Source organism: Actinoplanes siamensis, assembly GCF_016862395.1.
Taxonomy (GTDB): domain Bacteria; phylum Actinomycetota; class Actinomycetes; order Mycobacteriales; family Micromonosporaceae; genus Actinoplanes; species Actinoplanes siamensis.
Window position 1 is genome coordinate 227667 of record NZ_BOMW01000012.1, and the last position, 56821, is coordinate 284487.

Below are 56821 nucleotides of genomic sequence, written 5' to 3' on the forward strand. Positions count from 1 at the left end.
GTGCTGCCGATGCTCACCCTGCGCTCCGGCCTGGCGATGTGGCAGAAGGAGCACGCCGACGCCCGCGCCGCGGTGCAGCGTGGCCTGACCGAGACCCGCTCCGACGACCTGGTGCTGCTCGGCGTGCTGGCCTGGCACGGGCTGCGGGCCGAGGCGGAGGCGCACGCGGACGGCGCGCCTGTCGACCCGGGCGCGCTGCGCCGGCTCAAGACCGTGGTGGGCCGCCTGGAGACCGGCGCGTCCAACGCCGCGCCCGAGGTCAGGGCGGTGCTCGACGGCTACTTCTACCTGTGCGCGGCCGAGCTGAGCCGGATCGAGGACCGGCAGGATCCGGAGCCGTGGGCCCGCGCGGCGGCCATCTGGGACCGTCGGGCGCAGCCCTATCCGGCCGCCTACTCGCGTCTGCGGCACGCCGAGGTGGCGCTGAGCCGGCGGGCCCGGCGCACGGCGGCGGTGGCCGGGCTGCGCCAGGCGTATCTGACCGCGACGGCGATGGGCGCCCGCCCGCTGGCGAACGAGATCAGGAGCGTCGCGCAGCGTTTCCGGGTCGCCCTCGCGGACGACGCGGACACCGTGCCGATGACGCCGCCGGAGCCCGATTCCGGCGATGAGCTGGCGGTTCTCACCGGCCGTGAGCGCGAGGTGCTGGCCGCGGTGGCCGAGGGCCTGACGAACCGGGAGATCGGTGAGTTGCTGTTCATCAGTGAACGCACGGTCGGGGTGCACCTCGGGCACATCTTCGACAAACTGCAGGTGCGTACCCGCGTACAAGCCAGTCGGGTCTATTTGACAGCGGCCTGAGCAGGCAATCGTTATCTCGCCGTGACATACGTACACGGAATACGTCGTTCTACCGATCCCCTCGCCCGCTGCCGGTGGAAGGCTGTGGGCACGGGGGAGCACCGCCCGGTGGTCGCAGAGCCGCCGGGCGGTGCTGGGGGCCCTCCGCACATCAGCAAGTCGCGTGGAGGATCCGATGACCCAGCCCATCTGGGGGCCAGTGCAGGCTCAGATGTCCGTGATCCTGCGGGAACACCCGGACGACGTGCCCGCCGTCGTGGCCCAGCTCAGCAGACTGCAGGACGTGCTCTGCCAGGTGCCGCCGTTGCTGAGCGGCAACCCGCTGGCCGATTTCAACGAGCTCTACCTCGCCATCACCGAGAACGTCCTGGACCGGCTGTACGCGGGCAAGTTCAAGGACCCGGCGTTCCTGTCCCGGCTCGACGTGGAGTTCGCGGCCCGGTACTTCGACGCCCTGCGCTACTGGACCGAGGGCAGCCCGGCCTGCCCCGGCGTCTGGGCCGGTCTGTTCCACCGCATCCCCGGACCGGACGCGCGCCCGCTGCCGTCCGCCGTCGCCGGCGTCAACGCGCACATCAACTTCGATCTGCCGTTCGCGCTGGTCACCACGTTCGACCACCTGGGCAGCGACCCGATCGACGGCAGCGACCAGCACCACGACTACCTGCAGGTCAACGACATCTTCGCGGAGGAGATCCCCGGCCTGCGGCGCGGCTACCTCGACCGTTGGCAGCTGCTCATCGACACGATGAACGGCGACCTGGACGACTGGTGGCAGGGCGAGATGGTGGAGTACACGCGGAACGTCGCGTGGCGCAACGCGCAGAAGATCTGGGCCATCCGGCACGACCTGATCGCGCTCGACGCGGAACGCCGCCGGCTCGACCGGACCGCCACCGGCCTGGGCAAACTGCTGCTCTCGCCGTTCGCCGGCTTCCTGCAGTAGTCACTTCGCGAGCCGGATCAGCCGGGCCGAGGTCGCCGAGCCGCTCCGCACGCCGCCGATGCCGACCTCGACGCCGGTCGTCAGCGCGGCACGGTCCACGACCTTGCGCTCCCGCACGATCCGCAGCGGATCGCCGTAACTCCAGGTGAGCTCGAAACCGTCGGTGGATCGCACGGTCAGGCTCGTGCCATCGACCGCGGTGATCTTCCCGCGCTGCACGACGACGATCCGTACACCGTCCTTGGCCTGGACGGTGACCTCGCCGTGCAGCGCGTCGCGGCGCAGCAGCTTGCGCACGACGCGCGGGCGGACGCCGTCGTGGGGCGCCGCGCTGGGTGACGCGTCGGTGGTGAATCCGACCTCCTCCAGCGCGACCGACTCCGCCCAGGCGCCGGCATCCGAGGGTGTCGCGGCCGCGCCGCATCCCGCCAGGGCGAGGGTTGCGGTCGCGGCCAGGATCATGGCTTTCCCGTTTCGATTCATGGGTACGACGATGCGCCCGCCGCGATCGGCGGACGTCAGCCGATTGTTCGGGTCCGGTAAGGAAGCTCCACGGTGAACATCGCCCCGCCCTCCGCGGCGTGCCCGGCCTCGATCCGCCCGCCCAGCCGGGTCACCAGGCGCGCCGCCAGCGCCAGCCCGAGCCCGCTGCCGACCTTGCGGATGCCCCGGTAGCGGCGGTTCAGCGCGCCCCGCTCGAACGCCACGGCCAGATCCTCGTCGGTGAAGCCGGGCCCGCCGTCGCGCACCTCGAGCACCCCGCCCGACTCCCCGGCCCGTACCGCGAGCACCAGTGGCGCGCCGGCCGGGACCACCCGCAGCGCGTTCTCGCAGAGCCCGTCGAGCACCTGCCGGATCCGGCCGGGATCGGTCGCCACGATGACCGGCTCGTCCGGCACCTCCACCGACAGGCTCGGCCCGTCCGGCGCGCATCGGGCCGACCAGGCGCGACCGGCCTCCCGGACCAGCTCGGCGAGATCCACCGCGACCACGTCCAGGGGCAGGTCGGCGGCCTCCAGGCGGGACAGCACGAGCAGGTCGGAGATGAGCCGGTCCAGCCGGTCGGCCTCGGCGAGCACGGTGGCCCCGGCCTGCGCCGCGCCGTCCGCCGCGACCACGCCGTCGGCCAGCGCCTCCGCGTAGCCACGGATGGTGGACAACGGCGTACGCAGCTCGTGGGAGACCGACAACAGGAAGTCGCGCTCCCGGCCCTCACTCGTCCGCAACGCCGCGGCCAGCTGATTCACCGCCTCGGCGAGGCGGACGGCCTCGGCCGGGCCGTGCCTGGCGATCCGCACCGACCGGTCGCCGGCGGCGAGCCGACCGGCCGCCGCGGCGGCCAGCTCGATCGGCCGGGTGACGAAGCGGGCCAGCAGCGCGCCGGCCAGGGTCCCGCCGAGCAAGCCGGCCAGCAGCGCCCACCAGACGCCGCCGAGCACCTGCCACGCCAGGCCGGAGGAGGCCGGGCGGGTCAGCACCACGCCGGCATCGATGCCGGACAGCGGGCGGCCGGCGATGAACGAGGCGCGCCCGCCGACCCGGTCCCGGAGATCCACCAGGCCGCCGCCGGCCAGCTGGGCGATCACCCGCGGTGGCAGGCCCGGCTTGTCCGGCACGCCGCGCCGGATCAGGTAGATCTCGATGTCGTCCCGGCGCAGCCGCTTGGCGATCTTCTCCCGGGCGGCCGGGCGCTCGTCGGCGAGCAGCTCGACCGCGAGCGCGCTCTTCTCCACCAGCTCCGCGCGCACCTGGGCGTGCACCGAGCGGACCGCGACCGGGACGGCGACCAGCGCCGTGACGATCACCGAGACCACCGCGGTGGCGGCGGTGACCAGGACGGCGCGGCCGGTGAGCGTACCGAGGAAGTCACGCATCGGCGGTGTACCCGACGCCCCGGACGGTCCGGATCAGGCCGGCCGCGCCGCCCAGCTTCGCCCGGACCTGGGCCACGTGGACGTCAACGGTGCGGGTGCCGGCGTGCGAGGCGTAACCCCAGACCGCGGCGAGCAGCTCCTCGCGGGTGAAGACCCGGCCCGGGCGGCCGAGGAGGTGGGCGAGCAGGTCGAACTCGGTTGCGGTGAGGACCAGTGGCGTCGCGCCCAGGTGCGCGGCGCGCCGGCTCCGGTCGAGGGTGAGCGGGCCGAGAGTCCGTACCCCATCGGTCTCCGGTGGGCCCGCGGCCCGGCGCAGCAGGGCCTTGACCCGGGTGACCAGCTCGCGCGGGCTGAACGGTTTCGTCACGTAGTCGTCGCCGCCCAGCTCCAGGCCGAGGATCCGGTCCACCTCGTCGTCCCGCGCGGTCAGGAAGATCACCGGCGTCCAGTCGCCGTCGGCGCGCATCCGGCGGCAGATCTCGGTGCCGTCCAGGCCGGGCAGCGCGATGTCCAGGATGCCGGCCACCGGGCGCAGCCGGCGGGCCGCGGCCAGACCGGCCGGGCCGTCGTGCTCGACGTGCACGCCGAACCCCTCCCGGCTCAGGTAGAGCCGGACCAGGTCGGCGATCGGACGCTCGTCCTCGACGACGAGCACGAGCCCCTTGGATGTGTCGGTCACGGATCACATCATGCCGTCGCCGCCGTCCGGGCGGTGTTCGAGTCAGGTAAGGCCCGCCGGCACGGGCGCCGGGAAGGCCTCAGGGGTTCCTTCGCGGATTGACGGAAAGCGCTCTCCGTCCGTGCTATAAAGGGCGGCGATCCCGGCGCGGGCCCCGGTCCAGTCGCTTCTTGGTCAGTGCGGACCTCGTCTCGTGCTGGCCCGGCCCGGTGGCCGGTCCGGGTCGTCGCCGGCCGTGAGTCGCCCGGTTCCTGAGCCGGGCGAGGCGTCGCACACGGGGGGATGCCTCGCCCCACCTGCGGATTCCCGGTGGCCGCCCGCTGCGCGGGCGGCCACCCCGCCACCCCGCACCCGCATCGCCGCCAGGTTCCGGCTGGTCGTGAGGGCCTGTCCGGGGCCCTTGGGAGACCCCTGCGCGCCAGCCGGAAGCCGGCGGCGCGGCCGCAACCGGAAGTTGCCGCGGGCCCGCGGCGTACCGGAGAAATCAGTGCGCGGCCTGGAGCAGCGCTTCCAGCATGGCCTTGTAGGCCGCCGCCGTGACGATCGGGATCCCGTACTGGCGGGCCAGCTTGGCCACGCCGGACAGCGAGTCCGGATCGGCCGCGACCAGCAGGCGGGTCTGCTTGGTCACCTTGCGGGCCGTGCGCAGGCCGTGGGTCAGCGCGTCCACCTCGAGATGCTCCCGCGGCGGGTGCAGGTTCCCGGTGAAGACCACCTGGTCCCCCGGGCTGAGCTGCCACTGGACGGGCTGCGCGGCCGGCTTGGCGGTGGCCTCGTCCAGAGCGCGGTCGACGTCGGCCGGGGTGAGGCCGAGCAACTCGGCGACGCCGTCCAGATCCAGGCGCTCGGCCCGGGTCAGGATCTGGTCGGCCAGGGCGACAGCGGCCAGGCCGGAGAGGTAACGGTGGTGCAGGAACTCGGCGTCGGCGCGGGAAAGACCGATTCTGCCCGCCGCGTTGACCAACTGGTCGGCCTCGCTCGCGGAGATGTGCCGGTCCAGCAGGACGCCGTCGAGCAGGGCCAGGTACGCGTCGGCCTTCGGGTTCAGCTGCCGCGGCAGGCGGTCGACCAGACGGGTGAGGAAGTGCGGCTCGCGCTCCTCGGGACGGCGGCGCGGGACCGGCGCCACCGGGCTGACCGGCAGCCGCGGCCACAGCGCCTGCCGCGCCTCGTCGATCAGCTCGGCCCACGGCGGCGGGTCGCCTGCCCGGCCCAGGTAGTAGGCGAGCAGCTCACCGGCGGCCCGGGCGCCGTGCAGCGCGGAGTACTCCCGGTGGGGGCCGAGACCGGCGGCCGCGCGGCACGCCGCCAGGCTGCGCGACGCGGCCGGCAGGAAATGCCCGGCCAGACGCATCGTGCACAGCCCCCGGTCGTCGTCGACCGGGACCGTCACGCCCAGCTTACCGAACTCGGCCGCCAGGAACCCCGCGTCGAAGAGCAGGTTGTGCGCCACCACCAGATGCCCGGCCAGCCGCTCGGCGACCTGCCCGGCCAGCTCGGCGAAGACCGGAGCGCGGCGGGCCTCGGCGCCGGTGATCCCGTGCAACTCCTGCGGGCCCAGGTCACGGTCCGGGTTGACGAGCGTGCACCACTCGTCCCGGACCCGGCCCGCGCTGTCCAGGCGCACCACCGCGATCTCCACGATGCGGTCGTGCCAGCTGGTCCTGGCGCCGGTGGTCTGCAGGTCGAGTACGGCGTACATGAGAAGAAAATTAGGCGACCGCCCCGGCCCGGCGCCAGCCGGCCCGCAGGCCGTCCCCCGACCGGCCGAGCTGCGGGAACGCCGACGCGGCGGACCGGCGGCCGCGGTCCCGGCGGCGGGATCCGGGCGGGCGTTGCAGGATGGTCGGTATGAGCTCCGGCGAGTACACCCGCGACCAGCACTACCTCACCACCCGGATCACCGCCGACGGCCGGGACGGGTACCCGGTCGAGCCGGGCCGGTACCGCCTGGTGGTGAGCCGGGCCTGCCCGTGGGCGAACCGCGCGATCATCGTGCGGCGCCTGCTCGGACTGGAGGACGTGCTGTCGATGGGCGTCGCCGGCCCGACGCACGACGAGCGGAGCTGGACCTTCGATCTGGATCCGGGCGGGCGCGACCCGGTGCTCGGCATCGAACGGTTGCAGGAGGCGTTCCTCAGACGAGTTCCGGGGTACGACAAGGGCGTCACGGTCCCGGCGATCGTCGACGTCGGGTCCGGCGAGGTGGTCACCAACGACTTCGCGCAGATCACCATCGACCTGTCGGTGGAGTGGCGGGCCTTCCACCGCCCCGGCGCCCCGCAGCTGTACCCGGCGGCGCTGCGCGCGGAGATCGACGAGGTGAACGCGGCAGTCTTCCGGGACGTGAACAACGGCGTGTACCGGGCCGGCTTCGCGACCTCGCAGGAGGCCTACGAGAAGGCGTACCACCAGTTGTTCGACCGCCTGGACCAGCTCTCCACCCGCCTGGAGGGGCAGCGGTACCTGGTCGGTGACACGATCACCGAGGCGGACGTCCGGCTGTTCACCACCCTGGCCCGCTTCGACGCGGTGTACCACGGGCACTTCAAGTGCAACCGGTCCAAGCTGAGCGAGATGCCGGTGCTCTGGGCGTACGCCAGGGACCTGTTCCAGACGCCGGGCTTCGGGGACACCATCGACTTCGGCCAGATCAAGGAGCACTACTACGTGGTGCACCGCGACATCAATCCGACGGGCGTCGTCCCGGCCGGGCCGGACGTCACGAACTGGCTGACCCCGCACGGCCGCGAGGCGCTGGGCGGCCGCCCGTTCGGCGACGGCACTCCCCCGGGTCCGGTATAGCCCCGGCCCGTCGTCCGCAGCGAGCGGTTGTCCACAGGGCGCCGCTTTTCGTCGTACCCCCGGCCTAGGGTCGTCACGTGCCCGCGCAACGATGGTCCGTCAGCCAGGCCGAGTCGCTCGCTCCCGACCCCGGCGCTCTCCGGCGTGCCCGGGGCGTGGCCGGGCAGTTCACCGCCACCGGCCGGCTCGACGACATCCTCTGGGGGCTGTGCCGGGGTCACCGGGTGGCGGCCGACCTGGCCGGGCCCGCGTTCACGTGTTCCTGTCCCAGTTTCCAGGCGCCCTGCAAGCACGCGGTCGGCCTGGTGCTGCGCTGGGCCGAGACCGGCACCGGGGACGAGCCGGCGCCCGAGTGGGTCACCGGGTGGCGGGCCGCGCGGGTGGCCCGGGCCCGGCGACGGGCCGAGTCCACGCCCGATCCGGTCGCCGCGGCGAGACGCGCCCGGGAGCGGGCCGAGCGGGTGGCCGGTGGCGTGACCGAGCTGCGCCGGTGGCTCGACGACCAGGTCGAGCAGGGTCTCGCGGACCTGGGGCGGCGCGGTCGCCAGGCGTTCGAGCCGCTGGCCGCCCGCCTGGTGGACGCGCAGGCGCCGGGCGCCGCGAGCGCGGTCCGGCGGCTCGGTGCGATCGCCGGCATCGGCCCGCAGTGGGCCGACCGGCTGCTCGGCGAGCTTGCCGTGCTGCACCTGCTGGCCACCGCGTACGACCGGCTCGACACGCTCGACCCGGCGACGGCCGCGACCGTCCGCGCCGGCCTCGGCTTCCGCACCCCGGCCGAGGAGGTGCTGGCCGGGTCGCGGGTCGCCGACCGCTGGCAGGTGCTGGGGCAGTCCGACAGCGACGACGGCACGCTGACCACCCGGCGGACCTGGTTGCACGGCTCGTCGACGTCCCGGTTCGCGCTGGTGCTGTCGTTCGCGGCGCCCGGGCAGCCGCTGGCCGCCGACCTGGTGCCGGGCACGGAGTTCCGTGGCGACCTGTGCTTCTACCCGGGCGCGGCGCCGCTGCGCGCGCTGGTCGCCGCACGCGACAGCGCGGCCGAGCCGTTCGGCTCGCCGGACGGGGCCGGCTCGGTGCGGGCGACGCTCTCCCGGTGGTCCGTGCTCCTGGCCGCCGACCCTTTCCGGTACGACGGTCCGATGCTCCTCGCCGATGTCACACCCAGCCCGGACGGCTTCCTCGTGGACCCGGCGGGGGACGCGTTGCCGCTGGCCGCCGGGTTCCGGGAGCCGTGGTGGCTGCTCGCCGCGGCGGGTGGGCGGCCGGCTCCGGTGGCGGCCGAGTGGTCGTCCGGCGGGCTGCGACCGCTGGCGGCGTGGGTGGACGGGGAGTTCGTGCCGGCCGGGGCGGCGGCGCCGGAGACCGGGGCGCCGCGGGCGGCCGAACTGCCGCCGGAGGTGCTGGCGGCGGCGCTGGTGGGGACGGCTCGGCGGCCGTGGTCCGGTCGTCCGGTTCGGGTCGGGCCGGCCCGGATCGACCTGGACCGGGGTGACGGCGCCGCCGCGGGGTTCGCCGCCTCGGCGCCCACCGGCCCGGAGCAGGCTTCTCCCCGGTCCGCGGCGGCGGACCTGCTGGACGCGGCAGCGGTCGCCCTGATCGCCCGGCGGGCGGGAGTCCTGCCCGAGACGGCGAAGGCGCCGGTCCCGGCGGCGCCCGCGGAGAACGACCCGCCGCTGCCGGTCGCGGCCGGCGTGCGGCTGGGGCGCATCCTGAGTGGGAGCGCGCCCGGAGGCGCCCACCTCGAACCGGAGCTGCTGGCGCAGTGGCTGGCCGCGGCGGCCGCGCGCGGTGGCGTGGCGCCGCCGGTGCTGCTGCCGGCCCTGCTGGACGCGGCCCGGCGCAACACCACGGTCCGCGGGCCGGTGGCGCGCGTCGCCGGGCGGCGCGGCGGCTGGCTGGCCGCGCAGCGGGCCGACTGGGGATGGCTGCTCGACGAGGTCACGCCGGTCGCGGTGGCCGACTGGGCCACCGCGAGCGGCACGGAACGGCTCGGGCACCTGGCGGCGCTGCGGCGCGCCGACCCGGCTCGGGCCCGCGAGCTGGTGGCGAGCACCTGGGAAACCGATCCCGCGGAGCAGCGCGCCCGGTTCCTGCAGACGTTCGCCGACGGGCTCTCCCCCGGCGACGAACAGCTGCTGGAGCGGGCGCTGGACGACCGGCGGAGGGAGGTCCGGCAGATCGCGGCCGAGCTGCTCCGGCACCTTCCCGGGGCCGCGCTCGGGCAGCGGATGCGGCAGCGCGCGCACGCCGCGGTGCGGCTGGTGCTCGGCGATCCGGTGCGGCTCGCCGTCCGGCCGCCCGGAGAGCTGGACGCGGCGCTGCGGCGGGACGGGGTGGGCGCCGGCCCGGCACACGGCGCCGGAGCCGGGGCGTGGCTGCTGGAGGAGGTCCTCGCCGGGACCCCGCTGGACTCGTGGACCGAGCTGGAGCCGACCGGTTATCTCGCGCTCGCCAGGGGGAACGACTGGGCCACGCCGCTGGTGCACGGATGGGCCAAGGCCGCCGTCACGCAGCGCGACGTGCGGTGGGCGACCGCGTTGCTCGGCGCCGACCGGGGTGTGCTGCGCGAGGCGGTCCGCTGGGACCTGCACCTGGTGCTGCCGCCGCGGGAGCTGGCCCGGCTGGCCGCCGAGGCGTTGCGGACCGAGGACGGATCGGCGCACCGGCTGCTCGCGCTGCATCCGGGGCCGTGGCCGGAGCGGCTGAGCGTCACCGTGCTGGAGACGATCGCGCGCCGGGCGCGCACCGATCGGCACACCTGGCAGCTGGGCGAGCTGTGCCGGACGGCCGCGCCGGCCATGCCGCCGGAGTATGCCGATCTCACCGGCCGGCTCGCCGCCACGCTGCAGCCGGAGGTCGATCCGAGCCGGGTCCGGCCGGTCGCCGATCTGGCCCGCGCTCTGGTGTTCCGCGAGGAGATGATCGGCGAGCTCCGCACCCCGGAGGCGTCCCGATGACGGCGCCGGGGGCGGGGGGCGGGAAATGTCGTACCCCGGCGATAGTTTGCCGTTCGAGGCATCTACCGGGCAGGTCCGCGGCGTGCGAGCCATGGGCCCTGGAGATTCAGGAGTTGTTCGCGTGACCGCTCTGCGACCGCACGCCGAGGACCAGTTCGCCGACGAGCTGGCGCAGCTGGCAGCCGCCGACGACCGCCCGCGTCCGCCCGGGTGGCGGCTGTCGCCGCAGGCCGTGGTGACCTATCTGCTGGGCGACGGGGCGAAGGTCACGCCGAAATACGTCGGGCCGCGGCGCCTGATCGAGGTGGCCGTCTCGACGCTGGCCACCGATCGGGCCCTGCTGCTGCTCGGTGTCCCCGGCACGGCCAAGACCTGGGTCTCCGAGCATCTGGCGGCGGCCGTCTCCGGCGACTCCACACTGCTGGTGCAGGGCACCGCCGGGACGGCCGAGGAGGCGATCCGGTACGGGTGGAACTACGCCCGCCTGCTCGCCGAGGGGCCGACCGACGCGGCGCTGGTGCCCAGCCCGATCATGCGGGCGATGCGGACCGGGTCGATCGCCCGGCTGGAGGAGCTGACCCGGGTCCCGTCCGACGTGCAGGACGCGCTGATCACGATCCTGTCCGAGAAGACGCTGCCGGTCCCGGAGCTGAACACCGAGGTCCAGGCGGAGCGCGGCTTCAACCTGATCGCCACCGCCAACGACCGCGACCGCGGGGTGAACGAGCTGTCCAGCGCGCTGCGGCGACGGTTCAACACGGTGGTGCTGCCGGTCCCCGCCAGCGCGGAGGACGAGGTGGAGATCGTGGCCCGGCGGGTGGCGCAGCTCGGCCGGTCGCTGGAGCTGCCGGAGGTGCCGGCCGCGCTGGAGGAGATCCGGCGGGTGGTCACCATCTTCCGCGAGCTGCGCAGCGGGATCACCGAGGACGGGCGGACCAGGCTGAAGTCCCCGACCGGGACGCTGTCGGCCGCCGAGGCGATCTCGGTGATCACCAACGGGATGGCGCTGGCCGCGCACTTCGGCGACGGCACGCTGCACCCGGGCGACGTGGCGGCCGGCATCGTGGGCGCGGTGATCAAGGATCCGGTCTCCGACGCCGTCGTCTGGCGGGAGTACCTGGAGACCGTCGTCCGCGAGCGCCCCGGCTGGCTGGACTTCTACCGGGCGGCACGCGATGTCTGAGAGGTTCTACGGGGTCCGGCATCACGGGCCCGGGTCGGCCCGGGCGGTGGTGCGGGAGCTGGCCGCCCAGCAGCCCGACGTGCTGCTGGTGGAGGGGCCGCCGGAGGCCGACGAGCTGGTGCGCTGGGTGGCCGGCAGCGGGTTGGAGCCGCCGGTCGCGCTGCTGGGCTATGCGGCGGAAGATCCGGGGCGGGCAGCGTTCTGGCCGTTCGCGGTCTTCTCACCGGAGTGGCAGGCGATCCGGTGGGCGGTGGCCAACGAGGTTCCGGTCCGGTTCTTCGACCTTCCCTACGCGTTCCGGGTGGGCGGGTCCGGCCCGGGTGGGCGGGCGGCCCCGGGCGTACCCGACGGGGCGCTTGACTCGACCGGGCCGGGGGCCGGCGCCGTACCTGAGGAAACGGTGGAGAGCGGGAGCGGGCCGCCCGTCGGGACCAGCGACGCCGATGCCGGCCGGCATCGGCCGGTGGACCCGATCGGCGAGCTGGCCACCGCCGCGGGATACGACGATCCCGAGCGCTGGTGGGAGGATGTCGTCGAGCATCGCGGGGTGCCGGTGTTCGACGCCATCGCGGAGGCGATGACGGCGATCCGGGAAGGCGCGCCCGAGGAGCCGGACGATCTGCTGCGCGAGGCCTACATGCGGTCGGTGCTGCGCGAGGTCCGGCGCAGGCACGAGAACATCGCGGTGGTCTGCGGCGCCTGGCACGTGCCGGCGCTGACCCGTAAGGTCCCGGTCAGGGACGACACCGCCCTGCTCAAGGGCCGCCGCAAGGGCAAGGTGGTGTTCACCTGGGTTCCCTGGACGTATGGGCGGCTGGCCTCGTGGTCGGGTTACGGAGCCGGGGTGAGCTCCCCGGGGTGGTACCACCACCTGTTCACCAGCACCGACTCGGTGGTGCCGCGGTGGCTGGTGGACGCGGCCGGGGTGCTGCGGGCCGAGGGGGTGCCCACGTCGTCGGCGCACGTGATCGAGGCGACCCGGCTGGCCGAGGCGCTCGCGACGCTGCGAGGGCGGCCACTGGCCGGGCTCGCCGAGGTGACCGAGGCGGCCGAGGCGGTGATGTGCGACGGGGAGCCGCTACGGACCGCGCTGATCAACCGGCGGCTGGTGGTCGGCGAGCGGCTCGGCGCGGTTCCGGACGAGATGCCCGCGGTTCCGCTGGCCCGGGATCTGGCCGCGCGGCAGCGCACGGTGCGGCTCAAGCCCGAGGCCACCGGGCGGAGGCTGGATCTCGACCTGCGCAAGGACAACGACCTGCGGCGCAGCCGGCTGCTGCATCAACTGCGGACGCTGGACGTGCCGTGGGGCGAGCCTGCGGCGGGGCGGCGCGGGACGGGGACCTTCCGCGAGGAGTGGACGCTGCGGTGGCAGCCGGAATTCGCGGTCCGGCTGGTCGAGGGCAGCATGTGGGGCACCACGGTGGCCGGCGCGGCGACCGCGCGGGTGGTCCGGCGGGCCCGCACGGCGCGGGTCCTGGCCGAGGTCACGACGCTGCTGGAGACCTGCCTGCTGGCGGACCTGCCGGAGGCGTATCCGGAGGTGCTCGCCGCCCTGGACACCAGGGCGGCGCTGGACGCGGACGTCCATCACCTGATGGCGGCGCTGCCGGCGCTGGCGCGGACCCTGCGGTACGGGGACGTCCGGCGCACCGACCTGGCAGGTCTCGCCACGGTGACCGCGAGCCTGCTCAAGCGGATCTGCGCCGGCCTGCCGTCGGCGGCCGGCTCGCTCTCCGACGACGCCGCCAAGCGGCTGCGCGACGGGGTGGACGGCGTGCACCAGGCGACCGGTCTGCTCGCCGATCCAAAGCTGCGGGAATTGTGGCTGGTCACCATCGAGTCGCTGGCGCGGCGACCGGATCTGCACGGGTTGCCGGCCGGGCGGCTGACCCGTCTGCTGCTGGACGCGGGGCGGCTGGACGCGGCCGAGGTGCGCCGTCGGCTACGGTTGCCGTTGACCGTGGGTACCCCGCCGGCGCACGCGGCCGCCTGGGTGGAGGGGTTCCTCGCCGGTGGCGGACTGCTGCTGGTGCACGACGACGCGCTGCTCGCGCTGGTCGACGAGTGGCTGGCGGACGTGCCGGCCGCGGCGTTCGACGACGTTCTGCCGCTGCTACGAAGGACGTTCGGGACCTTCGACGCGGGTGAGCGGCGGGCCATCGGCGAGCGGGTGGCCGGGCCGCGGCCGGGTGCGGCGCAGAGCGGCGCCGGCACGGTCGACCACGAGCGGGCGGTTTCGGTGCTGCCCGTGCTGAGCGCCCTGCTGGGGCGCGAGATCCGGATCCGGGAGGACGCATGAACGATTCCGCACTTTTCTCACATTCCGCAGAACCGCCGTCGTCGAGTGACGTGCCGGGCCAGCCGGCGGTGGTGCGGTTCTCGCACCCGGCGGAGGAGCCCGTCAGTGAGGCGGCTCCGGTTCCGGCCGCGGCGGACGGGCTGTTCTCGCACCCCGCGGGCAGCGCGCCCGGCGGTGACGGCGGCAACGCCGCCCGCGGGCGTGCCGGCGGACGGGGTTCGAGCGGGCGTGCCGGCGGGCAGGGTTCGACAGGTACTCGGACGAGAGGGGGCGACCGGGTTGGCGGGACGGATGACGCTGTTCAGGGCAAGGAAGGTCGCCGCCGGAAGCGCGGTGGGCGGCCCGGCGCCGGGAGAGCGGATGGCTGAGGCCGGCGAGGCGGTGCCGGGAAAGCGGACGACTGAGTCCGGCGCGGCGGCGCCGGAGCGGCGGCGGCGGTGGCGGCTCGTGCTCGGCGGGGCCGCCGAGGAGTCGCTGGGCAGGGCCGAGGGGCGGGACGAGGCGATGGACGCCGCGCTCGCCGCGCTCTACGACGCGGGTGGTGACGCCGACGAGCCGACGCCGAAGCGGTCGGCCGGGTTGGGCGGGTCGGCACCGAGGGTGGCGCGGTGGCTCGGGGACATCCGGGAATACTTTCCGAGCACCGTCGTGCAGGTGATGCAGGCCGACGCGATCGACCGGCTCGACCTGACCCGGCTGCTGCTGGAGCCGGAGATGCTCGCCGCGGTGGAGCCCGACGTGCACCTGGCCGGCACGCTGCTCTCGCTGAACCGGGTGATGCCCGAGGCCACCAAGGAGGCCGCCCGGCAGGTCGTGCGCACGGTGGTCGAGCAGCTTGAACGGCGGATCGCGCAGCAGACCCGGGCCGCGGTGTCCGGGGCGCTGAACCGGGCGGCGCGCATCAACCGGCCCCGGCACGCCGACATCGACTGGGACCGGACCGTCCGGGCGAACCTGAGGCACTACCAGCCCGAGCACCGGACGGTGATCCCCGAGCGGCTGGTCGGGTACGGCCGGCGGACCAGCGCGGTACAGCGCGACGTGATCCTCTGCGTGGACCAGTCCGGCTCGATGGCGTCGTCGGTGGTCTTCTCCGGGGTGTTCGCCGCGGTGCTGGCGTCGATGCGGTGGCTGCGGACGTCGCTTGTCGTCTTCGACACCGCGGTGGTGGACCTGACCGAGCGGCTCAGCGACCCGGTGGAGGTGCTCTTCGGGACGCAGCTGGGCGGCGGGACGGACATCAACCGCGCTCTCGGCTACGGCCAGCAGCTGATCACGCGCCCGCGGGACAGCATCTTCGTGCTGGTCAGCGATCTGTACGAGGGCGGCGTGCGGGAGGAGATGCTGCGCCGGGTGGCCGAGATGACCGCGGCCGGGGTGCGGGTGGTGGTGCTGCTGGCGCTGTCCGACGACGGGGCGCCTGCCTACGACCACGAGAACGCGGCGGCGCTGGCGGCGCTCGGGGTGCCGGCCTTCGCCTGTACGCCGGACGCGTTCCCGGACCTGATGGCGGCGGCGATCGAGCGGCGGGATCTGATGGCGTTCGCGGAGCGCTTCGCCGATCGGAAGGCCTCCGGGACCGTCAGCTGAGGCCTCGGCGGCAGGCGCGGCGTGAGGTGGGCGCCCGACGCTGCGCGGTAGTGCGGGACGGGGCGGTGAGCGGCGCGCAGCGGGTGCGGGCGTCAGGCCGAAGCGGTGGAGCTGGCCTCGGCGGCGCAGCGGGGGCAGCGGGCCGGGCACGAGGTGCGGGCCGCGGCGGTGGCGAGGCCGCTCCTGTGCAGGATCAGATCCACGGTCCCCTCGAACGACGACTCCTCCGGAACGACCCGCTCGCCGGGAACTCCGAGGACGTCCAGCGGCTGGTACCAGCCCCGCATCTGCTCCGGGGTGACCGGGATCGGCTCGGCCCGGCGCAGGTGGCGGCGGACGGTCTCGTCGAACGACACGTCCAGGTAGTAGACCGCCGCCGGTCCGGGGTGGACGGCGATCAGATCGCGCACCGAGTCGCCGTAACGGCCGGTCCGGAGGATGCCTTCCAGGATCACGTGGTAGCCGGACTCCAGCGCGGTCCGGGCCATCGTCGTGATGAAGCGCGGAGCGACCGGATCCGGGCCGCTGTCGTGCTCGCGCAGGATGATCCGGCGCAGGCGGTCCTGCTCGATGAGGGCACAGCCACGGCCGTAACGACGCCGGATTTCGCGGGCCGTCGTGGTCTTGCCGCTGCCCGAGTTGCCGCGGATCACCACCAGGGTCGGGGCCATCAGGAACGGTAGCAATGCCGGGGCACGTCCCGGCCGGGCGACACGGCCAGCGGCAATGCCGTGTCACCCGTCCCGGCCGGGACGGGTGACGCCGGTCAGCCGTTGCGGCCGCCGGTACCGAGGTAACCGGCCATGCCCCTGGCCTCGGCGGCATCGCGGAGCAGCTGCCTGTGGTGCTCGATGACCGTCCGCGCCTTCGCGGCGAGCTGGACGACCGACCGGTCCGTGCCGGTCTCGATCTGCGCCGCGATCAGCCGCAGGTCCGCGCGGTGGCCGGCCAGCTGCGTGGAGATGAAGTACTCGTCGAAGGTGTTCGCCGGGGCCAGCCGGTAGCGGTTGGCCAGAGCCTCCTGTTCCCTCGTCGGCGTGTCCGGCAAGCTGACCCGCAGCCGCCGCGCGACCGAGTAGAGGTCGGCGTCCAGGCGGATGTGGTCGCGCATCAGGGCGGCGGCCACCCGCTTCACGTTCGGGTCGGCGGTGGAGGTCCAGGCGATCCGGCCCGCGCCGACCTCGGCGAGGTTGTCCTGGTGCACCGCCTGCAGGAACGAGACGTCCTGCTCGGACGCCACCTGCGCGACGCGGACCGCCGAAGCGGCCTGCGTGCCTTGAGCGGCCGGTGAGCCTGGAGCGGCAGACGTGCCTTGGGCGGCGGGAGCGGCTTGAGCGGCGGTGGCGGGCAGGGCCAGAAGACCAGCAGCGCCGACCACCACGGAAATACGGCGAAAAATCATCCTCATCTCCTCGAATAGGTCATCACCACCCTAGTCAGAGGACGCGGGGATCATTCGCTTTTCGCGCAGGAAAGGGGAAAACAGCCCGGAATCACTGGGTCCAGCGCAGGAACCGGTTGAACAGCTCAGTAGCCGCCGCCTGCGGCATGTCCTTCGCGGCTTCTTCGAGGTAGTCCCACATCAGCACGGCCAGCTCCATCCGGGACCGCCCACTCTCCAGCACGCCCCGAGCCGGCTCGCAGGGCCACTGCTGGGCGCAGACCCGGCAGTTCCACGACGGGCGCGCGGGAAGGTGCTCCTCTGGCTCGGCCACGCCACCCCCTCCGGCTGCGGGCACGGCGGGACGGCTCCGGGACCGACCGCCATCGTGCCCGTGCACCACACGATGCGCGCGCGGGTAAGCGAGGTCAACCGTCCGGGACGTGCCCTCCCTCTCCGGGTGACGCCACCGACCGAAAGCCGACAGACGCAAACCGCGAAACGGGCAGGCCCACGCCGTCAAGCCCGCGAAGGCATCGGCGAAACCGGGCAGACCCACGCCGTCAAGGCGACAGACGGGCTGCGGCAGATCAACGGACCGGCGAGGTGATCCCGCCGCTATCAGCGAATTAACGCCCGGTTTGTCCAACTCTTTGGAAACATGAGAGAGGTGTGAGGAGGACCGGCGAGATGAGCGACGAAGAGCAACCCGACCGCACGCCCGAGGGCAACGTCTACACCTCCGCGGCCGCTGCCGCGCCACGGCGCCGCGGCCTCCGCCGCAAGCGGGCCGCGCTCGGCGTCGCCGGCGCGGTGCTGGTGCTGGCCGGTGGGTACCTGCTCACCACCGTGCTGATGGACGACCGTCAGGAGACCCGGCCCGAGCCGGCCGTCCTCGCCCCGCTGACCACGGTGGCCACGCCGCGCATGGACGGGACGGGGCTCTCCGCCGTACCGGGAGATCTGCGGGCGTCCCGGACCACCCGCCCGGCGCAGGCGGCCAGGCGGTCCCCCACCCCCACCCCGGCGGAGCCGGCTCCGACGCGGCTCGCGCCCTCGGCGCGGCCCGCGACGACGCCGCCGGAGACGGCGCGGACCTCCGCGACACCGGAGCAACAGGCCCCGGTACCGGTCACGCGCCGCGTCGAGCCGGTCCGCAACGGGACGGTACGGGTGTCCAGCGCCCGCGCCGACCTCACCGGCCGCGGCGACCTGCTGCTCGCCGCCGACCCGGGGAACGCCGCGGGCAACGGCGTGCGCTGCACGAGCGAGGTCCGGTTCAGCACCGACGAACCGGCCGCGTACCGGCCCGATCTGCTGCTCTGCTGGCGCACCTCGGACCGGCGCAGCGTGGTGACGATGGCGGTCGCCACGCGCGGCACCCCGGATCCGGGCGACAGCGTGGACCTGATCGCCCGCGAGTGGGCGACGCTGGGATCGAGCGGATCCGCGGCGACCGGGAGCACCCGGTCGCCCCGGTGAGCGGCGCGGCGGGAACCTAGCCGATCACGACGCCGCTGGTGGCGCCGGCAACCGTGGCCGTCGCCGGGACGACCACCCGGTACCGTTCCCCGGCGGCCAGCCCGTGCACCGTGATGCTGGTGGTGGTCCCGCCGGTGGTGAACTGTTGCGCCTTGGTCCACACCCCGCCGGTGAGCTGCTGTACTTCGACGTCGAGCCCGGCCGGCGACGCGATGCTGACGGTCATGGCGCGGCTGCCGCTGCGGATCGCCCTGACGGTGCTGCGCACGGTGTACGCCGCGGTCCCGGTCGCCGCCTCGTTCTGCTCGCTCGCCGCGATCCGCAGCTCCAGCTGGTAACCGGCGACGGCGATCCGGCTGGCGCTGACCACGCCGGTGGCCGAGGTGACAACGTCCAGGCACTGGAACGACGCGTCCGTCTCCGCGACGCAGAGCTGGGCGTTCCTGCCGGCCCAGGGTCGGCCGCCGGCGGTCACCGTGAAGCTGGTGACAGTGGTGCCGTGGTAGGCGACGTCCGCGGCGGTCACGTCCGGCACGACGACCGGTACGGCCTTGGCCACCGGGCTGGTGGAAGCGGACGGCGAAGGGGCGGACGGCGAAGGGGCCTGCGACGACGGGGCGGTGGTCGGCGCGCTCGAGGCCACGGCGGCCAGGGCGGCCACGGCGTCGACCCGCCCGTACCCGTAGTCCTCGTCCTTCCCGGGCGTGCCCAGGTCGACGGCGGACGTCTCGATGGCCTGCTCGATCCGGTCCGGGCCCAGGCCCGGGTGGGCCGCTTCGAGCAGCGCGGCCAGGGCGGCCACGTGCGGCGCCGCCATCGACGTGCCGCTCATCGACGCGTAGCTGCGTCCCAGCGCGGACGGGTAGGTGCTCACGATGCCCGACCCGGGCGCTGCCACGTCCACGTACCCGCCGGCGTTGGAGTAGCTCGCCACCTGGTCCGACGAGTCGGTGGCGGCGACCGCGACGACCCCCGCGTCGGCGGCCGGGTAGCTGACCGGGCTGCCGGCGCCCCGCTCGTTGCCGGCCGCGGCCACCACGGTGACCCCCTTGTCCCGGGCGTACGCCACGGCGTTGCTGACCGCGCCCACCTGGGTGGTCGCGCCGAGCGACATGTTGATCACTTGAGCGCCGTGGTCGGCGGCCCAGACGATGCCCTCGGCGGTGTCCGACATGTAGCCGCTGCCGTCGTCGCCGAGCACCCGCACCGGCAGGATCCTGGTGTCCGGCGCGACCGCGGAGACGCCGATGGTGTTGCCGGTGACCGCCCCGATGGTGCCGGCCACGTGCGTGCCGTGCCCGTGGCGGTCGACGTCGCCGCCGGGCTGGTCGGTGGTCGCGTCCCAGCCGGTGAGCACCTTGCCGGCGAGGTCGACGTTCGTCGCGTCCACCCCGGTGTCGATCACCGCGACGGTCACCCCGGCGCCGGTCGAGGCGTGCCACGCCTCGATGGCCCGCATCTTGGCGAGATCCCACTGATGGCCGCGGTAGAGGTCGGTGCCGCTGGGCGCGTCCAGCGCCACCACCTTGGCGTCGATCTCGACGCCCACCGCGTTCTCCGCCCGCTGCGCCTTCTTCACCAGCTCGGCGGCGGCGGCCTGGTCCGTGGCCTCCTCGACCCGGACGACCGGCCGGCCGCTCTTGTCGATCGTGGTGCTGACCACCCGGGCCGGCTTCTCCGGCGTGACCGTGGCCGGCACCAGCTGGTCCGCGCTCTCGGTCAGGCCGTAGGTGACCGGTGTCCAGTCCGCCGTGCCGGCCGGCAGCGCGAACGCGGCCACCCCGGCCAGGGCAGCAGTGGCAACGGCTCCGGCGGCGTACCGGCGCAGAACGACCTTCATCAACCAAACCCTCCAGCTCGAAGACCTCGACTACGGTCTTCGGCCGGGGGTGTGACTGAAGGATTCCTCCGGGTGCGGTCCGGGTGCGGCTGGTGCCGGTGCGGGAACGAGCGACGCGGCGGTACGTCAGTAGGCCGCCACGACGAACACCGACGAGCTGCTGATGATCGTCGGGTTGGCGGCGCCCGAGCCGGGGGCGCCGTCCGCGACGAGGGTGAGGATGTACGCCCCCTCGGGCACCGGTTGGCCGCTGACCGGCGCGCTGGTCGCCGGGCTCAGTCTGTCCGCCGACAGGTCGAGCGTGCAGACCAGTTCGGTGTCGCCGATCACGGCCACCTTCCCGCACTCGGCCACGCCCCGGTTGGTGGACGCCTGGTACGCGCCCTCGACCAGGAAGAGGTGGGCGTGGCCGCTGGTCGGGACGTCGGCCCCGGTGTCGAACGTGAGCTGGGAGAAACCCGCGCCGGTGACGTCGACGGTGACGGTGGACCCGGGCGTCGCGGTGTTCGGCGCGATCGCGATGCCGTTGGTGTATGTGTACGGGATCGCGTCGCCGCCGTTCCCGTCGTTGTTCGGGTCCAGGCTGCTCACCGTGCCGGCCGGCGTCGTCACGGTGAGGGCGAGCCCGGAGGCTCCGCCTCGCGGCCCGGTGACCGCGGTGAAGCTGGTGCCGTTCGCCGAGACCTTGATGTTGGTGAGCGGGACGCCTCCGATCGCGGCGGTGATCGGGGTGGCGGCGAACCCGGTGCCGTTCACGGTGACGGTCTGGCCGCCCGCCGACGGGCCGGTGTCCGGGGCGATCGAGGTGATCGCCGGGCGCGGCACCACCGTGTAGATCCCCGTGGCCAGCAGGGTGTTCGGTCCGCTCGGGTCACCGTCGTAGACGCAGACGAACCACTTCGCCGTGGTCTGCGTGCCGGCCAGCGTCAGGCCTGTGGTGTTGATGCCGTTGCCCACCGGATACTCGGCGGACGGCACCTTGAAGGCGATCTTGGTGCCGGTGATCCGGGTGACGTCGCGCGGGTCGACCGTGAGCACGCCGGCGGTGGTGACCGCGCCGGTCGCGGCGATCTGGGTGACCGGTCTGGCCGAGGTGGCGCAGGCGGCGTACTGGAATTGCACCGTCGGCGTGGTGCCCGCGGCGAACGGGCTCGGGGAGGCGGTGGTGGACGGGACCGTGCCGATGACGGTGTTGCCGCCGCCGCTGGGCCCGGCGCCCGGATTGAGCGTCATGGTCAACGCGGCGTTCGCCGGCGCCGCGGCGCCTGCCAGCACGAGTCCGGTGGTGACGGCGGAGGCCAGAGCGGCTCTGCCGAAGCGTCGGAGCATTTTGTAGCCTCCCGCGGCTGGTGAGGACCGGCTTCGGCCTCCTGGAGGAAGCCTACGGACCGACTGCTCCGGATTCGCGAGGAACGTGGAAGCCGAATCGTTCTCCGGAAACTCTCAGGTCGTGATTGCCGGATCTGGCCCGATTTCTCCGGCCGATTGACAACATGAGGTTCCGGGCCTGCCGCCCGCCGGCGGGCCGCCAGCCGAGACCCCCGAGGGGCTTCATGACCAGCGACGACAGTTGGCACGGCGACGACGGCGCCGTGCCGCCGGCCAGGATGGACCGGCCCCGCGGGCACCGCTCCCTGGTGGTCGCCGGGGTGACCGGGCTCGCCGTGACGCTCGGCGCCGCCGCCTACTTCATCACTTCGGCGATCGTCGGCGACGACACCCCGGCCGCCCAGCAGGTCCGGGTGATCAGGCCGGCCACCGGGGCCGCCCGGACAGCCACGCCCAGCCCGTCCACCTCGGTCTCCGCCGCCTCACCGTCCGCCGCCACCAGGTCGTCGCGGGCGAATACGGAACGGCGGCGGGCCGCCGCCACCACAGCCGCCACGAAGGACCCGGAAAAGGTCCGTCAGGAGATCATGGCGGCGCGCCGGGCCGCGGAGAAGAACGGCTTCCCGGTGCAACGTCCACTGGAGACCCGCGGGCATGTCGCCGGCGGCGGCGCGATGTCCGAGACCACCCGGCGGCTGCCGGGTGGCGGCACCATGCGGATCACGACCGCGGGGTACGACCTGAGCGGCCAGCGCCCGTTGGTGTTCGCGGCTGACGACGGCACGCCTGTCGGCGACTCCCGGTGCACTCGCAAGTTCCGCTTCAGCCAGGGCGATCCGGGCGGCGAGCGGCCCACGATGCTGCTGTGCTGGCGCACCTCGGACAAGCGGAGCGTGGCAGTCCTCGCGGTCACCCCCACGGGCACGCCGTCGGCCGCCGCCAGCGTCGCGGTGATCGCGAGCGAGTGGAAGAAGCCGGGCTGACAGCTGTCTTTTCGAGCAGGGAGCAGGAATGCGAAACGCTGATCCGGCACACCGGCCCCGGCGGGCGATCCTCGGCATCGCCGGCCTGGCGTCGGTCCTCGGCGCCGGCGCGTGCCAGACGTCCGGCCCGACGACCGGGCCCGGCCCGGCGCCCGCGACCAGCGCCGCCGCGCAGCAGGCGCCCGGCCGGGCACAGGGCGTCCCGGCGCCCGGGACCAGCGTCGCCCCGCAGCAGGCGCCCGGCCGCCAGCTGGGCCCGGTCGTCCCCGCCCCGGGAGCCTCCAGGAGCACGGCCGAGCGGCTGGCGGAGGCGCGCGGCGCCAACCGGCGTCTCGGCACGACGGTCCGCCGGCCCCGGGAGAAGGCCCCGGTCGACGTGGACCCATCGAAGGTCCGCCGGGTGGAGCGCGGCAGCGTCCAGAAGGACCGGCGGCTGACCCGCGTCGTCTCCAGCCGGCAGGACCTGTCCGGTTACGCCGAGCTGGCCTGGATCGCGGACGAGGGCGAGCCGTACGGGAACGCCCGCTGCTCGCGGAACATCCAGATGAGCGACGCGCCGCCGAGGGAGAGGCCGACCCTGATGATGTGCTGGCGCCTCACGCCGGACAAGAGCGTGTACGCCATCACGGTGGACCTGCGGCGCCGTCCGACCGCCCGGGACACCGTGGCCGCCCTGGACCGTGAGTGGGCGCGGATGGGCCGGTAGACGGGTCACCACGAACGGGAGGGAGTGCCCGGTCCACCAGGACCGGGCACTCCCGCGTATGTCGCCCGTGGCACGATGCCACCGGCGACGGAAATCGGGACCGCCGCTGCGGGCGGCACGCGAATGGAGAAATGCGGGCGACCCCGGAGCCCGGGACAAGACGGTCCGGCACCGGCTGCCCGTCCACATTCGCACAGGCCACCCGGCGCGGCGGGAAAACGTCCGAACAATGGCGGGCAAACGGCGGCGGGTCCGGGAAAATTATCCCGGACCCGCCATTCGAGAAATCTGGATAATTAGTACTCGGCGACCGTGAAGGCCGAACCGCTGGAGACGATCGACTGCTGGTAGCTGGCGTTCACCTGGGCACCGACCGCACCATTGTTGACCACGGTGATGGTGTAGGTGCCGTTCTGCACCGGAACGGACGGGGTGATGCTGACGTCCGAGACCCCGCCCGCCGTGCCGGTGCCCGCGTCGCTCACCGTCGCGGTCGCCCCGTCGGAGCTGACCGAGACGATCGTGGCGTTGGTCGGGAACGCGGCGGTCCCGCTGCTGACCCCGCGGCCGACGTCGGCCTGCGTCAAGCCGGTCATGCCGGTCAGGGTCCGCTTGTCCGCCGCCAGCGTGCCGGTGAGGTTGGACTTGGGGCCGCCGACGGAGAGGTCGGTGGCGGTGCCGTCAACCGTCGACGGGACGGTCGTGGTGGCCTGGGTGGGGCTCTGCACGGAGGCGATCAGCGCGTTCGCGCCGACACCGGTGCCGGAGACCGGAAGGCCGACGTCGTTCTGCGAGAACGCGGCGTTCGTCGACGTGATGATCGTCGAGTTGTTCGTCGTGGTGACGTTGAGGGTTCCGCCGCCGGCCGCCGTGGTCCGAGCCGCCGTGGTGGTCAGCGTCGCGGCCGCCACGTTGGTGTAGGTGTGGTTGAGCGGCAGCGAGCAGAGCAGCTCGGAGTTGCTGATCACCAGCACGTTGAGGCACTCGGACAGCTGCGGCGCGGTCTTGTTGCCGGTGGTGGCAGTCGTCGTGCCGGTGGGGTTGTAGCCGGTCGACGGGGTCAGGTAGACGTGACCGGTGCCGCCGTTGGTGCTGGACCCGGTGGTCGCGTCGAAGGTGTAGTTGGCGAAGCCCACGCCCAGGACGTCGAGGTCCACACTGCCCCGGTAGTTCGGCGCGGTGTTCGGCGAGACCACGATGCCGTTCGTGTAGTTGAACAGGGTGGCCTTGCTGGTGGTGAGGCCCAGGGTGTTCACCGTGCCGCCGGGCGTGGTGACGCTCAGCAGGTACGGGCCACCGGCCGCGTGCGCCGGCGTGGTGGCGGTGAAACTCGCGCCGTTGCCCGCGACGACGATGTCGGTCAGGGGATCGCCGTCGAGGGTCGCCGTCGTGTTGGTCGAGGTGGCCGTGTTGGGAACGAAGCCGACACCGGTCACCGTGACCGGGGTGCCGCCCAGAGCCGGGCCGCTGAGCGGCGCGATGCCGTTGACGGCCGAGATCTGCGGCCTCGTACCCACGGTGTACTGGCCACCCGCGATCAGGTTCGCACCGGCGGTGTTGGCGGCGTAGGCGCACGCCCCGTACCGGTAGACGCCACCAGCGGTGACCACCACCCCTTGCGGAACCGTCACGGCGATCTTGTTGGGCGCCAGCAGCTTCACCGCCGGCGATCCGGTCGCGACGAGGTTGGCCGGGGGAGGCGTGGTCGGATAGGTGGCGGGGCAGGTCACCGTGGTGGCCGTGGTGGCGGTCGCGGGGACGAAGTAGACGGCTGTCGTGGCGGTGAAGGCTGTGGGGTTCGGCGGTGTGGGCGGGGTCGCCAGGGTGGCCACGATGGTGTTGTTGCCGCCGGTCGGGCCACCGGGCGAGCTGAGAGCGAGCGTGCCGGCCGCCGCGTAGGCGGGAGCCGCACTCATCGCGGCCAGGAGTCCGGTCGCCGCTCCCGTCGCGAGACCGGCGCGGCCGAGCCGCCTCCGGATGGTGCTGGACTTGGACTTGCTCATGCGAGGTCCTCCTACGGGTCCTGACGGACCACGTCGCTGGATTTGTCGGGCCCGGGCGCTCGGTGAACCGTCGCGGGCCATCTCGCCGGAAGCGTAACTATTCGTGCTGGCTCGTTATCACAAAGTCAGGAACATCCGTATAGATCAGACGTCGGCCGCTTCGGGCCGCCAAGATCACCCTCCCGGACATACGGGAAACGACATACCTGGAATCGAACAGATCTGCGAAATCAGCTTAGGCACGCCTTGCCTAATATGAGACAGGAAAGGCTGACCTAAGAATTCCGATGTTTTAAGGAATTCATCGCGGGAAACTTCTGCGACATCAAAAGAATGGTTACATTGAAGGCGGGAGAAACCGGAAGCGGAGGAGGACGCGCGATGACCCAGATGATGAACATGCCTCGGGTCCAGACCTGCACGGTCACGGACTGTGGCTACAACCACGACGGATGCACCGCGTTCGCGATCACGATCGGTGACCTGAACGCGGAGTGCGACACGTTCGTCGGATCCGGCGCCAGCGGCGGGATGGGCGTGGCCGTCGCCCAGGTGGGCGCCTGCAAGCGTGCCGACTGCAAGTACAACAAGGACCTGGAATGCCAGGCGCCGGCGATCACCGTCGGCGCGTCGGCGGACCGGGCCGACTGCCTGACATACGAGAGGTAACCACCTGCGGACCCGCGGCCCGCCGCCTCGCCGAAGCGAGGCGGCGGGTTTTTGGTTGACATCCGGCGATCGGGCACGCTAGGTTCACCTCAGAACGAGAAAGACTCAAGTTGAGTAAGACTCAGGTTGAGTAAGACTTAGCTTGATTAAGACTCAGGTTGAGTAAGACTTACAGTGAGAAGGACTGATCGTGGACGAGGCGAGCTTCCTGGCCGGCTACGACCCCCGGGCCTATCCGTCCGTCGCCGTCACCGTCGACGTGGTGGCGCTGACGATCCGCGACGGCAAGCTCTGCGTCCTGCTCGTCGAGCGCGGTGAGCAGCCGTTCGCCGGCCACCGCGCGCTGCCCGGCGGCTTCGTGCGGGAGGAGACGCTGGACGAGGCGGCGCTGCGGGAGCTGGCCGAGGAGACCGGCCTGACCTCCGGCGAGGCGGCCGGCGAGCTCGACCGGGTGCACTTCGAGCAGCTCCGGACGTACGGGAATCCCGGTCGTGACCCCCGCATGCGGATCGTCTCGGTCGCCTATCTCGCCTTCGCGCCACACCTTCCGGAGCCGACCGCCGGCAGCGACGCCGCCCACGCCTACTGGGTCCCCGTCGAGGAGGCCAAGGACCTGGCCTTCGACCACGACCAGATCCTCGCCGACGGCCTGGAGCGGGCTCGCGACAAGCTCGAGTACACACCGCTGGCCACCGCCTTCGTCGGCACCGACTTCACCATCTCCGAGCTGCGCCAGGTCTACGCCGCCGTCTGGGGCGAGGAGCTGCACGCCGGCAACTTCCACCGCAAGGTGCTCTCGGTGCCGGGCTTCGTGGAGAGCACCGGGGAGACGGCGGCGCGCGGCGGCGAGCGCGGCGGCCCGAAGGCGAAGCTCTACCGGGCCGGTGACGCGCGGCTGCTCCATCCGGCCCTGCTGCGGCCGACCCGGGAGGACAGAGTGCGATGAACCCGGGATACGCGACCTCCGTCCGGCTCGACCGGATCTCCTTCGACGAGGCGGCCGCCCGGATCGCGGCGGCCCGCACGTCCGCCGCGCTGAGCGGCGCCACCGGGCTGGGCATCGAGCCCCTGCGCCGGCTGCGCACCCACGGCCGCCCCGACTACCGCCCGCAGAACGCGTGGCGGCTCCTGGCCGAGTTCGACTAATTGATCCCCCAGCGATACCGGATTGTAGGGAGAGACGACCATGGGAAGCGGACGCTGGTCCACAGACGTCTACGCCGCCGCCGAGAACTACCACGCGCCGACCGGGCGGAGCGCCTTCGCCGACAGCGACAGCGGCGCCCGGCCGGTGCACCCGCGGCTCGACCCGAAGGGCGTGTTCATGCGGGAGAGCCGGGACAGCGACGAGCAGCCGGCGAGCACCCCGATCGTGGTGATGGTCGACGTCACCGGCTCGATGGGCACCGTGCCGCGGGTGCTGCGGACCAAGCTGCCGCAGCTGCCCGGCCTGCTGGCCCGCAAGGGGTACGCGGTCGACCCGCAGATCATGTTCGGCGCGATCGGCGACGCCACCTGCGACCGGGTGCCGCTGCAGGTGGGCCAGTTCGAGTCGGACAGCCGGATGGACGAGAACCTGTCCCGGATCGTGCTGGAGGGCGGCGGGGGCGGCCAGAAGCGGGAGTCCTACGAGCTCGCGATGTACTTCCTGGCCCGGCACGTGGTCACCGACGCGGCGGCACAGCGCGGACGCAAGGGCTACGTCTTCCTGATCGGCGACGAGCTGCCGTACCGGGAGGTCAAGCCGGACGAGGTCCGCACGGTCATCGGCGACGAGCTGCTGGAGCCGATCGCCGTCGAACAGATCGTGGCCGAGTTGCGGCGCAAGTTCGAGGTCTTCTTCATCCTGCCCGGCGCCGCCGGCCACGGCGGGGACCGCGAGGTGCTCGACACCTGGCGCGGCCTGCTCGGGCAGAACGTGCTGGAGCTCGACGATCTGGACGCGGTCTGCGAGACCATCGCGCTCACCGTCGGCCTCGGCGAGGACCACGTCGACCTGGACGAGGGGCTGGACGACCTGGCCGCCTACGGGTCGGCCGCGACCGGCTCGGTGGCCGGGGCGCTCCTGCCGTTCGCCGACCGGTCGCCGCGGATCCGGAGACTGTGATGACCGGCCACGTGGCGGTCGTCGACCTGGGCTACGGCGACGCCGGCGAGGGCGGAAAAACCTCCCAGGACCAGCCGGGCGCCCGGGGCCGGCCGGCAGAGGTCCCTCGAGGCTCCCGGGAGACCTCCCCGGACCAGCCGGCCTTGCGCGGCCGGCTCTCCGGGGTGGCTACAGGTACATGCCGGTGGGCGGGGCCTGGTTCGGGACGGTGACCGGCCGGGCGCCGGTCTTCAGGGCATAGAGCTCGGCGAGCGTGGCGCCGTCCGGGCCCACCCCGGCCGACGTGCCCAGCCAGTCGACCGCCTCCTGGTACGGCAACCGGCCCACCTCGATGCTGGCCAGGCACCGGCCCGGCCGGATCACCGCCGGGTGCAGCGCGGACAGGTCCTCGTTCGTGGTGATCGCGATCAGCGCGTTGCGCCCCTGCCCGAGCAACCCGTCGGTCAGGTTGAGCAGGCGGGACAGCGACTGCCCGGCGCTCGCCTTGGCGTCGCCGCTGATCAGCTCGTCGCAGTCCTCCAGCATCAGCAGCCGCCACTTCGGCTCGTCCTCGTCTCCGCTGCCCAGCGCCACGCTCATCAGGTACGCCGGGTCGCCGAACAGCCGCTCCGGGTCGAGCACGCAGTCCACCTGGCACCACGAGCGCCACTGCTGGGCCAGCGCCCGCAACGCCGTGGTCTTGCCGGTGCCCGGCTCGCCGTGCAGCAGCAGGAGCCGGCCGGTGACGGTCGACGCGTCGATCGCCATCAGCCGCTCCAGCGTGTCGCCGACCGGGCGGGCGTAGTTCCGCTTGATCGTCTCCCACGGCGCGGCGCCGATCTCCCGCTGGGTGCGGCGCGGGCCGTGCGGGCCGTAGTGCCAGAAGCCGACAGGCACGCTGTCGTCGGCCGGCGCCGGCTCCTCCACCGCGCCGGCGGTCACCGTGCCGATGATCGTCTCGGCCAGCTCGCTGCTGACCGCGGTGACCGTGACCCGGGCGCGGCGGCTCTGCTTCCAGCGCATCACGTGCAGGGTCCAGCCGTCGCCGACGCTGAGCCGGCCGTGGCCGTCGTCCTCCAGCGCGTCCCGCACCACCCGGGCCTCCGGGACGGTGAGCGGCGCGTCGGCGCGCAGGTTCTCCAGCCAGGTGGTACGGCCGAACGGCTCGCGCCCGGTGACGAACGGATCCAGGGCGATCAGATCCACCAGGTCCACCAGCCGGTCGCCGTCGTCGACGGCGCCGGAGAGGGGAAGGGCGGGCGGTATCACGCCGGGCGCGCGGGCGGCCGGGACCGCCGCACCGTTGGCACGGTCGAGGGGCTGGTGGGGGGTCCGCATCCCCCCATGATCGCGGCCGGCCGGCCTGGTGGCATCCCCTTTTTCCGCGCCATCAGCGCCGGTGCGTACCGAATCCGTCAGCGTCTGGTCAGCAGGAAGACCGGGATCAGCCGGTCGGTCCTGGTCTGGTAGCTCGCGTAGTCCGGGAACGCCTCGACCGCCCTCGCCCACCAGACCTCCCGCTCGGCGCCGGACAGCTCCCGCGCCGTGTAGTCGTGCCGCTCCGCGCCGTCCTGCAGCTCCACGTGCGGGTTCTTGCGGAGATTGTGGACCCACACCGGGTTCTTCGGGGCGCCGCCGAGGGAGCCGACCACGAGGTACTCCCCCTCGTGCTCCACCCGCATCAGCGCGGTCTTGCGCAGCTTGCCGGTCTTCGCGCCGATCGAGGTCAGCACGATGATCGGCCGGCCCTGGATGTCGTTGGCCTGGGCGCCGTCTGTCGCTTCGTACTTCTCGGCCTGCTCACGGGCCCAGTCGGAGGTGCTCGGTTGGTATTCACCGGTCAGCGGCATAGCCCCGAGTCTACGGCGGATCGATCGCACCTCAACCGCACCCGGCGATCGACCGGTCCGCACTCCGCCGGACGGACCTTTCCTCAAGACGGTCGACGAGAGGCGGGAACGGCATGCGGGCGATCACGGGTGTGCTGACGGTGGCACTGGCCGCCCTGGGCGTGGTGACCGCGCCGGACCCCGCGCTGGCCGCGGAGCCGGCCCGCGTGGTCGCCACCGCGCTGGACGCCGAGGGCCGCCCGGTGATCACCGTGCACGAGGCGCGCGACCGGGCCACCGCGACCCGCCTGGCGCTGCGGGCGCAGCCCTCCGGGGAGGCGGTCGCCGTCGAGACCGACGGGATCGTGCGGGCGCTGGGCGGCCGGGCGGGCGGACGCGTCGTGGAAGCCGCCGTGCCGGCGGGCTCCGACCCGTACCGCGCCCGGCAGTGGGATCTGGACACGATGAACGTGCCCGCCGCCTGGCAGCGGTCGACAGGCGCCGGGGTGACCGTCGCGGTGGTCGACACCGGGGTGGACGCGTCCCACCCGGACCTGGCCGGCCAGGTGCTCGCCGGCTACGACGCCATCGCCGGCAAGGCCGGCGGCAACACCGACCCGCAGGGTCACGGCACCCACGTGGCCGGCACGATCGCCGCGCTGACCGGCAACGGGATCGGCGTCTCCGCTGTCGCGCCGGGCGTGCGGATCCTGCCGGTTCGGGTGCTGGGCGCGAACGGCGCGGGTTACGACTCGGACACCGCCGAGGGCATCGTCTGGGCCGCCGACCACGGCGCCAACGTGATCAACATGTCGCTGGGCGGGCCGCAGCCGTCCAGCGCGATCGCCAACGCGATCGCCTACGCCCGCGGCAAGGGCGTGGTCGTCGTCGCGGCGGCCGGCAACGACCGGGCCAAGGGCAGCCCGGTCAACTACCCGGGCGCCAACCCGGGCGTGATCGCGGTGGCCGCGACCGACTCCGCGGACACCGTGGCGCCGTACTCGAACGCCGGCGGCTACGTCGACGTGGCCGCGCCCGGCAGCGGCATCCTGAGCACCTACCCGACCGCGCTCGCGGCCGGCGGCTACGCCATGATGAACGGCACCTCGATGGCGGCGCCGCACGTCGCGGCGGCCGCCGCGCTGCTGCTCGGCGCCCGGCCCGAGCTCACCCCGGACCAGGTGGAGTCCGTTCTGGAGACCTCCGCCGCCGACCTCGGCCCGGCCGGCCGGGACAACGACTACGGGTACGGCCGGATCGACGCCGCCGCGGCCCTCGCCGCCGCCGGCGCCCCGGTGGTCGCCGCGCCGGTCGCCGCGCCGGTCGCCGCGCCCACCGTCCGCGCCAGTGTGACCAGCCGTTCGGTCACCTACGGGACGAAGACCAGCACCACCTTCACGGTGACCTCCTGGGCGGGCAAGCCGGCCTCGATCTGCGTCTCGATCGCCGGCGCCTCGTGGGCCTGCAACCCGGTGCGCACCAGCTCGACCGGCACGTTCACGCTGACCCGTACCGCGACGGCGTCGTTCCGGGCCCGCCTGACCGCCTCCGGGGTGTCGGCGACCAGCACGTACACCGTCCGGGCGGCGGTCTCGGTGAGCCGCTCCGCCAAGCGGACGCTGACCGTGAGGGTGACCGGCGCCGCCGGGCAGAGGCTGACCGTGCAGCGCTACCTCAACAAGCGCTGGATCACGGCGAAGACCTACACCGCCAGGAACAGCCACACGATCACCGGCCTGGCCGGCGGCGGCAGTTACCGGGTGGTGCTGGCCTCCACCCCCGCGGTGCTCGGCGTCACCAGCCCGGCGGTGTCGGTCTGAGTCCGGCCCCGCGATGCTCGGCGCCACCGGCGCGGCGATGTCGGTCCGAGTCCGCCGGGGAACATCGGCCGGCGCCGCCCCGGCCGCGGAGCTCGGCTCGGTCCCGGGACGTACGGCCGGGTTCCCGGAACCCGCGTGGCCTGCACCGCCGGCGACGTCCGAGGGCCCGCTGACGTCACTGTGACGCTCGCCCCGGGAGGCGACCGGACGTAACGATCATGCGGTTTACTCGTATCCCATGGGCATCATCTCCCGGGGCTTCGGCGGGCGGCGGCGGGACTCCGCGCCGGACCTGCCACCCGGTCAATATCTGACACAGGATTTCCCGGTGCTCTCCGCCGGCCCGACGCCGCGCATCCCGCTGGACCGGTGGAGCTTCACCATCACCACCGAGACCGGCCGGAAGCACACCTGGGACTGGGCGGAGTTCACCGCCCTGCCGGCCGAGGAGATCACCAGGGACATCCACTGCGTCACCAAGTGGTCCAAGCTCGGCACCACGTGGAAGGGCGTCTCGCTGGACACCCTCTTCGAGGATGTGGAGACCGCCGCGGACTACGTGATGGCGCACAGCAAGGGCGGCTACACGACCAACGTGCCGCTGCAGGACCTGCTCGACGGGCAGGCGTGGATCGCGTACGAGTTCGACGGCGAGCCGCTCGACCCGGAACACGGCGGCCCGGCCCGCCTGCTGATCCCGCATCTGTACTTCTGGAAGTCGGCCAAGTGGGTCAACGGCCTGGAGATGATGCACGAGGACGAGCCCGGCTTCTGGGAAGCCGCCGGCTACCACACGTACGGAGACCCGTGGCTGGAACAGCGCTACCAGGGCGACTGATCTGGCAGGCCGCCACGGTCTCCGCGGTGCGCGCGGAGACCCCGTCGGCCCGCACGATAGTCCTGGACATCCCGGACTGGCCCGGTCACCTCCCCGGGCAACACCTCGACCTGCGGCTCACCGCCGAGGACGGCTACTCCGCGCAGCGCAGTTACTCGATCGCCTCGGACTGGCCCGGCGCGGGCCCGGTCGAGATCACCGTCCAGCGGCTGGAGGACGGCGAGGTCTCGCCGTACCTGACAGACGTCGTGGAGCCCGGTGACCGGATCGAGCTGCGCGGCCCGATCGGCGGCTGGTTCGTCTGGCGCTCCGCCCAGCCGGCGCCGGTCCTGCTGGTCGCCGGCGGTTCCGGCGTGGTCCCGCTGATGTCGATGATCCGCGAGCGTGGCCGGTTGCGGGCCCGCCAGCCGTTCCGGCTGATCTACTCGGTGCGCACCCCGGAGGACGCCAGTTTCGCCGGCGAGCTCAGGCGCCGGGTCCGCGACGACCCGGGCCTGGACGTCCACTTCGTCTACACCCGCAAGACGCCGGACGGCTGGCCCGCGCCGCCGAAGCGGATCGACGTCGCCACGCTGAACTCGCACGGCTGGCCGCCGGACTTCGCGCCGGACGTCTTCGTCTGCGGCCCCACGTCGTTCGTCGAGACCGCTGCCGACATCCTGGTCGCGCTCGGCCACGACCCCAGCAAGGTCCGCACCGAGCGTTTCGGCGGCGGCTGACGGCGCTCGACGGCAACGTCCCGGGCGGCGACCCCGGCGGAGGTCTTCGCGACCGGGCCCGGCCCCGTCAGGGCCCGGCCGCCAGGAATCGGGACGCCGACCGCCCCTACCCCTGGATCGGTCAGCCGCCGAACGTGGTGCGCAGCCGCTGGGCCAGGCTCGGGGGTGGGGGTGGCGGCGTCGGGCGGCGGCCGGCCGTCGGGGTCGAGCGGCCGACCGGGCGGTCGTAGTCGGCGCTCGCGATGGCCTCGATCAGTTGCTCGTCGGTGAAGTGCTCGGAGCCCGGGATGGACGGGACGAAACCGACCAGAATGCCGTCGCGCATGACCTGGGCCTCGAGGCCGGCGGTGCCGTCGTTGTCCCAGATCGCCTCGCGGCCGTCCGGCAGGACGACCCGGATCCCGCACTGTGTCAGGCCGGCGTGCGGAAGTTTCAGATGTGCGAAGACGTTGCGCCCGCGCAGCCGCTCGACGACGCGGCGGGCCCGGTTCTCTTCCATGCGACCGAACGTAACGCGCCTTTCTGGGGACACGCTGAAGACCGGCTCGGTAGCCATTGAAACTACGTAGCAAAGCGCTCATGTAACATCACCCAGGGACATAACCCCAGGTTACATCGATGCATGTTACTCCCCTGTAACAGGAAAGTCACTGGATTCCATTTCTCGCGACCTTGACTTACTGTGCGGTAACCGAAGCGCTTCGGCCCCAGACATCCCCTCGTGGATATCGGAGGCCATCGATGAGTAGGGCTACCGTCCTCGCCTGCCTCGTCTCCTCGTCCGTTCTCGCGCTCACCGTCGCCGCCGCCTCTCCCGCCCAGGCGGCCGGCGTCGACTACGTCGCCCTCGGCGACTCCTACTCGTCCGGGGTCGGCGCGCCCGGACAATCCGGCAGCTGCCTGCGCAGCAACTACAGCTACGCCGCGCAGTGGGCGGCGAAGAACAGCCCCACCTCGTTCCAGTTCCTGGCCTGCAGCGGCGCGGTCACCGACGACGTCCTGAAGACCCAGGTCCCGGCCATGGCAAGCGGGGCCGACCTGGTCAGCATCACCATCGGCGGCAACGACGCCGGCTTCGCGCCGACCGTGATCACGTGTCTGACCAGCAGCGACGCCTCGTGCACCGCAAAGGTGAACGAAGGCAAGGCGTACGTCGCGAACACGCTGCCGGCCAAGCTCGACGCCACCTACAACGCGATCCGGGCGAAGGCGCCCGGCGCGAAGGTGGTGGTCCTGTCCTACCCGAACATCTTCGACACCTCGGCCGCGCTCTGCGAGATGAGCATGACCAAACGCAAGGCGATCAACAGCGGCGCCCAGGTCCTGGACGACATGATCAAGGCGAGGGCGACGGCGGCGGGTTTCACGTTCGCCGACGTGCGCGACAACTTCGCGGGGCACGGGGTGTGCGCGTCCAGGCCGTACCTGAACGGCCTGACCATCATCCCGCCGCAGAACTCCTACCACCCGAACGGGAACGGGTACACGAACGGGTACCTGCCCGCCCTGACCGGCGCCGCCTGACCGGCGATCCGCAGTGGGGCCGCTCGCCAGAGCCCCGCTGCGGCCTCCCTACCCGGCCGGCGCGTGCCGCCCGGGTAGGGAGGCCGGCAGGAGCGCAACAGGGGTGCAACCCGCGGGGAACCCGCCGGCCGCCCCGGGTCGGCAGGATGCCTCGACATGGCCCGAGTGAACACGCTGCTTCTCCTGCTCACCGTCGCGCTGACCGTGGTCGCGCTGATCGACTGCCTGGGCACCGAACCGGGGCGGGTACGGCACTTCCCGCGCAACGCCTGGCTGGTGCTGATCGCCGCCTGCCCGGTGGCCGGCGCGGTCGCCTGGTTCCGCGCGGGCCGGGCCGGAGCGACCGGAGCAAGCGGCTCGAGCCCGGCCGCGACGAGCGCGGGCCGGGCCCAAGGGAACGCGGGCCGGGCCAGGACCGGGCGCGCCGGCGCGGCCTCCGGGGCCGCGCCGATCGGACCCGAGGACGACCCGGAGTTCGTGCGGATGCTCGCGGAGACCCTCCGCGACCGCTGACGCTCAGTCGAAGAGCGGCCGCCACGTGTGCCGCCGCTTGTAGGAGTCCGCGCCGGAGAGGAAGTCCGTCAGCAGCCGGACGGCCTCTGTCACGTCCGGCGTCTCGGTCCGGTAGTGCCGCTCCGGCGCGCCCTCCCGGTACTCCAGGGCGTAGCGCCCCGGGTCGGCGCCGGCCGCCGGACCGTAACCCACCTGGACGAACCACCCGTCGGCGCGTTCCAGGATGAGGAAGTGGTTGTCCGGGCCGAGCCCGCGAACCCGCTGCTCGATCTTGTGCGGCGTGGGGTCGGGCAGTTCCGGGCCGGCCGCGGAGGTCAGCGTGAAGCCGGCGATGTGGCCTGCCGCGTTCGGGTTCAGCAGGTGCGTCTGCGGCTCGTAGCAGACCAGTCCGTGCTCGCGGGCCAGCGCGACGACCGCGGCGCCGACCTCGCCGGCCCGGGGCCAGGCGACGGACAGCGAGAGAATCGCGTCGGACGGCGCCGGCCCGGAACTCCACACGTCGGAGTCCTGCGGGAAACGTTCCAGCAGGGCCGACAACATCTCCGGTACGGCGTGGTGGGCCCGGAACACGCCGGGCTCCTCCTCGTCCCGCCAGCGCCGCAGCTTGGACTCGGCGATCGCGGGCGTAATCGGTTCCGGCTCGTGCCAGACGTAAAGATCGAAGCTCATGACGGGTGCCCCCTCCCGGCGTATCGACGGATCTTAGTGGTGCCGGTCACCTCCCGGGAATCAGGCGCGCGGGACAACGGCTCACCAGGTGAAAACACGGCCGCGGGCGGTGCTGGTCGCGGTCTGGCCGTCGCGCTCGTACCGGTACGCCATGACGACCGTGTAGTTGCGTCCCCGCCGCGGCGTCACGCCGATCGGGCCGCACCCCTTGGTCATCTCCTCGCGGCTGAAGGTGAGCCCGTCGCACGTGGCCGGACCGGCCACGGTCCGGCCGGTGTCGGCGTCGCGCAGGGTCACCTCGATGCGCGCGCGACCACCAGCCGGCGCGGTCAGCGAGGCCTCGAACCGGACGTCCCGGCCGAGCGAGTGGCACGGGCGGGGGGCCAGCGGGCTGCGCGTGGCCAGGTCGAACACCAGGCCGGGGGCACACTGCCAGGGGCCCCGCACGTCGCCCTCGGGCTGGGGCGACCGCTTTTTGACTGTGTGCTTCGTCCGTACCCCGATCGGCTTGTGGGTTTTCGAAGTGGTTTTGGATCTCGGCCTGGCGGCGGGCGGGGAGCGGCGGGGAGCGGCGGACGCCGCGGCCCGCACCGGAGCCGTGGGGAGCACGGCGGCATGCGGCTGCGGCAGCGGGCGGTCCGGGTCGTGGTGCCGGACCCACGTGGTCACGCCGGTGGCGAGCAGCACGCCGGCGAGGACCGCGACGGTCGCGCCGGACCGTGCCCAGCGATGGCGGGGGGCGGCGTTGCGGGCACGACGGACCGGGGGGATCGCGTGCCGGCCGCCCCTCGGCGCCTGGACGCCCTTGCGCAGTTCGGGCGGGTCGACTGCCATGTCGTCCGGGTCCACCGCGGGCAGGCTCGGCGGGGCGGGCGGCGGCAGCGCCGGCACCCCGGCCAGTTTGCGCGCCAGCAGGCGCAGCTCGCGCACCACGTCGGCGGCGGCCGGGCGCTGCGCGGGCTTGGCGGCGAGGCAGAGCCGGATCAGTTTCCACAGGTCGTCGGGGATGCCGGGACGGCGTTTCGGGCGGCCCTCGGCGTGCAGGCGCATCAGCTCGGGCACCGAGTCGCTGAGGTACGGCGGCTGCCCGGAGACGAGTTCGTAGAGCAGCACGCCGAGCGCGTACACGTCCGTGGCGGAGCTCGGGGTGACCCCGTGGAACGCCTCCGGGGCCATGTAGTGCGGCGTGCCGACGACCGCGTTCGGCGTGGTCATGCTCGGCACGTTGAGGATCCGGGCGATGCCGAAGTCGGTCAGCCGGGTCTCCAGCCGGCCGGACTGCTCCAGCACCAGGATGTTGTCCGGTTTCAGGTCCCGGTGGATGATCCCGAGTTCGTGGGCCTCGGCGAGCGCGTCGGCGACCTGCGCGGCGAGCCGGACCGCCTCGGCCGGTGGCAGGGTCCGTTCGCGTTCCAGATGGTCGCGCAGGCTCCCGCCGGCCACCAGATCCATCACCAGGCCGAGGGTCTGCCCCACGCTGAACAGGTCGCGGACCCGGACCACGTTGCGGTGCCGGAGCATCAGCAGGATGGTCCGCTCCTGCACGAAGCGGGTGACCAGCCGGGGCTGGCGCAGCAGGCTCTCGTGCAGGAGTTTCACCGCCACCGGCTCGCCGCTCGCGCTGTCCACGCCTTCCCAGACGGTGCCGGTGGCGCCCTGCCCGATCGGTTTGACGAGCCGGTAGGAGTTGCCGACACTCCGTCCGGCGAGTGGCTCGCTGTCCGTGGGATCCTGCATTCCTCGGGGGTCCTTCCGCCTGACGGCAATGCCCCGAGATACTGCGATTTGTCCGGATGAACTAGCAAGCCCTGGGGGACAGATTCGCACGGTTCGGGAGGACTCCCCTCCAGACCGTCACGAATCTCCGTGGACCTCGTTCGAGGGAGCCGGCTGCGGGCCGCAGAGCGACCGGATCGCGCCCAGCAGCGTGGACCGGGTGAACGGCTTCTCCAGCAGCATGCTGTTCTCGTCCAGGTGCAGCTGCGGGCCGAGCGACGCCGCGGTGTAGCCGGACATGTAGAGCACCGGCAGGTCCGGCTGGTGCGTGCGCAGCGCGCTGGCCAACTCCGGCCCGGTCATCGTCGGCATCACCACGTCGGTGATCAGCAGATCCGGCCGGGCGCCCGAGGCGACCTGGGTGACCGCCGTCAGCGCGTCGGTGGCCACCGCGATCTCGTAGCCGGCCGGCGCGATCAGTCGCTGCACCAGCTGGGCCACGTCCGGCTGGTCCTCGACGATCAGCACCCGGCCGATCACCGCGTTCTTGTCCCGGCGCTCGCCGGAGGGCTGCGCGCGCTCCTCGGCGGCCGGCAGGTAGATGTGCACGGTGGTGCCGATCCGCGGCCGAGACTCCAGCTCGATGTGGCCGCCGAGGTTCGCCACGATGCCGGCGGTGGTGGCCAGGCCCAGGCCGGCCGCGGTGGGCCGGGTGGTGAAGAACGGCTCCAGCGCTCGCTTGCGGATCTCCTCGTCCATGCCGACGCCGGTGTCGGTGACCACCAGGTGCACCAGCTTGCCGGTGGGCGCGCCCTCGGCGAGCTGCCCCGGCTCGACCACCTCGTTGGTGGCCGCGACCCGAACCATGCCGCCGTGCAGCATCGCGTCGCGGGCGTTCGCGGCCAGGTTGACCAGGGCCTGTTCCAGCGGCCCGCGCTCGGCGCGGACCGGCCAGACATCCGGGTTGAAGGTGAGGTCCAGGCCGATGTGCTCACCCAGGGTCCGGGAGAACAGCGACTGTACGTCGGTGAGCAGGTCCGGGATCGGGATGACCTCGGGCCGGTTGCCCTCGCTGCGGCCGAACGCCAGCAGCTGGTGGGTGAGCGTCCGGCCGGTGGACACCGCGTCCATGATGTCTCTGGCCAGCTGGTGCTGCGGCGAGTCCTCGTCGGTCTGCGCCAGGATCATGTCGGCCGAGCCGGCCACCACTGTCATCAGGTTGTTGAAGTCGTGCGACAGGCCGCCGATCAGCTGACCCAGGCTGTCCAGCCGGCGCAGGTGGTCGAGCTGCCTCTTGAGCCCGCGGGCGTCGATGTGGTCGGTGGTGTCGGTGATCATGCAGAGCACGCCGGCGAACTCGCCGTGGTCGTCGCGCACCGGCATCATGCTGATCCGCACGCTGCGCCGGGAGCCGTCGGCGCGCATCAGCCGGGTGGCGCCGACCGTGGAGTGGCCCTTACGGCACTCCTCGATCCGGCGCTGCAGCTCCTTCTGTCCCTGGTTGTCCAGGAAGCCGCGCAGCGACACCCCGATCAGCTCGCTGCGGGGCATGCCGAGGACCACGCCGATCGGCTCGTTCGCGTACGTCGCCACGCCCTCCGGGTCGAGCTGCAGCACCCCTTCCGGGATGGTCTCCAGCACCCGCCGGTAGCGCTCCTCGGCGGCGCGCAGCCGCTCCTGCGCGCGGGCGCTCGCCACCGCGAGGGAGAGCTCCCCCGCGATGTCCCGGGCCAGTTCGACCTCGGGCGTCGAATAGAAGGCGTTCGCCGTGTGCCGGGTCAGGATCAGATAGCCGGCGTACGTGTTGTCCACGATCACCGGGCTGAGCACCGCGGCCGTGATGCCGTGCTCGGGCGGGGCCAGCGCCGCGGCCGAGTCGCCGGCCAGCACGATCGGGCGGCGGCTGGCGGCCAGCGTGGTGGAGTACTCGTCGTCGGGCGCCTGACCGGCACGGTCCAGCACCCGGGCCAGCGGTCCGGAGCGGTCGTCCTCCAGATGGTGGTAGGTGAGCTGTTCGTAGCGGCCGTCGTCGCGCAGCAGTTGCACGCCGGCGCCGTCCCCGATCATGTCGGCGGCGGCGCGGGCGGCCGTGGATCGGACCTCGGCCTCGTCCGCCACGGCGCGGCTGAGCGCGAGGGCGAGGTCGGCGAGCGCGTACCGGAGGGGGTAAGCCATGACACCCATGTACACATTTTTGGTGTTGAGGGACGCGCGTGAGGGGTGTTCGGCGGAATCCGGCCCGGTTGTTCGGGCCCGAGCCGGATTCCGGCGTTCTACACGAACAGGGCGCTGACCGACTCGCCGTTGTGAATCCGGCGCATCGCCTCGGCCAACGCCGGGGCCACCGAGATCACGGTCAGCTTCTCGTGCCGCTTGCCGTCCGGGATCGGCACCGTGTTGGTGCAGACGATCTCCTGGACCTCCTTCTCCGCGGCCAGCCGCTGCACCGCGTCGTTGGTGAGCAGCCCGTGCGTGCAGGCCACCCGGACGCTGCGGACGTTGCGCTCGCGCAGCCGGGCGAGCAGCTCGAACACCGTGCTGCCCTTGGCGATCTCGTCGTCCAGCACGATCACGTCCCGGTCGGCCACCTCGCCGATGATCGAGTTGATCACCACCTTGTCGTCCGCGAACCGCTGCTTGGCGCCGGCCGCCACCTCTATGTTCAGCAACCGGGCGAAGGCCGCGGCCTCCTTGGCGTTGCCCAGGTCCGGGGAGACCACCACGGTGTTGCCCAGGTCGTAGCCGCGGAAGTGGTGGGCCAGCTCGCGCAGCGCGTGCAGGTGGTCCACCGGGATGCTGAAGAAGCCGTGCACCTGCGGGGAGTGCAGGGTCATCGCCAGCACCCGGTTGGCGCCGGCCGTGGTGAGCAGGTCGGCGACCAGGCGCCCGCCGATCGAGATGCGCGGGGCGTCCTTCTTGTCGGAGCGGGCGTACGCGTAGTGCGGCAGGACCACGGTGATCCGGCCGGCCGACGCGCCACGGGCGGCGTCGAGCATGAAGAGCAACTCGGCGAGATGCTCCTGGGTCGGAGGAACCAGCGGCTGGATCAGGAACACGTCGCGTTCCCGGCAGTTCCCCTCGAGCTGCACCTCGATGCAGTCGTTGGCGAACCGGGAGATCCTGGTCGGCAGGAGGGGCACACCGAGGTGCTCGCAGATCTCCGCGGCCAGCTCGGGATGGGCAGATCCAGTGAAAACGGCGATGTCACGCACGGGCAGCGAGTCTATTCAAGACTCGACCCGGACGATCGGCTCGGGCGTCATGAACGGACTGGCCGGGCGGGTCGGCGCGCAGGGGCGCGACGGGCAGGACTTCGCCGTCGTGGCCGGGGACGGCACCGTCCAGCTGCCGCCCGAGGTGCTGGGCCCCTACCCGCCCGGGACGCTGTTCACCGTGCAGCACGTCGACGGCGAGGTCACGCTGGTCCCGGGCGGCTCGGAGACCGCTGCCCGAGGTCAGTAGTAGCGGCGGCGCCGGCGCTGCCGGCTCGGCCACATCTTACGGGTGATCAGGAAGGCGGCGGCGAAGCTGGCGACCACCACGGCGGCGACCACCGGGGTGCTCAGCGGGGACGACGTCCTGGCCGCCGCCTGGTTCACGCCTTGGTCGCCGGTCTGGTCGTTGGCGGCGAGCACGGCGGCGGCCGTGGTCGGCGGCGGCGCGGTCGGCAGGGCGGCGAAGTCGACGATGCCGCTGCTCTCCAGCAGGGTCAGGTGGGTAGCGACGAACTGGTTGGTGCGCTGCGCGAGCTTGCGGATGGTGTCGTTGCGGGTGCTCGCCCGGATCGTCGCGATGGCCGGGAAGATCTTGCCGTGCGCGGCCCGGAGCCGGTCGACGAAGATCTGGTCGAACTCCTTGCCCTCGGCGCCCCGCATCTCGCCGAGCCAGCCCTGCTGGTCGGCGTTCGGCTTGTCGGGCAGCTCGATGTCCAGCTTCCGGGCCGCGGCCCGGACCAGCTTGTCCAGCTCGGTGTGCTGGGCGGCGATGTCCTTGCCGATGGACTTGATCCGCGGGTCGTCCGACTTCTCCTGGGCCATCTGCCCGGCCGGCATCTCCCACAGGCCGGCCAGGCGCACCTTCGTCGCGAAGTCCCGGTCCGCGTCGGACACCTCGCCCTCACCGGTGTCGGTGATCAGCTGGTTCGGCGGCACGGGCACGCCCGGCTCCGCCCAGGCCGCCCGGGGCTGGAGCAAAGCCAGCGCCACCACGGCTAGACCGACTCCGGCCAGATGACGCCAGCGCGGTTTACGTTCGACGGCGGGCACACGAACCTCCTACGACAGCGGATGCACAACCCCGACATGTCGAACAACGGATCCCGGCGCCATCTGGATCAACGAGCGGCCCAGGTATTCACAGCGAACCGAAGGAAAGCCTCAGGGGACGTCACTACAGCCAGCCACGTTTCTTGAGGTAGAAGTAGAGCGCACCGCCGCCGATCAGGATGAGCGCCGTGCTCTCCACGAAGCCCCACGTCTGACCGAAGCCGGGAAACGGCACGTTCTGTCCGAAGTAGCCGGTGACCGCGGTCGGCACGGCGATGATGGCGGCCCAGGCGGCGAGCTTGCGGGTGATGTCGTTGAGGATGTTGCTCTGCTCGTTGAGGTCGGCGTCGAGCAGCTCGGTGATCCGGGTCAGCGAGTGCTCGATCGACTCCAGGGCGCGTTCCGCGTGGTCCTCCACGTCCCGGTAGTACGGCCGCAGATCGTCGTCGACCAGCCCGCCGTCCGGCCGGCTCACCTCGGTGACCACGTCCTGCATCGGCGCGACCGCCCGCCGCAGCTGGGCCAGCGTGCGGCGCAGCGCGAACCCGCGCATCCGGACCGGCCGGGGCGCGCCGCCCTCGCCGAGCATCGCGTCCTCGATCGAGTCCATCGCCTCGTCGACCTTGCGGGCGGCCGCGTACTGCGAGTCCACGACCACGTCGAACAGCCCGTACAGCAGGAAGTCGATGCCGCCGGAGGCGGCCAGCCCGGCGTCCGCGTCCCACCGCTCGACCAGCTCGTCCACCGTGCCCTCGGCCTTGTGCACGGTGATCAGCACGCGGGCGGTGACGAACGCACTGATCTCCACCTTGTGCACCTCCGGCGGTTCGCCGCCGTGGTCGAAGGAGACCGCGTAGACGTTGACGAACAGGTGGTCGGGATAGCGGTCGAGCTTGGGCCGCTCGCGCTCGGCGAGCGCGTCCTCGACGGCCAGCGGGTGCAGGCCGTACTCCGCGGCGACGGCGGCCAGGTCGGTCGCGGACGGTTCGAGCAGGTCCAGCCAGGCGACCGCGTCCGGGTGGGTACGCAGGCGGTCGGGCAGCTCGGCGTACCCGAAGTCCTGTTCGATCACCCGGCCCTGCGCGTAGAGACGAGTCTGCACAGGACAGGAGATCGATGCGGTCACCGCCTCACTATGCCCGGGCGGAAACCGGGCGGAAACCCGGTTCTGTCTACCATGAGCCGTGACGTCTACCATGAGCCGTGACTTGGCTGGACGCATTTTACACCGCCAAATGGCAGGTGACCCCGGATCAGGCGATCTACTGGCGGGAGATCGTCGGCAACGCCTTCGGGCTCGGCTCGGCCCTGTTCGGCCTGCGCCGCAGCGCGTGGGCCTGGCCCGTCGGGATCGTCGGCAACATCCTGCTCTTCACCGTGTTCCTCGGACAGGCCCTCGGCAACGATCAAGGGACTCCCCTGTACGGCCAGGCCGCCCGCCAGGTGTTCTTCCTGATCACCAGCGTTTACGGGTGGTGGCTCTGGCGCCGCAACCGCCGCACCGGCCACGGCGTCGCGGTGGTGCCGCACTGGGCCGGTCACCGGCAGCGGCTGGTGTTCGTCCCGGCCGCGCTGCTCGCCGTGGTGGCCTGCTTCTTCGTGTTCCGCCGGATCGGCGCGGGCTTCCCCGTCCCCTGGTGGTACTACCTGGCCGACTCGTGGATCTTCGTGGGCTCGATGCTGGCGACCTACGCGATGGCCCGGGGCTGGGTGGAGTTCTGGCTCTGCTGGATCGCCGTGGACCTGGTCGGCGTGCCCGAGTTGCTGCACTTCCGGTATTACCCCTCAGCGGTGCTCTACGCGGTCTACGCCGGCTTCGTGATCTGGGGCTTCGTCGTCTGGTTGCGCATCTCCCGCCGGTCCCGGCCGCTGATCGCGGACCAGGTGTACGCACCCACGGGCGGTTGACCGGGCCGGGGAGCCGGCCCAACTCGTGGCCGGCGCCCCCGGCGTCAGACCGTCCCGAGGACCGGCGCCGCCGCCGTCTCCACGACGGGCTGCCGCTCCTTGCGCAGCATCCACAGGCTGACCGGGGCCCCGACCAGGACCAGGATCGCGGCCACCACCAGGGAGAACTGGTAGCCCACCAGGTAGCGGTGCAGCTCGGTGCCGGTCGCGGCGCCGGCCCGGTTGCTCAGGATCGCGCCGAGCGCTGTCACCCCGAGCAGCCCGAACACCTCGCGGGAGACGTTGAGCATGCCGGAGGCGACGCCGGCCCGGTCGCCGGGCAGCGCGCCGATCACCACATTGCTGAGCGGGATCAGCAGGCCGCCGCCCACGCCGTAGAGCGCGAACCAGGGCAGCAGGTCGAGGTACCCGGTGCCCTCGCCGTACCGGGCGATGCCGGCGATCGAGACGCCCATCACCAGCAGACCGAAAGCGGTCACGCGAGCAACCCCGAAACGGGCTTCGATGCGCGGCGCCAGGACCGCGCCGACCGCGGTGATCAGAGCCAGCGGCACGAAGGCCGCGCCCGCCTCGGTCGGCGAGAAGCCGAGCACGTTCTGCAGGTAGATGGCCATGTAGAAGTAGATGCCGAAGACGCCGAACGCCCACAGGCCCATGGCGAGCAGGCCGCCGGTGAACATCCGCAGGCGGAAGAAGGCCAGGTCGACCATCGAGTCGGCGGTGCGGGCCTGCTGCGCCACGAACGCGACGGCGACCAGGGCGGCGACGGCGAACGATCCCAGGATGAGCCCGCTGGTCCAGCCCTTGGCGTCGCCTTCGATCAGGGCGTACGTCAGGAAGAAGAGCGCGAGGGAGGACGTGACCAGCCCGATCGGGTCGAGGCGCCGCCAGGCGCCGGCGGCCCGGGACGCGGCGGCCCGGCCGCGCGGCATGGTGGCCAGCGCGAGAGCCAGCGTGGCGATGCCGATCGGCAGGTTGATCAGGAAGATCCAGCCCCACGAGACGTGCTGGCTGAGCACGCCGCCGGTGAGCGGGCCGACGGCGAGGGCGAGCGCGCCGACCGCGCCCCAGATGCCGATCGCGGTGCCGCGCTCCCTCGGGCTCGGGAACAGCTCCTGGATCAGCGCGAGAGCGGCGGGCGAGAGCAGCGCCGCGCCGACCCCCTGCACGGCGCGCGCTCCGATCAGCAGTTCCTGACCGCCGGCCAGGCCTGCCGCGACCGACGCCACGGTGAAGATCCCCAGGCCGGACAGGAAGACCATGCGGTGGCCGAAGACGTCGCCGATCCGGCCGCCGGCCAGCAGCACGCCGGCGAAGACCAGGATGTACGCGCTCGTGATCCATTCCAGTCCGGAAATGCTCAGGTGCAGCTCCCGCTGGACGCTCGGCAACGCGACGTTCACCACGTTGTTGTCGAGATACGTCATGAAGGTGCCGAGCGCCACCGCGACCAGCGCCCACCACCGGCGGTTGTTCTCCATCGTGCCCCCTATACGGAGTACTTGTACGACGTACATGTACCTCGTACATGAGACCTGTACGTTGTATGGTTGTCAAGTGAGCCCAGCCGAACGACTCAGCAAGGCGACAGTCGCCGAGCGCGCCCTGCGCCTCGCCGACGAGGAGGGCCTGGACGCGATCACCATCCGCCGGCTCGCGAAGGAGCTGGGCGTCACGCCGATGGCGCTGTACTGGCACTTCAAGAACAAGGAAGAGCTGCTGCTCGGGGTCGTCGACCACGTGCTGAGCGACGTCCGGGCCGACCGCTCCGCCGGCGATCCGTGGCAGAAACAGCTGCGCGCGATCCTGGAGACCGTGATCGGCGTCATGCGGGCGCACCCGTGCCTGCCCGATCTGATGCACTCCGCCGACAAGATGCAGACGCCCAGCTTCATCCGGGCCACCAACGACACCCTGGCGCTGCTGGCCGACGCCGGGTTCGGGCTCGACGAGGCGTATTGGATCGCGACTTACCTGCTCAACGGCGCGATCGGGGCGGTCGCCGGCCAGCCCGGCTGTCCGCCCGGGGTGCCGCCGGAGCAGGCCGCCGAGTGGCGCCGGCAGAAGCGGGTCCAGCTGGAGTGCCTGCCCGCCGACAAGTTCCCGATGATGGTGGAGTTCGCGACGACCTATCAGCAGGCGCCGGACGTCGAGCGGTACTTCGCCTTCAGCGTCGACCTGCTGATGTCCGGGGTCGAGACGATGGCGAGCCGCCGGGCCTGATCGCTCTCCCCGCCCCCGTCGCCCGCGTCGACCGGCCCGCTATCTGGACCGCCGCTTTCGTCCTGGTCGCGTCGGCCGGGCCGCTATCTAGACTGGCATGATTGCGAGGCGAGGGGGTCCGATGCGGCAGGCGCAGCGGCTGAAGAGTGTCCGGTACGACATCCGCGGCCCGGTGCTGCGCCGGGCACAGGAGCTGGAGGCGGCCGGCCACCGGATCCTCAAGTTGAACCTGGGCAATCCCGCCCCGTGGGGCCTGGCCACGCCCGAGCCGATCGTCGCCGACGTGGTGCAGAATATCGTGGCCGCGCAGGGGTACAGCGACGCCCGGGGCATCTATTCGGCCCGTGTCGCGGTCGCGCAGCACTATCAGACTCTGGGCGTGGCCGGCATCCAGCCGGACGACGTGCTGCTCGGCAACGGCGTCTCCGAGCTGATCGTGATGGTGTTGCAGGCGCTGCTGGACACCGGCGACGAGGTTCTGGTGCCGAGCCCGGACTACCCGCTCTGGACCGGCGCGGTGAACCTGTGCAGCGGTCGCGCGGTGCACTACCGCTGCGACGAGAGCCAGGACTGGGCACCCGACCTGGACCACATCGCCTCGCGGATCACGGACCGCACCCGAGCCCTCGTGGTGATCAACCCGAACAACCCGACAGGTGCCGTCTACTCGGAGCAGACCCTGCTCGGCATGATCGAGCTGGCCCGCAAGCACGGCCTGCTGATCTTCGCCGACGAGATCTACGACAAGATCGTGTACGACGGAGCCACTCACCACACGCTGGCGGCTCTCGCCCCGGACGTCCCGGTCGTCAGCATGGGCGGCCTGTCCAAGGTCTACCGCGCCGCCGGCTTCCGCTCCGGCTGGCTGGCCACCAGTGGTTTCCACGGCGACGACACGGATTACCTGGACGGTCTGCAGCTGCTGGCGAACATGCGCGTCTGCCCGAACGTGCCAGCCCAGCACGCGATCCAGACGGCGCTCGGCGGCTACCAGAGCATCGAGGAACTGACCCGCCCCGGCGGCCGTCTGCTGGAGCAGCGCGACCATGCCTGGCGAGCCCTGACCGACATCCCCGGCGTCGACTGCGTCAAGCCGGCCGGCGCCCTCTACCTGTTCGCCCGGCTGAACCCCGAAGTCCACAAGATTCACGACGACGAACGCCTGGTCATCGACCTGCTGGAGCAGCAGCACCTCCTGATCTCGCACGGCACCGGCTTCAACCTCGGCACCCCGGACCACCTCCGCCTGGTCTTCCTGGCCGCCACCGACGTCCTCGACGACGCAGTCAGCCGAATCCGCACGTTCCTCTCCACCTACACCCAATAACGCCCAACCCAACTCAGTCCCACCGGACTGAGCCGCACCGAAATCAGCCGCACCCAACTGAGCCTGCCCGCCCGGAAAGCGCGGCGGGAGACCCTGCACCGAAGCGGGGTGGAGCACCAAGCCGGGACGGGCCGAGGCAGGGCACCGAAACGGGGCAGGGCGGCGGAACCGGGCAGCGCAGAGCAGCAGGTGAAGCGGGGTGCCGAACCCGGAAGGTACGGGAACGTTAGGCGGCTGGACCGCGCGGGATCAGGCCGGAACTCGGGCCGGGAATTCGATCCACTCGGTGCGTTCGGTAGCCTCCTCCAGCGCCACCTCGTCCGGCTCGACGCCGATGCCCGGGCCGGTCGGGACCTGGATGCAACCGTCCCGGACCACGATCGGCGGGGTGATGTCGCGCTGGTAGAAACGCTCCGACGCGGAGAGATCCCCGACCAGCGTGAAGTGCCGCATGGCCGCGAGAGCCACATTCGCCGCCCGCCCGATCCCGGTCTCCAGCATGCCGCCGACCCAGACCGGGACGCCGCGGGCGCCACAGGCGTCGTGGATGTCGCGGGCCTCCAGATAGCCGCCGACCCGGCCCGGCTTGATGTTGATGATCGCGGCGGCGCCGGAGTCGATCGCCTGGGCCGCGGTGGCCGCCGAGACGATCGGCTCGTCCAGGCAGATCCTGGTCCTCAGCCGGCGGGCCAGGACGGCGTGCCCGGCCACGTCGCCGGCCTCCAGTGGCTGCTCGATCATCAGCAGGCCGTAGTCGTCGAGGCGGGCCAGTCGTTCCGAGTCGTCGAGCGTGTAGGCGCCGTTCGCGTCGACCTGGATCGCGGCCTCGTCGCCGAGGAACTTGCGGACCAGTTGGACCGGCTCCTCGTCCCAGCCGGGCTCGATCTTCAGCTTGATCCGGCGGTACCGCTCCTTGTTCCAGAAGCGGTCGACGGCGTCGAGCAGCTCGTCGCGGGACATGATGCCGAGCGAGACACCGGCCTCCACCGACGTGCGGGTGGCGCCCAGATATGCCGCGAGGGACACACCCGCGATACGCAGCTGGGCGTCGAGGATCGCCATCTCCAGCACGGCCTTCGCGTTCGGATTGCCGGCCACCGCGGTGAACGCCTCGCGCGCCCTCTCCGCGGTCACCTCGGGCAACCGCTGGACCAGCGGGATCAGCTGCTCGCGGAGGATCTGGACGCAGCCTTCGAGATGTTCCGGGGAGTAGATCGGCTGGGCCATCGCGACGCACTCGCCCCAACCGACGACGCCTTCCGCGGTGTGCACGCTGACCAGCAGCGCCTCGCGGTCGTACTCGGTGAAGACGGACGTGCGGAACGGGGTGACCAGCGGTAGGCGGACCCAGTGCAACCGGACGCGTTCGATCCTCATGCGTCGAACCCCGCTTCCACACCGGCGGGGAGGAGCACGTACTGCTTCTCCTTGTTCATCCCGGCGACCCGGTAGCCGCGAGCCAGAAGAGAGCGGAACTGTTCACGCACCGTGACGCGATCGCGCTGGGCCTGCGCCGGATCCGTCCTCCGTAGCATCTCGATGTCCTCCGGCACGTCGATGATCGCGGCCCCGGGGAGCGCCGAGGCGTGCCGCCTCATCTCCCCGAGGTCGCCGGCCATGGCCTGCTCGACCCAGTTGTCACACAGTTCCCAGTTCACCAGCAGACGATCGGTGTCCTGATCGTTGTTGACGCCGTCGTCGAGATGGCCGTAATAGTCCGTCTCGTACGACGCGACGGTCGCGCCGAGCTTGCACAGATTGAAATACGCGTTACGCGCGACCAACGGATCGAATGTCCAGCGGATCGTGTTCAGGCCACGCTGCAGCGCCCAGGACCGCTGGTGCCGTTTCATCGCGTAGCCGACGCCGCGGTTGGTCCCCGAACGCACCACGCCCGCGATGGACGAGTGCAGATGATCGGGACGACCGTCCGGCGAGAGCGAGCCGAACAACCCCACGGTGCAACCGGCCAGCTCGCCCTTCACATACGCCCCGGCCACGTAATTGCCGGAGTGGAAGAGCGTCCGCAACAGACTGGTGCTGATCACCTCGGTGCGCTCGGCGGGGGTCTGTGCTCCCCAGACCGTCCACAGCAGCTCGGCGGCGGACTCGAGTTGCTCCGTGGTGCGCAACATGACCACGTCGGCGTCCCAGCCGACTACGGTTGGCCGCTCTGTCACGGCGCCTCCGGTCTGTAACAACGCCACCCGCCGTTTCCAAAAGCTGGACACGAGAACAATTTCGCACCCAGTGCAATTTCGGGCCCGAGATCCACTGCCTGCTTGACATTTCCTGCGAAACAGAAGCGGACCTTACCCATGAAAGATGTATCCAACAAGCCTACCCGCCGTGACGGCGCGAAACCTCCTTAAGCCGGAATTGGTGCGCCGGTCGAGATGAAACCCCAGTAGACACCCACATACGCCATGATCGGGCAACACCCGAACAGGCGTAGGCACGTTGAAACCTGATGTAACACGATCGTGTCCAGACGACTCGGCGGAAGAGCCGCCCACCGGAAGAAAGCCGATCAGTGGAAGAATGCCGCCGGGACCACGGAGGCCGCCCAGCGGAAGACGGCTGCCCGCAACAGGAGGGACGCTCAACGGAAGAAACGAGCGCTCTCCGGCGGCCGGCTGCTGGACAGCGCCGCCGCCATCGCCATCTGATCCCGCACCCGGCGCACCGAGGCGTCCCACTGTCTGGACAACCCGGGCCGGCTCTCCAGCCCCTCCCACACCGACAGCGCAACCCCGCCCAGCCGGGCCGCCGGCATCCACAGATGCAGCAGATGATCGACCGCCGGCCGCAGCTTGAGCACGCTCTGCGCGGGCTGCTCCACACCGATCTGACTCTGCTCGATGACCGACATGAGCGCTGTCAGCAACCAGTCGTGCAGCGCAAGATCTTCGCAGAGGTCCACGATGTCGTCGATCTCGGCAGGACCGAGCACCAGGCGTACGGTCCGCAGCCCGTCCTCGCGCACCGCGAACCGCACCCGCACGCCCTCGTTGCGCTCGTCGATCAGCGCGGCCCACCGCAACACCGTCCGGCGGGCCCGCACCGGGGTGCTCTTGTCCAGCACCGGCGACCCCTGGATCTCGGAGAGCAGGCGTACACAGAACGCCCCCATCCCCATCGTCGACGACGACCGGTCCGCGGCGAGGTGCGCGGCCGCCGTCCCGGGCAGGTCGGTGCGGCCCAGCGCCTCCACCACCCCGAGCCTCGCCAGGTAGTGCGACCAGGCCCGCCGGTAACCGCCGCCGACCGGGTCGATCCGGGCCACCGCGGAGCTCTGCAGCACCCGGCCCCCGGTCAGGCAGGCCCGCCCCATCAGCGTGCCGACGCCGCGCACCTTCGCGCCGGACCGGGCCAGGATCCGGCAGTCCACGCCGGTGAACGTCTTGGGGCTGACCGCGTAGCCGATCGGCCGCTCGGAGATCCGGACCCGCTCGCCGGCCAGTAGCCCCAAGGCGTCCTCGACGCGTTCCCGGGGCATGCCGCCGGAGTGGCGCAGCGCGGCGGTCATGACCTCACCCAGGACCAGCACCACGCACCGGCCCGGTGTCCACGAACAGGTATTCCATCCGGTCGACGACCTCCAGCGGCAGCGCGACGCCCTCGTCCCGGGCCCGGCCGCCGACCTGGGCGAGCACCGCCGGATCGACCGCCACCTGCTGCAGGATCGTGCGCACGGCGTTCTCCACCGGCAGGAACAGCGGAGCGCAGATGGTCATCGCCCGGTACGCGTTGAACGGCAGCGCACGCTCGTTGAGCTGCAGGACCATGGGCAGGGCACGCCAGTTGTCGGGCAGGTCGCCGGGCAGCGGGTGCGGCGCCGCGACCCGACGGCCGTTGTCCCGCAGCAGGCCGAGCCGCAGCAGCTGCCACACCGCGGCGAGCATCGCGCAGGACCAGAGCCGTCCGTCCGGGCCGTCCCGCCACAGCTCGATGTCCTCGAAGATGGAGTGGTTGACCGCGGCGTTCTCGGCGGGCGGGCGCCACACCGTGGGCCGCTTCATCGCCTCGTGCGTCTCGGTGGCCGGCGACCGCTGCCCGTTGCACAGCCAGCCGGTCTGCCCGACCGGCGGGCGCGCGCCGGTGCTGTTCGGCGGCGGGTCCTCGACCAGCCGGGCCTCGACCAGGTGGGCCAGGGAGAGCCCGGGCGGCGCGGTCTCGACCGGCTCCGCCGGATCGGGGTCGACCTTGGCCACGGTGTGCGCGCAGCCGGATTCCCGTACCAGATAATCGATCTCCAGGCCGGCCTTGCCGGCGGCGTCGCGCAGTTTCCGGATCAGCGCCGACGGCGAAGCCGGCTGGCCGAAGTAGTCGTCGATCAGCACACAGGTGCTGATCCGGGGGTTGCCGCGCGGGACCATGGCCTCGCACGCGGACCGGGCGGCCGAATACCAGATCCCGATCCGCCGGAAGTGGTCGATGAAGAACTCCTCGTCCTGCCGCAGGTCCGGGGAGTAGAAGTGGCCCAGCTCGACGGAGAGATGGGCGAGCGGGACCGACTCGACCCGGGCGTCCGCGGTGGTCTCGAAGAACTCGGCGTCGGCCCTCATGGCTCGGCCCATCCCTCGTCGTCCTGGATCTTGCGGGCCAGCTCGTCGAACGCGTCCACCGTCGCGTTGTTGGCGATGTCCCGGGCCACCACGTCGTTGTCCGAGATGAGCTGCTCACGCCACTGCAGCACCGGGTCAAGCGGGACAGTGCCGAGCATCGCGCGCCGGCCCACCTGGTGCAGCGCGGCGATCCGGCGCAGGTCCTCGTCGCAGTCACGCAGCCAGGCGACCTGTGCCGGGCGCAGACCGCTCAGCTCGATCGAGTCCGGGTCGACCACCGCGGTGCGGACGAACTTGATCGCCGACTGCAGCCGGTCCTTGTCGTGGCCGGCGCGCACCCCGGCGTCGAGGATGCCGTCCTTGCCGTAGACCAGGCCGGCCGCCGCCGGGATGTGCTGGCGGGTCCAGCGGTGGAAGACCAGCCAGCGGGCGGCCACCCCGCGCAGGGCGGGGTCGGCGGTCGCCTCCAGGACCAGCTGCGTGGCGTACGACCGGCCGGCGCTCAGGTCGATCAGGCACATGTCGAACTCCTCGTCCAGCGCCTGGAGCAGTTGCACGCAGCGCCGCAGCGCCTCCTTGTCCGGCCCGAACTCGCCGCCGTCCTGGTCACCCGGGAAGAGCATCAGCTTGCCCGAGCCGGGCGGGCGCTGCCGCAGGCTGGCTCGCGAGGACTGGGTCCAGACGTCGATGCGCTGCGGCTCGCCGGTGGTCTGGATGTCCGGCTCCAGCAGGTACGAGTGCAGACCGCCCTGCCGGACGCCACGTTGCGCGTCGGTGATCTGGAAGATCGACCCGGCGGTCGGCGAGCCGAAGTCGAAGTCGAGATAGCAGACGTCGGAGCCGGTCAGGGCGCTGCGGTAGACGACGTTGCAACTCGTCACCGACCTGCCCGTGCCGCCCTTGTCAGAGGCCGCGAAGACCAGCACCCTAGTCCCCAGCCTCTTCCCGGGCCGCCGCGAGCTTGTCCAGCTCGCGCAAGACCTCGTGCAGGATCGAGACGGCGGTGCCGGGCCGGGTGCCCATCAGCTGGCGGGCCCGCCGCAGGCCGGCGCCCTGCCGGTTCAGGCTGTCCCGCAGCGAGGGCCCGCCCGCGCTGGAGCCGCGCAGCTGCTCCTTGTCGAAGACCCGCTCGGCCTCGCTCAGCAGGTCCGCGGCATTGGCCGACAGCCTGGTGCCCGGTGGTGACTCGCGTTGGATGTACTCGGCCGCGGTGCTCATGCACTGCACGACCCGGGTGGTGTGGTACCAGCTGGGCTTGTCGCGGCGGGGCAGGGACGCGTACACATTCCCGGGGTCGTCCCAGAGGCCGGCGCCGGGAGTGTCGTCGCCCAGCCTCCGCCGGTGCAGATGCCGCCAGATGTCGTCGGACAACCGCACCAGCCGGGCCTCCTCCTGTGGGTCGTTCACCTGGGCGGCCAGGGCGAGCGCCCGGCCGAGCAGCAGGCTGGACAGCTCGCCGAGACGCCAGCCGACCGGTGGGCCGCCGGCGCCGACCTGGTCGGCGCCGACCAGCACGACCCAGCGGCCGGGCTGGTGCATCAGCAGGGCCGGGTCGTTGGCCAGCGGCCGGCGCCGGATGCGCCCGCGGTCCGCCAGGTCCTCCAGCACGCTGGTGATCCGGGCCAGGTCGGAGTCGGGGGCGCCGCGGTCGGCCAGCGCGTGCCGGACCAGCGAGAGGACCAGGAGGCTGTAGTAGTCGCTCTCCTCCTCGTCGGTGGTCCGCCAGGGCAGCTCCTCCACCGGCCAGCGCCCCTCACCGAGCGTGGCGAGGGCCGACCAGTAGCTCTGGGCCAGATCCCACTGCAGGTTCAGGACGCGGGCCAGGCCCTGCTGCTCCTCGTTGAGCAGGCCGGCCAGGCGGGTGTCCCGGGAGAACAGGTCGCGGATGCCGTCGACCGCCACCACGGTGAAGTACAGGTAGGGGAACGACTCGGCGATGCCCGGCTGGTCGAACACGGCGCCGGAGGGCGTCTTGACCGGGGCGGCGCCCTGCACCACGCCCCAGGACCACCCGCATTCGAAGAGCTTCTCCCGGTTGTCCAGCAGGTCCTCCACCAGGTCCGGGCTGATGCCCAGCTCGCGCAGGCCGGCCATCACGTCGCCCAGCGCGCTCCGGATCCGGCCGACCAGGTCGCCGGAGTAGCCGGAGCCGGGGTAGACCGTCTCGCGCAGCACCCGGCCCTGCGGGGCGTCCGCGGGGAACACGCTGATGGTGAAGCTGCGCAGCAGACCGACCATCGCGGCGGTGAGCCGCTTCTGCGCGGCCTCCTCGACCCGGACGATCTCCTCCAGGTAGGCCTTGCGGGTGACCTGCGGCCGGTAGCCGCGGAGGAACTGGATCGCCGCGGTGCAGAACACGACGGCTGTCGCGAACGCGTCCACCACCTCCAGCGCCAGCTGCTCGGGGATCGGCTCCCGGTCGTCGTCGGGCGCGGTGGTCAGATAGTTGCCGGCGGCGAAGGTGGGCGCCTGGGTCTTGGGATCGGTGTACGTCGTCAGGTAGCTCCCGATGAGCTCGACGACCCGCTGCGGGATGTCGACCGGGCCGCCGAACGAGGAGAGCGCGCCGTAGACGTCGGACTGGGTGGTGTCCGGGCGGTCGAAGCGGATCTCGGGCAGCCGCTGCGGCGGCAGCAGCAGGCAGAGCAGCAGCTCGGCGTCGCTGATGGAGTTGCTCCCCCCGCGGTCCGCCCAGTTGAACGACTTGGCCGGGCCGCACCACCGGCATATCGCCTTCCACACCGACAGCAATTCCTGGCGCGGCTGGAGTCTCATCGGTCGGCAACCACCGTTCATTTACCCTGGCAAATGCAATCTGCGCATCCAGGAATCACCGGTCTGCTGCGGCGTAGCATATCCCCTCACACGGTCACCGGGGACCCCGAACATAATGGACATTGCTCTGATTGATCCATATTAGGGAACGCCCCTGTAATGGATCATCAACGCTTGGTAGTCTCGTGACCCGCATGGCCATTCGAGATCGCTCCGGAGACGCGAGACATCCGGAGAGGGCTCCCGCAAGTTGGGAGAACGCCGGTTTACGCGACATCGCCGATCATGATTCTGCATTGCCGGGATTTCCTGGCCACAGCGGGTTTCGCCGACCCGCGGGAAAGGTCGCCGCAGGATCGGGTCGCCGGCCTGCTCGATGATCTCGCAACGTCCGGGGAGAATCGGTCACCGGATCTGATAATGATCACCGGAGATCTCGCGGAACGCGCGATCTCCGCCGAATACGAGATCGCCCACCAGTTCCTGAGCGCGCTTCGCGACGCGCTGCGGATCGAGAGCCGGCGCATCGTTCTGGTGCCCGGCAGCCGTGACGTCAACCGCCGCAAGTGCCAGGCCTACTTTCTCCAATGCGAGGCCGACGAGGCCGAGCCGGTCCCGCCGTACTGGGAGAAGTGGCAGCCGTTCTCCACCATGCTCCGCCGATTCCACGGCGCGGAACTGGCCAAGGACCAGCCGTGGTCGCTCGCCGAATACCCGGACCTGCGGGTGGTGGTGGCCGGGCTGAACTCCACCATGGACCTGACCCACCGCCCGCAGGACGAGCGCGGCCGGCTCGGCGACGCCCAGCTCGACTGGTTCGCCGACCAGCTGAACACCGAGAGCCGCCGGGACTGGCTGCGGATCGGGGTGATGCACCACCCGCCGGGCGGGACGGGCGGAATCGCCGACGCCGACCGGTTCGCCGACACCCTCGGCCCGCACCTGGACCTGGTGCTGCACGGCGGAACGGGCGAGCCCGGGGCCGCCGGGCGGGGCGTCCCGGTGATCGGCGGCGACCGGCCCTGGCAGCTGATCGAGGCGTACCCGGACCGGGTCCGCGTCCTGCCCGCCGGCCGGCCGGTCCGGCTGCCGCACCCGTTCCCGCGCCGCCCGGTGTCCCGCCCCCGTCGGCCCGAGCCGCCGCCGGAGCTGCGGCGGCTCGCCGACCAGGTGGCCGAGGTGTGCCGGCTGCGCCAGCCGGACGCCGAGGTGGCCCTGGTGCCCCGGCCGGACTCGGGGCGCTCCGCCTACCTGCGGGTGGCGCCGGGCCGGGCGCGCGGCGACCGCGGGCCCGCCGACCAGTACCCGGTCGGGGTGTGCGCCGCCGCCCCGGAGCGCGACGACGTCGACTGGTTCGTCGAGGTGCTGGCCCGCTTCCGCACCGGCGGGTCGGACCGGACCGCCGAACTGGTGCACGCCGGCGCGGCGGCCGGGCCCGAGCTGCGGACCTGGGCGCAGAGCCGCGGGGTCGAACTGGTCACGTTCGCCGACTACCAGGTCGGCCCGGACCTCGCGCTGTTCGCCCGCAACCAGGCCACCGAGCTGAACGCCGACCTGATCTACCGCTCCGAGTCGTACGTCCCGCAGCGCTACACCGAGTTCCTGCCCGGACCGTCCGAGGCGTCGCCCGCCAAGGATCTGCTCGCCTGGCTGCGCGAGTGGGTGGAGACCCCGCGCGGGCGGCTCGTGGTGGTGCTCGGCACGTTCGGGCACGGCAAGACGTTCCTGCTGCGCGAGCTGGCCCGGCTGATGGCCCGGGACGGCTCCCCGATCGTGCCGGTGCTGATCGACCTGCGCGGCTTCGAGAAGGCGTACAGCCTGGACGAGCTGGTCGCGGTCCAGCTCTACCGGCAGGGCCAGCGGCAGATCGACCTGGACGCGTTCCGCTACCTGCGCCGCGAGGGCCGGGTGGCGCTGCTCTTCGACGGCTTCGACGAGCTGGCCACCCGGGTCAGCTACGACCGGGCGACCAACCACCTGGACACCATCGTGCAGGCCGCCGAGGACCGGGCGAAGGTCGTCGTCACCAGCCGTGACCAGCACTTCCTCACCGACGCCGACGTGCTCACGGCGCTCGGCAACCAGCTCGGCGCGGACCGCCGGGTGGTCCGCCTGGCCGACTTCGACGACCAGCAGATCGTCGACTTCCTCACCCGGCAGCTACGCGACCCGCAGAGCGCCCGGAGCCGGTTCGCGCTGCTGCGCGAGGTCAAGGACCTGCTCCCGCTGTCCCGCAACCCGCGGATGCTGGGCTTCATCACCGAGCTGGGCGAGGACCCGCTCAACCTGGCCAGCACCACCGGCAGCCCGATCACCGCGGCCGACCTGTACCGCCAGGTGTTGCACAAGTGGCTGAGCTACGAGGCCCGCCGGCTGGAACGCCTGAGCCCGAACGCGCCGGACGAGACCGACCTGCTCAACGCGGTCACCCACCTGGCGCTGCGGCTGTGGGACCTGCCCGACGAGAGCCTGAGCGTGGACGACCTCGGCGACGCGGCGGCCAGCCTGTCCCGG

50 protein-coding genes (2 of these 50 only partly in view) are annotated in these 56821 nt (G+C 72.3%); 24 read left to right on the forward strand and 26 right to left on the reverse strand.

The features are described 5' to 3' along the window. Positions 1-801 carry the 3' portion of a helix-turn-helix transcriptional regulator gene (locus tag Asi03nite_RS05860; protein ID WP_203677361.1) on the forward strand. 2010 nt of this gene lie to the left of the window's left edge, so the window shows 801 of its 2811 coding nt (coding positions 2011-2811); its start codon lies beyond the left edge, outside the window; its stop codon occupies positions 799-801. A gap of 175 nt (positions 802-976) precedes the next feature. Beyond that, complete coding sequence (locus Asi03nite_RS05865; RefSeq protein WP_203677362.1) at positions 977-1747, forward strand: DUF5995 family protein; 771 nt, start codon at positions 977-979, stop codon at positions 1745-1747. On the opposite strand, the gene Asi03nite_RS05870 is transcribed toward Asi03nite_RS05865, so the two are convergent. From Asi03nite_RS05870 to Asi03nite_RS05885, 4 genes are all read right to left on the reverse strand, one after another. Beyond that, on the reverse strand, positions 1748-2230 hold the full coding sequence (locus tag Asi03nite_RS05870; RefSeq protein WP_203677363.1) for a hypothetical protein: 483 nt from the start codon (positions 2228-2230) through the stop codon (positions 1748-1750). It abuts the gene before it with no gap. A 35-nt stretch (positions 2231-2265) separates the two neighbouring features. Next, positions 2266-3621 (reverse strand): sensor histidine kinase, encoded by a 1356-nt coding sequence (locus Asi03nite_RS05875; protein ID WP_203677364.1) that lies wholly within the window; start codon positions 3619-3621, stop codon positions 2266-2268. Then, positions 3614-4300 (reverse strand): response regulator transcription factor, encoded by a 687-nt coding sequence (locus tag Asi03nite_RS05880; protein ID WP_203677365.1) that lies wholly within the window; start codon positions 4298-4300, stop codon positions 3614-3616. Before Asi03nite_RS05880 ends, Asi03nite_RS05875 begins: the two co-directional genes overlap by 8 nt. A 484-nt stretch (positions 4301-4784) precedes the next feature. Further along, the gene (locus tag Asi03nite_RS05885) at positions 4785-6002 is read right to left on the reverse strand and encodes an exonuclease domain-containing protein (RefSeq protein WP_203677366.1); all 1218 of its coding nucleotides are present in this window, start codon (positions 6000-6002) and stop codon (positions 4785-4787) included. 140 nt (positions 6003-6142) lie between these two features. Here Asi03nite_RS05885 and Asi03nite_RS05890 point away from each other — a divergent pair, with 140 nt between their 5' ends. The 5 genes from Asi03nite_RS05890 to Asi03nite_RS05910 all read left to right on the forward strand — a co-directional run bounded on the left by Asi03nite_RS05890 (position 6143) and on the right by Asi03nite_RS05910 (position 15134). Continuing rightward, positions 6143-7105, forward strand: a complete 963-nt coding sequence (locus Asi03nite_RS05890) for a glutathione S-transferase family protein (protein WP_203677367.1) — start codon at positions 6143-6145, stop codon at positions 7103-7105. A 77-nt stretch (positions 7106-7182) separates the two neighbouring features. After that, complete coding sequence (locus tag Asi03nite_RS05895) at positions 7183-10062, forward strand: SWIM zinc finger family protein (protein ID WP_203677368.1); 2880 nt, start codon at positions 7183-7185, stop codon at positions 10060-10062. A 121-nt stretch (positions 10063-10183) separates the two neighbouring features. Next, positions 10184-11245 (forward strand): ATP-binding protein, encoded by a 1062-nt coding sequence (locus Asi03nite_RS05900; RefSeq protein WP_239102425.1) that lies wholly within the window; start codon positions 10184-10186, stop codon positions 11243-11245. Further along, the gene (locus tag Asi03nite_RS05905) at positions 11238-13544 is read left to right on the forward strand and encodes a DUF5682 family protein (protein WP_203677370.1); all 2307 of its coding nucleotides are present in this window, start codon (positions 11238-11240) and stop codon (positions 13542-13544) included. The genes Asi03nite_RS05900 and Asi03nite_RS05905 overlap by 8 nt, the downstream gene beginning before the upstream one ends. Positions 13545-13904: 360 nt before the next feature. Then, positions 13905-15134 carry a VWA domain-containing protein gene (locus Asi03nite_RS05910; protein WP_203677371.1) on the forward strand — a complete coding sequence of 410 codons (1230 nt, stop codon included), beginning with the start codon at positions 13905-13907 and terminating at the stop codon, positions 15132-15134. Between the two features lie 92 nt (positions 15135-15226). Here Asi03nite_RS05910 and Asi03nite_RS05915 read toward each other — a convergent pair whose 3' ends face one another. The 3 genes from Asi03nite_RS05915 to Asi03nite_RS05925 all read right to left on the reverse strand — a co-directional run bounded on the left by Asi03nite_RS05915 (position 15227) and on the right by Asi03nite_RS05925 (position 16849). Beyond that, positions 15227-15805 (reverse strand): AAA family ATPase, encoded by a 579-nt coding sequence (locus tag Asi03nite_RS05915; RefSeq protein WP_203677372.1) that lies wholly within the window; start codon positions 15803-15805, stop codon positions 15227-15229. Between the two features lie 95 nt (positions 15806-15900). Beyond that, entirely contained in the window at positions 15901-16536 is a 636-nt protein-coding gene (locus tag Asi03nite_RS05920; RefSeq protein ID WP_203677373.1) for a DUF4142 domain-containing protein, read from the reverse strand. Between the two features lie 91 nt (positions 16537-16627). Then, a complete protein-coding gene (locus Asi03nite_RS05925) occupies positions 16628-16849 on the reverse strand; it encodes a hypothetical protein (RefSeq protein ID WP_203677374.1) in 222 nt (73 codons plus the stop codon). Positions 16850-17205: 356 nt separating this feature from the next. Between Asi03nite_RS05925 and Asi03nite_RS05930 the strand changes: the two genes are divergently transcribed. Further along, positions 17206-17997, forward strand: a complete 792-nt coding sequence (locus Asi03nite_RS05930) for a hypothetical protein (protein ID WP_203677375.1) — start codon at positions 17206-17208, stop codon at positions 17995-17997. Between the two features lie 16 nt (positions 17998-18013). Here the strand turns inward: Asi03nite_RS05930 and Asi03nite_RS05935 are convergent, their stop codons facing one another. Then, positions 18014-19837: a S8 family serine peptidase gene (locus tag Asi03nite_RS05935; protein WP_203677376.1), complete on the reverse strand. Its 1824-nt coding sequence runs from the start codon at positions 19835-19837 to the stop codon at positions 18014-18016. Positions 19838-19963: 126 nt separating this feature from the next. Continuing rightward, on the reverse strand, positions 19964-21166 hold the full coding sequence (locus tag Asi03nite_RS05940) for an IPT/TIG domain-containing protein (RefSeq protein ID WP_203677377.1): 1203 nt from the start codon (positions 21164-21166) through the stop codon (positions 19964-19966). Positions 21167-21390: 224 nt separating this feature from the next. On the opposite strand from Asi03nite_RS05940, the gene Asi03nite_RS05945 reads away from it, so the two are divergent. Both Asi03nite_RS05945 and Asi03nite_RS05950 read left to right on the forward strand, forming a co-directional pair. Then, positions 21391-22149, forward strand: coding sequence for a hypothetical protein (locus Asi03nite_RS05945; RefSeq protein ID WP_203677378.1), 759 nt, complete (start codon positions 21391-21393; stop codon positions 22147-22149). Positions 22150-22177: 28 nt separating this feature from the next. Continuing rightward, positions 22178-22855: a hypothetical protein gene (locus Asi03nite_RS05950; protein ID WP_203677379.1), complete on the forward strand. Its 678-nt coding sequence runs from the start codon at positions 22178-22180 to the stop codon at positions 22853-22855. Positions 22856-23151: 296 nt separating this feature from the next. Here the strand turns inward: Asi03nite_RS05950 and Asi03nite_RS05955 are convergent, their stop codons facing one another. Beyond that, positions 23152-24858: a hypothetical protein gene (locus tag Asi03nite_RS05955; RefSeq protein ID WP_203677380.1), complete on the reverse strand. Its 1707-nt coding sequence runs from the start codon at positions 24856-24858 to the stop codon at positions 23152-23154. A gap of 381 nt (positions 24859-25239) precedes the next feature. On the opposite strand from Asi03nite_RS05955, the gene Asi03nite_RS05960 reads away from it, so the two are divergent. The 4 genes from Asi03nite_RS05960 (at position 25240) to Asi03nite_RS05975 (ending at position 27634) form a co-directional block, all read left to right on the forward strand. Beyond that, positions 25240-25527: a DUF1540 domain-containing protein gene (locus tag Asi03nite_RS05960; RefSeq protein WP_203677381.1), complete on the forward strand. Its 288-nt coding sequence runs from the start codon at positions 25240-25242 to the stop codon at positions 25525-25527. Between the two features lie 187 nt (positions 25528-25714). Continuing rightward, positions 25715-26473, forward strand: coding sequence for an NUDIX hydrolase (locus tag Asi03nite_RS05965; protein WP_203677438.1), 759 nt, complete (start codon positions 25715-25717; stop codon positions 26471-26473). Further along, positions 26470-26673 (forward strand): hypothetical protein, encoded by a 204-nt coding sequence (locus Asi03nite_RS05970; protein ID WP_203677382.1) that lies wholly within the window; start codon positions 26470-26472, stop codon positions 26671-26673. Before Asi03nite_RS05965 ends, Asi03nite_RS05970 begins: the two co-directional genes overlap by 4 nt. A gap of 40 nt (positions 26674-26713) precedes the next feature. Then, complete coding sequence (locus Asi03nite_RS05975; protein WP_203677383.1) at positions 26714-27634, forward strand: hypothetical protein; 921 nt, start codon at positions 26714-26716, stop codon at positions 27632-27634. A 168-nt stretch (positions 27635-27802) separates the two neighbouring features. On the opposite strand, the gene Asi03nite_RS05980 is transcribed toward Asi03nite_RS05975, so the two are convergent. Continuing rightward, entirely contained in the window at positions 27803-28951 is a 1149-nt protein-coding gene (locus Asi03nite_RS05980) for a DUF5925 domain-containing protein (RefSeq protein ID WP_203677384.1), read from the reverse strand. 77 nt (positions 28952-29028) lie between these two features. Beyond that, positions 29029-29463 carry a nitroreductase family deazaflavin-dependent oxidoreductase gene (locus Asi03nite_RS05985; RefSeq protein ID WP_203677385.1) on the reverse strand — a complete coding sequence of 145 codons (435 nt, stop codon included), beginning with the start codon at positions 29461-29463 and terminating at the stop codon, positions 29029-29031. Positions 29464-29576: 113 nt separating this feature from the next. Between Asi03nite_RS05985 and Asi03nite_RS05990 the strand changes: the two genes are divergently transcribed. From Asi03nite_RS05990 to Asi03nite_RS06000, 3 genes are all read left to right on the forward strand, one after another. Continuing rightward, complete coding sequence (locus Asi03nite_RS05990) at positions 29577-31262, forward strand: S8 family serine peptidase (protein ID WP_203677386.1); 1686 nt, start codon at positions 29577-29579, stop codon at positions 31260-31262. 238 nt (positions 31263-31500) lie between these two features. After that, a complete protein-coding gene (locus tag Asi03nite_RS05995; protein WP_203677387.1) occupies positions 31501-32100 on the forward strand; it encodes a sulfite oxidase-like oxidoreductase in 600 nt (199 codons plus the stop codon). Beyond that, entirely contained in the window at positions 32070-32819 is a 750-nt protein-coding gene (locus Asi03nite_RS06000; protein WP_239102427.1) for a ferredoxin reductase, read from the forward strand. The genes Asi03nite_RS05995 and Asi03nite_RS06000 overlap by 31 nt, the downstream gene beginning before the upstream one ends. Positions 32820-32940: 121 nt before the next feature. On the opposite strand, the gene Asi03nite_RS06005 is transcribed toward Asi03nite_RS06000, so the two are convergent. Then, positions 32941-33318, reverse strand: a complete 378-nt coding sequence (locus Asi03nite_RS06005) for a hypothetical protein (protein ID WP_203677388.1) — start codon at positions 33316-33318, stop codon at positions 32941-32943. A gap of 242 nt (positions 33319-33560) precedes the next feature. On the opposite strand from Asi03nite_RS06005, the gene Asi03nite_RS06010 reads away from it, so the two are divergent. Both Asi03nite_RS06010 and Asi03nite_RS06015 read left to right on the forward strand, forming a co-directional pair. Then, complete coding sequence (locus Asi03nite_RS06010; RefSeq protein ID WP_203677389.1) at positions 33561-34343, forward strand: SGNH/GDSL hydrolase family protein; 783 nt, start codon at positions 33561-33563, stop codon at positions 34341-34343. 156 nt (positions 34344-34499) lie between these two features. Then, positions 34500-34856 carry a PLD nuclease N-terminal domain-containing protein gene (locus Asi03nite_RS06015; RefSeq protein WP_203677390.1) on the forward strand — a complete coding sequence of 119 codons (357 nt, stop codon included), beginning with the start codon at positions 34500-34502 and terminating at the stop codon, positions 34854-34856. Between the two features lie 3 nt (positions 34857-34859). Here the strand turns inward: Asi03nite_RS06015 and Asi03nite_RS06020 are convergent, their stop codons facing one another. From Asi03nite_RS06020 to Asi03nite_RS06035, 4 genes are all read right to left on the reverse strand, one after another. Then, on the reverse strand, positions 34860-35525 hold the full coding sequence (locus Asi03nite_RS06020) for a hypothetical protein (protein WP_203677391.1): 666 nt from the start codon (positions 35523-35525) through the stop codon (positions 34860-34862). A gap of 81 nt (positions 35526-35606) precedes the next feature. Further along, on the reverse strand, positions 35607-37262 hold the full coding sequence (locus Asi03nite_RS06025; protein WP_203677392.1) for a serine/threonine-protein kinase: 1656 nt from the start codon (positions 37260-37262) through the stop codon (positions 35607-35609). A gap of 117 nt (positions 37263-37379) precedes the next feature. After that, positions 37380-39416 (reverse strand): hybrid sensor histidine kinase/response regulator, encoded by a 2037-nt coding sequence (locus tag Asi03nite_RS06030; RefSeq protein WP_239102428.1) that lies wholly within the window; start codon positions 39414-39416, stop codon positions 37380-37382. Positions 39417-39514: 98 nt separating this feature from the next. Further along, positions 39515-40453 carry a ribose-phosphate diphosphokinase gene (locus tag Asi03nite_RS06035; RefSeq protein WP_203677394.1) on the reverse strand — a complete coding sequence of 313 codons (939 nt, stop codon included), beginning with the start codon at positions 40451-40453 and terminating at the stop codon, positions 39515-39517. A gap of 49 nt (positions 40454-40502) precedes the next feature. Between Asi03nite_RS06035 and Asi03nite_RS06040 the strand changes: the two genes are divergently transcribed. Next, on the forward strand, positions 40503-40703 hold the full coding sequence (locus Asi03nite_RS06040; protein ID WP_373872089.1) for a hypothetical protein: 201 nt from the start codon (positions 40503-40505) through the stop codon (positions 40701-40703). Here the strand turns inward: Asi03nite_RS06040 and Asi03nite_RS06045 are convergent. Both Asi03nite_RS06045 and Asi03nite_RS06050 read right to left on the reverse strand, forming a co-directional pair. After that, positions 40697-41506: a DUF4142 domain-containing protein gene (locus Asi03nite_RS06045; RefSeq protein WP_203677395.1), complete on the reverse strand. Its 810-nt coding sequence runs from the start codon at positions 41504-41506 to the stop codon at positions 40697-40699. The two genes, Asi03nite_RS06040 and Asi03nite_RS06045, sit on opposite strands and share 7 nt — an antisense overlap. A gap of 124 nt (positions 41507-41630) precedes the next feature. Beyond that, positions 41631-42632 (reverse strand): magnesium transporter CorA family protein, encoded by a 1002-nt coding sequence (locus Asi03nite_RS06050; protein ID WP_239102429.1) that lies wholly within the window; start codon positions 42630-42632, stop codon positions 41631-41633. Positions 42633-42709: 77 nt separating this feature from the next. Between Asi03nite_RS06050 and Asi03nite_RS06055 the strand changes: the two genes are divergently transcribed. Continuing rightward, positions 42710-43414, forward strand: a complete 705-nt coding sequence (locus Asi03nite_RS06055; RefSeq protein ID WP_203677397.1) for a nicotinamide mononucleotide transporter family protein — start codon at positions 42710-42712, stop codon at positions 43412-43414. A 44-nt stretch (positions 43415-43458) separates the two neighbouring features. Here the strand turns inward: Asi03nite_RS06055 and Asi03nite_RS06060 are convergent, their stop codons facing one another. After that, a complete protein-coding gene (locus tag Asi03nite_RS06060) occupies positions 43459-44895 on the reverse strand; it encodes an MFS transporter (protein WP_203677398.1) in 1437 nt (478 codons plus the stop codon). A gap of 76 nt (positions 44896-44971) precedes the next feature. On the opposite strand from Asi03nite_RS06060, the gene Asi03nite_RS06065 reads away from it, so the two are divergent. Continuing rightward, positions 44972-45637, forward strand: a complete 666-nt coding sequence (locus Asi03nite_RS06065; RefSeq protein WP_239102430.1) for a TetR/AcrR family transcriptional regulator — start codon at positions 44972-44974, stop codon at positions 45635-45637. 121 nt (positions 45638-45758) lie between these two features. Continuing rightward, the gene (locus tag Asi03nite_RS06070) at positions 45759-46964 is read left to right on the forward strand and encodes a pyridoxal phosphate-dependent aminotransferase (RefSeq protein ID WP_203677400.1); all 1206 of its coding nucleotides are present in this window, start codon (positions 45759-45761) and stop codon (positions 46962-46964) included. Between the two features lie 249 nt (positions 46965-47213). On the opposite strand, the gene menC is transcribed toward Asi03nite_RS06070, so the two are convergent. The 6 genes from menC to Asi03nite_RS06100 form a co-directional block, all read right to left on the reverse strand. Continuing rightward, the gene (gene menC / locus Asi03nite_RS06075; RefSeq protein ID WP_203677401.1) at positions 47214-48341 is read right to left on the reverse strand and encodes an o-succinylbenzoate synthase; all 1128 of its coding nucleotides are present in this window, start codon (positions 48339-48341) and stop codon (positions 47214-47216) included. After that, positions 48338-49144, reverse strand: coding sequence for a GNAT family N-acetyltransferase (locus tag Asi03nite_RS06080; RefSeq protein WP_203677402.1), 807 nt, complete (start codon positions 49142-49144; stop codon positions 48338-48340). Before Asi03nite_RS06080 ends, menC begins: the two co-directional genes overlap by 4 nt. A 422-nt stretch (positions 49145-49566) precedes the next feature. Continuing rightward, a complete protein-coding gene (locus tag Asi03nite_RS06085; protein ID WP_203677403.1) occupies positions 49567-50493 on the reverse strand; it encodes an SCO2521 family protein in 927 nt (308 codons plus the stop codon). 4 nt (positions 50494-50497) lie between these two features. Further along, positions 50498-51532 (reverse strand): SCO2522 family protein, encoded by a 1035-nt coding sequence (locus Asi03nite_RS06090; RefSeq protein WP_203677404.1) that lies wholly within the window; start codon positions 51530-51532, stop codon positions 50498-50500. Next, positions 51529-52458: an SCO2523 family variant P-loop protein gene (locus Asi03nite_RS06095; RefSeq protein ID WP_203677405.1), complete on the reverse strand. Its 930-nt coding sequence runs from the start codon at positions 52456-52458 to the stop codon at positions 51529-51531. The genes Asi03nite_RS06090 and Asi03nite_RS06095 overlap by 4 nt, the downstream gene beginning before the upstream one ends. A gap of 1 nt (position 52459) precedes the next feature. Then, positions 52460-54307: an SCO2524 family protein gene (locus Asi03nite_RS06100; RefSeq protein WP_203677406.1), complete on the reverse strand. Its 1848-nt coding sequence runs from the start codon at positions 54305-54307 to the stop codon at positions 52460-52462. 285 nt (positions 54308-54592) lie between these two features. Here Asi03nite_RS06100 and Asi03nite_RS06105 point away from each other — a divergent pair, with 285 nt between their 5' ends. Next, positions 54593-56821 carry the start of a WD40 domain-containing protein gene (locus tag Asi03nite_RS06105; protein WP_203677407.1) on the forward strand. The gene runs 2697 nt beyond the window's last position, so 2229 of the gene's 4926 nt are visible here — the first part of the coding sequence; the start codon lies at positions 54593-54595; its stop codon lies off the right edge, out of view.

What these genes read in the sequence shown, in the direction of transcription:
- Asi03nite_RS06005 (WP_203677388.1), bottom strand. Translation starts at nt 33,318, where the DNA reads ATGGAAGAGAACCGGGCCCGCCGCGTCGTCGAGCGGCTGCGCGGGCGC.
- Asi03nite_RS05955 (WP_203677380.1), bottom strand. Translation starts at nt 24,858, where the DNA reads ATGAGCAAGTCCAAGTCCAGCACCATCCGGAGGCGGCTCGGCCGCGCC.
- Asi03nite_RS06025 (WP_203677392.1), bottom strand. Translation starts at nt 37,262, where the DNA reads ATGCAGGATCCCACGGACAGCGAGCCACTCGCCGGACGGAGTGTCGGC.
- Asi03nite_RS05875 (WP_203677364.1), bottom strand. Translation starts at nt 3,621, where the DNA reads ATGCGTGACTTCCTCGGTACGCTCACCGGCCGCGCCGTCCTGGTCACC.
- Asi03nite_RS05960 (WP_203677381.1), top strand. Translation starts at nt 25,240, where the DNA reads ATGACCCAGATGATGAACATGCCTCGGGTCCAGACCTGCACGGTCACG.
- Asi03nite_RS05985 (WP_203677385.1), bottom strand. Translation starts at nt 29,463, where the DNA reads ATGCCGCTGACCGGTGAATACCAACCGAGCACCTCCGACTGGGCCCGT.
- Asi03nite_RS05975 (WP_203677383.1), top strand. Translation starts at nt 26,714, where the DNA reads ATGGGAAGCGGACGCTGGTCCACAGACGTCTACGCCGCCGCCGAGAAC.
- Asi03nite_RS06010 (WP_203677389.1), top strand. Translation starts at nt 33,561, where the DNA reads ATGAGTAGGGCTACCGTCCTCGCCTGCCTCGTCTCCTCGTCCGTTCTC.
- Asi03nite_RS06100 (WP_203677406.1), bottom strand. Translation starts at nt 54,307, where the DNA reads ATGAGACTCCAGCCGCGCCAGGAATTGCTGTCGGTGTGGAAGGCGATA.
- Asi03nite_RS05930 (WP_203677375.1), top strand. Translation starts at nt 17,206, where the DNA reads ATGAGCGACGAAGAGCAACCCGACCGCACGCCCGAGGGCAACGTCTAC.
- Asi03nite_RS05995 (WP_203677387.1), top strand. Translation starts at nt 31,501, where the DNA reads ATGGGCATCATCTCCCGGGGCTTCGGCGGGCGGCGGCGGGACTCCGCG.
- Asi03nite_RS05970 (WP_203677382.1), top strand. Translation starts at nt 26,470, where the DNA reads ATGAACCCGGGATACGCGACCTCCGTCCGGCTCGACCGGATCTCCTTC.
- Asi03nite_RS06020 (WP_203677391.1), bottom strand. Translation starts at nt 35,525, where the DNA reads ATGAGCTTCGATCTTTACGTCTGGCACGAGCCGGAACCGATTACGCCC.
- Asi03nite_RS05870 (WP_203677363.1), bottom strand. Translation starts at nt 2,230, where the DNA reads ATGAATCGAAACGGGAAAGCCATGATCCTGGCCGCGACCGCAACCCTC.
- Asi03nite_RS05920 (WP_203677373.1), bottom strand. Translation starts at nt 16,536, where the DNA reads ATGATTTTTCGCCGTATTTCCGTGGTGGTCGGCGCTGCTGGTCTTCTG.
- Asi03nite_RS05945 (WP_203677378.1), top strand. Translation starts at nt 21,391, where the DNA reads ATGACCAGCGACGACAGTTGGCACGGCGACGACGGCGCCGTGCCGCCG.
- Asi03nite_RS06015 (WP_203677390.1), top strand. Translation starts at nt 34,500, where the DNA reads ATGGCCCGAGTGAACACGCTGCTTCTCCTGCTCACCGTCGCGCTGACC.
- Asi03nite_RS05890 (WP_203677367.1), top strand. Translation starts at nt 6,143, where the DNA reads ATGGTCGGTATGAGCTCCGGCGAGTACACCCGCGACCAGCACTACCTC.
- Asi03nite_RS06090 (WP_203677404.1), bottom strand. Translation starts at nt 51,532, where the DNA reads ATGAGGGCCGACGCCGAGTTCTTCGAGACCACCGCGGACGCCCGGGTC.
- Asi03nite_RS05865 (WP_203677362.1), top strand. Translation starts at nt 977, where the DNA reads ATGACCCAGCCCATCTGGGGGCCAGTGCAGGCTCAGATGTCCGTGATC.
- Asi03nite_RS05990 (WP_203677386.1), top strand. Translation starts at nt 29,577, where the DNA reads ATGCGGGCGATCACGGGTGTGCTGACGGTGGCACTGGCCGCCCTGGGC.
- menC (WP_203677401.1), bottom strand. Translation starts at nt 48,341, where the DNA reads ATGAGGATCGAACGCGTCCGGTTGCACTGGGTCCGCCTACCGCTGGTC.
- Asi03nite_RS05940 (WP_203677377.1), bottom strand. Translation starts at nt 21,166, where the DNA reads ATGCTCCGACGCTTCGGCAGAGCCGCTCTGGCCTCCGCCGTCACCACC.
- Asi03nite_RS05980 (WP_203677384.1), bottom strand. Translation starts at nt 28,951, where the DNA reads ATGCGGACCCCCCACCAGCCCCTCGACCGTGCCAACGGTGCGGCGGTC.
- Asi03nite_RS05950 (WP_203677379.1), top strand. Translation starts at nt 22,178, where the DNA reads ATGCGAAACGCTGATCCGGCACACCGGCCCCGGCGGGCGATCCTCGGC.
- Asi03nite_RS06060 (WP_203677398.1), bottom strand. Translation starts at nt 44,895, where the DNA reads ATGGAGAACAACCGCCGGTGGTGGGCGCTGGTCGCGGTGGCGCTCGGC.
- Asi03nite_RS06040 (WP_373872089.1), top strand. Translation starts at nt 40,503, where the DNA reads ATGAACGGACTGGCCGGGCGGGTCGGCGCGCAGGGGCGCGACGGGCAG.
- Asi03nite_RS05915 (WP_203677372.1), bottom strand. Translation starts at nt 15,805, where the DNA reads ATGGCCCCGACCCTGGTGGTGATCCGCGGCAACTCGGGCAGCGGCAAG.
- Asi03nite_RS05935 (WP_203677376.1), bottom strand. Translation starts at nt 19,837, where the DNA reads ATGAAGGTCGTTCTGCGCCGGTACGCCGCCGGAGCCGTTGCCACTGCT.
- Asi03nite_RS05905 (WP_203677370.1), top strand. Translation starts at nt 11,238, where the DNA reads ATGTCTGAGAGGTTCTACGGGGTCCGGCATCACGGGCCCGGGTCGGCC.
- Asi03nite_RS05885 (WP_203677366.1), bottom strand. Translation starts at nt 6,002, where the DNA reads ATGTACGCCGTACTCGACCTGCAGACCACCGGCGCCAGGACCAGCTGG.
- Asi03nite_RS05910 (WP_203677371.1), top strand. Translation starts at nt 13,905, where the DNA reads ATGGCTGAGGCCGGCGAGGCGGTGCCGGGAAAGCGGACGACTGAGTCC.
- Asi03nite_RS06030 (WP_239102428.1), bottom strand. Translation starts at nt 39,416, where the DNA reads ATGGCTTACCCCCTCCGGTACGCGCTCGCCGACCTCGCCCTCGCGCTC.
- Asi03nite_RS06070 (WP_203677400.1), top strand. Translation starts at nt 45,759, where the DNA reads ATGCGGCAGGCGCAGCGGCTGAAGAGTGTCCGGTACGACATCCGCGGC.
- Asi03nite_RS06085 (WP_203677403.1), bottom strand. Translation starts at nt 50,493, where the DNA reads ATGACCGCCGCGCTGCGCCACTCCGGCGGCATGCCCCGGGAACGCGTC.